This window comes from Candidatus Accumulibacter aalborgensis (assembly GCF_900089955.1).
In the GTDB taxonomy this organism is placed as follows: Bacteria; Pseudomonadota; Gammaproteobacteria; order Burkholderiales; family Rhodocyclaceae; genus Accumulibacter; species Accumulibacter aalborgensis.
Map to the genome: position 1 here is coordinate 1 of NZ_FLQX01000145.1, position 57,671 is coordinate 57,671.

49 protein-coding genes, 1 tRNA gene and 1 pseudogene (1 of these 51 running past the window's edge) are annotated in these 57,671 nt (G+C 61.8%); 26 read left to right on the plus strand and 25 right to left on the minus strand.

Going from position 1 to position 57,671, the window contains the following annotated elements; genetic code table 11:
- From ACCAA_RS21815 to ACCAA_RS17435, 3 genes and pseudogenes are all read right to left on the minus strand, one after another.
- Positions 1-362 (minus strand): annotated as a pseudogene (locus tag ACCAA_RS21815) (hypothetical protein); the annotation flags it as partial.
- A 15-nt stretch (positions 363-377) separates the two neighbouring features.
- Complete coding sequence (locus ACCAA_RS17430; protein WP_186408526.1) at positions 378-2,093, minus strand: Ig-like domain-containing protein; 1,716 nt, start codon at positions 2,091-2,093, stop codon at positions 378-380.
- A gap of 18 nt (positions 2,094-2,111) precedes the next feature.
- Positions 2,112-5,786 carry a DUF6531 domain-containing protein gene (locus ACCAA_RS17435; RefSeq protein ID WP_186408527.1) on the minus strand — a complete coding sequence of 1,225 codons (3,675 nt, stop codon included), beginning with the start codon at positions 5,784-5,786 and terminating at the stop codon, positions 2,112-2,114.
- A 215-nt stretch (positions 5,787-6,001) separates the two neighbouring features.
- Here ACCAA_RS17435 and ACCAA_RS17440 point away from each other — a divergent pair, with 215 nt between their 5' ends.
- Positions 6,002-6,379, plus strand: a complete 378-nt coding sequence (locus ACCAA_RS17440; protein ID WP_186408528.1) for a type II toxin-antitoxin system VapC family toxin — start codon at positions 6,002-6,004, stop codon at positions 6,377-6,379.
- Between the two features lie 227 nt (positions 6,380-6,606).
- Here ACCAA_RS17440 and ACCAA_RS17445 read toward each other — a convergent pair whose 3' ends face one another.
- The 4 genes from ACCAA_RS17445 to ACCAA_RS17460 all read right to left on the minus strand — a co-directional run bounded on the left by ACCAA_RS17445 (position 6,607) and on the right by ACCAA_RS17460 (position 10,900).
- Entirely contained in the window at positions 6,607-8,298 is a 1,692-nt protein-coding gene (locus tag ACCAA_RS17445; RefSeq protein ID WP_186408529.1) for a PAS domain S-box protein, read from the minus strand.
- 310 nt (positions 8,299-8,608) lie between these two features.
- Positions 8,609-8,872 carry an RNA recognition motif domain-containing protein gene (locus tag ACCAA_RS17450; protein ID WP_186408530.1) on the minus strand — a complete coding sequence of 88 codons (264 nt, stop codon included), beginning with the start codon at positions 8,870-8,872 and terminating at the stop codon, positions 8,609-8,611.
- 55 nt (positions 8,873-8,927) lie between these two features.
- On the minus strand, positions 8,928-10,394 hold the full coding sequence (locus ACCAA_RS17455; RefSeq protein WP_186408531.1) for a DEAD/DEAH box helicase: 1,467 nt from the start codon (positions 10,392-10,394) through the stop codon (positions 8,928-8,930).
- A 272-nt stretch (positions 10,395-10,666) separates the two neighbouring features.
- A complete protein-coding gene (locus ACCAA_RS17460; RefSeq protein ID WP_245754650.1) occupies positions 10,667-10,900 on the minus strand; it encodes a hypothetical protein in 234 nt (77 codons plus the stop codon).
- A gap of 420 nt (positions 10,901-11,320) precedes the next feature.
- Between ACCAA_RS17460 and ACCAA_RS17465 the strand changes: the two genes are divergently transcribed.
- Positions 11,321-12,082 carry a methyltransferase domain-containing protein gene (locus ACCAA_RS17465; RefSeq protein WP_186408533.1) on the plus strand — a complete coding sequence of 254 codons (762 nt, stop codon included), beginning with the start codon at positions 11,321-11,323 and terminating at the stop codon, positions 12,080-12,082.
- A gap of 15 nt (positions 12,083-12,097) precedes the next feature.
- On the plus strand, positions 12,098-12,871 hold the full coding sequence (locus ACCAA_RS17470; protein ID WP_186408534.1) for a sulfite exporter TauE/SafE family protein: 774 nt from the start codon (positions 12,098-12,100) through the stop codon (positions 12,869-12,871).
- Between the two features lie 64 nt (positions 12,872-12,935).
- On the opposite strand, the gene ACCAA_RS17475 is transcribed toward ACCAA_RS17470, so the two are convergent.
- From ACCAA_RS17475 to ahpC, 5 genes are all read right to left on the minus strand, one after another.
- The gene (locus ACCAA_RS17475; RefSeq protein WP_186408535.1) at positions 12,936-14,297 is read right to left on the minus strand and encodes a dicarboxylate/amino acid:cation symporter; all 1,362 of its coding nucleotides are present in this window, start codon (positions 14,295-14,297) and stop codon (positions 12,936-12,938) included.
- 159 nt (positions 14,298-14,456) lie between these two features.
- Positions 14,457-15,374 (minus strand): amino acid ABC transporter substrate-binding protein, encoded by a 918-nt coding sequence (locus ACCAA_RS17480; protein ID WP_186408536.1) that lies wholly within the window; start codon positions 15,372-15,374, stop codon positions 14,457-14,459.
- A 137-nt stretch (positions 15,375-15,511) separates the two neighbouring features.
- A complete protein-coding gene (locus ACCAA_RS17485; protein ID WP_186408537.1) occupies positions 15,512-17,230 on the minus strand; it encodes a response regulator in 1,719 nt (572 codons plus the stop codon).
- Between the two features lie 88 nt (positions 17,231-17,318).
- Entirely contained in the window at positions 17,319-18,878 is a 1,560-nt protein-coding gene (ahpF, locus tag ACCAA_RS17490; protein WP_186408538.1) for an alkyl hydroperoxide reductase subunit F, read from the minus strand.
- Between the two features lie 76 nt (positions 18,879-18,954).
- Positions 18,955-19,518, minus strand: coding sequence for an alkyl hydroperoxide reductase subunit C (ahpC, locus tag ACCAA_RS17495; RefSeq protein ID WP_186408539.1), 564 nt, complete (start codon positions 19,516-19,518; stop codon positions 18,955-18,957).
- A 248-nt stretch (positions 19,519-19,766) separates the two neighbouring features.
- Here ahpC and mnmG point away from each other — a divergent pair, with 248 nt between their 5' ends.
- From mnmG to ACCAA_RS17560, 13 genes are all read left to right on the plus strand, one after another.
- A complete protein-coding gene (gene mnmG, locus ACCAA_RS17500) occupies positions 19,767-21,683 on the plus strand; it encodes a tRNA uridine-5-carboxymethylaminomethyl(34) synthesis enzyme MnmG (protein ID WP_186408540.1) in 1,917 nt (638 codons plus the stop codon).
- Positions 21,680-22,324 carry a 16S rRNA (guanine(527)-N(7))-methyltransferase RsmG gene (gene rsmG, locus ACCAA_RS17505; RefSeq protein WP_186408541.1) on the plus strand — a complete coding sequence of 215 codons (645 nt, stop codon included), beginning with the start codon at positions 21,680-21,682 and terminating at the stop codon, positions 22,322-22,324. The genes mnmG and rsmG overlap by 4 nt, the downstream gene beginning before the upstream one ends.
- 16 nt (positions 22,325-22,340) lie before the next feature.
- Entirely contained in the window at positions 22,341-23,171 is an 831-nt protein-coding gene (locus ACCAA_RS17510) for a ParA family protein (RefSeq protein ID WP_425394496.1), read from the plus strand.
- Entirely contained in the window at positions 23,168-24,007 is an 840-nt protein-coding gene (locus tag ACCAA_RS17515; protein WP_186408542.1) for a ParB/RepB/Spo0J family partition protein, read from the plus strand. Before ACCAA_RS17510 ends, ACCAA_RS17515 begins: the two co-directional genes overlap by 4 nt.
- A 145-nt stretch (positions 24,008-24,152) precedes the next feature.
- Positions 24,153-24,515: an ATP synthase subunit I gene (locus ACCAA_RS17520; protein WP_186408543.1), complete on the plus strand. Its 363-nt coding sequence runs from the start codon at positions 24,153-24,155 to the stop codon at positions 24,513-24,515.
- A gap of 17 nt (positions 24,516-24,532) precedes the next feature.
- Entirely contained in the window at positions 24,533-25,306 is a 774-nt protein-coding gene (atpB, locus tag ACCAA_RS17525; RefSeq protein WP_186408544.1) for a F0F1 ATP synthase subunit A, read from the plus strand.
- Positions 25,307-25,391: 85 nt separating this feature from the next.
- A complete protein-coding gene (gene atpE / locus ACCAA_RS17530) occupies positions 25,392-25,667 on the plus strand; it encodes a F0F1 ATP synthase subunit C (protein ID WP_425394497.1) in 276 nt (91 codons plus the stop codon).
- A 40-nt stretch (positions 25,668-25,707) separates the two neighbouring features.
- On the plus strand, positions 25,708-26,178 hold the full coding sequence (locus tag ACCAA_RS17535) for a F0F1 ATP synthase subunit B (RefSeq protein WP_186408545.1): 471 nt from the start codon (positions 25,708-25,710) through the stop codon (positions 26,176-26,178).
- Positions 26,179-26,182: 4 nt separating this feature from the next.
- The gene (locus ACCAA_RS17540) at positions 26,183-26,719 is read left to right on the plus strand and encodes a F0F1 ATP synthase subunit delta (RefSeq protein ID WP_186408546.1); all 537 of its coding nucleotides are present in this window, start codon (positions 26,183-26,185) and stop codon (positions 26,717-26,719) included.
- Between the two features lie 10 nt (positions 26,720-26,729).
- Positions 26,730-28,268, plus strand: coding sequence for a F0F1 ATP synthase subunit alpha (gene atpA, locus ACCAA_RS17545; RefSeq protein ID WP_186408547.1), 1,539 nt, complete (start codon positions 26,730-26,732; stop codon positions 28,266-28,268).
- 18 nt (positions 28,269-28,286) lie between these two features.
- Complete coding sequence (gene atpG, locus ACCAA_RS17550; RefSeq protein WP_186408548.1) at positions 28,287-29,150, plus strand: F0F1 ATP synthase subunit gamma; 864 nt, start codon at positions 28,287-28,289, stop codon at positions 29,148-29,150.
- 43 nt (positions 29,151-29,193) lie between these two features.
- Positions 29,194-30,594, plus strand: a complete 1,401-nt coding sequence (atpD, locus tag ACCAA_RS17555; RefSeq protein WP_186408549.1) for a F0F1 ATP synthase subunit beta — start codon at positions 29,194-29,196, stop codon at positions 30,592-30,594.
- Positions 30,595-30,693: 99 nt separating this feature from the next.
- Positions 30,694-31,116, plus strand: a complete 423-nt coding sequence (locus ACCAA_RS17560; protein ID WP_186408550.1) for a F0F1 ATP synthase subunit epsilon — start codon at positions 30,694-30,696, stop codon at positions 31,114-31,116.
- A gap of 61 nt (positions 31,117-31,177) precedes the next feature.
- On the opposite strand, the gene ACCAA_RS17565 is transcribed toward ACCAA_RS17560, so the two are convergent.
- The 7 genes from ACCAA_RS17565 to ACCAA_RS17595 all read right to left on the minus strand — a co-directional run bounded on the left by ACCAA_RS17565 (position 31,178) and on the right by ACCAA_RS17595 (position 40,128).
- Positions 31,178-31,750 carry a ubiquinone biosynthesis accessory factor UbiJ gene (locus ACCAA_RS17565; protein ID WP_186408551.1) on the minus strand — a complete coding sequence of 191 codons (573 nt, stop codon included), beginning with the start codon at positions 31,748-31,750 and terminating at the stop codon, positions 31,178-31,180.
- 35 nt (positions 31,751-31,785) lie between these two features.
- Complete coding sequence (locus tag ACCAA_RS17570) at positions 31,786-32,688, minus strand: Tim44 domain-containing protein (RefSeq protein WP_186408552.1); 903 nt, start codon at positions 32,686-32,688, stop codon at positions 31,786-31,788.
- Between the two features lie 17 nt (positions 32,689-32,705).
- Positions 32,706-33,446: a bifunctional demethylmenaquinone methyltransferase/2-methoxy-6-polyprenyl-1,4-benzoquinol methylase UbiE gene (ubiE, locus tag ACCAA_RS17575; protein ID WP_186408553.1), complete on the minus strand. Its 741-nt coding sequence runs from the start codon at positions 33,444-33,446 to the stop codon at positions 32,706-32,708.
- Between the two features lie 32 nt (positions 33,447-33,478).
- Positions 33,479-33,904, minus strand: coding sequence for a gamma-butyrobetaine hydroxylase family protein (locus ACCAA_RS17580; protein ID WP_186408554.1), 426 nt, complete (start codon positions 33,902-33,904; stop codon positions 33,479-33,481).
- A gap of 59 nt (positions 33,905-33,963) precedes the next feature.
- The gene (locus tag ACCAA_RS17585; protein WP_186408555.1) at positions 33,964-35,568 is read right to left on the minus strand and encodes a hypothetical protein; all 1,605 of its coding nucleotides are present in this window, start codon (positions 35,566-35,568) and stop codon (positions 33,964-33,966) included.
- A 39-nt stretch (positions 35,569-35,607) separates the two neighbouring features.
- Entirely contained in the window at positions 35,608-36,039 is a 432-nt protein-coding gene (locus tag ACCAA_RS17590; RefSeq protein WP_245754651.1) for an HIT family protein, read from the minus strand.
- A gap of 213 nt (positions 36,040-36,252) precedes the next feature.
- The gene (locus ACCAA_RS17595; protein ID WP_186408556.1) at positions 36,253-40,128 is read right to left on the minus strand and encodes a DUF3683 domain-containing protein; all 3,876 of its coding nucleotides are present in this window, start codon (positions 40,126-40,128) and stop codon (positions 36,253-36,255) included.
- A 76-nt stretch (positions 40,129-40,204) separates the two neighbouring features.
- On the opposite strand from ACCAA_RS17595, the gene ACCAA_RS17600 reads away from it, so the two are divergent.
- Positions 40,205-41,209, plus strand: a complete 1,005-nt coding sequence (locus ACCAA_RS17600; RefSeq protein WP_186408557.1) for a cytochrome-c peroxidase — start codon at positions 40,205-40,207, stop codon at positions 41,207-41,209.
- A 10-nt stretch (positions 41,210-41,219) separates the two neighbouring features.
- Here the strand turns inward: ACCAA_RS17600 and ACCAA_RS17605 are convergent, their stop codons facing one another.
- Positions 41,220-41,834, minus strand: a complete 615-nt coding sequence (locus ACCAA_RS17605) for a sensor histidine kinase (protein WP_186408558.1) — start codon at positions 41,832-41,834, stop codon at positions 41,220-41,222.
- Positions 41,831-43,453: a response regulator gene (locus ACCAA_RS17610; protein ID WP_186408559.1), complete on the minus strand. Its 1,623-nt coding sequence runs from the start codon at positions 43,451-43,453 to the stop codon at positions 41,831-41,833. The genes ACCAA_RS17605 and ACCAA_RS17610 overlap by 4 nt, the downstream gene beginning before the upstream one ends.
- Before the next feature lie 317 nt (positions 43,454-43,770).
- Here ACCAA_RS17610 and ACCAA_RS17615 point away from each other — a divergent pair, with 317 nt between their 5' ends.
- The 5 genes from ACCAA_RS17615 (at position 43,771) to ACCAA_RS17635 (ending at position 48,425) form a co-directional block, all read left to right on the plus strand.
- The gene (locus ACCAA_RS17615) at positions 43,771-45,834 is read left to right on the plus strand and encodes a carbon starvation CstA family protein (RefSeq protein WP_186408560.1); all 2,064 of its coding nucleotides are present in this window, start codon (positions 43,771-43,773) and stop codon (positions 45,832-45,834) included.
- 4 nt (positions 45,835-45,838) lie between these two features.
- Positions 45,839-46,036, plus strand: coding sequence for a YbdD/YjiX family protein (locus ACCAA_RS17620; RefSeq protein ID WP_186408561.1), 198 nt, complete (start codon positions 45,839-45,841; stop codon positions 46,034-46,036).
- Between the two features lie 190 nt (positions 46,037-46,226).
- On the plus strand, positions 46,227-47,303 hold the full coding sequence (locus tag ACCAA_RS17625) for a CobW family GTP-binding protein (protein WP_186408562.1): 1,077 nt from the start codon (positions 46,227-46,229) through the stop codon (positions 47,301-47,303).
- A 35-nt stretch (positions 47,304-47,338) separates the two neighbouring features.
- Positions 47,339-47,914 (plus strand): Tll0287-like domain-containing protein, encoded by a 576-nt coding sequence (locus ACCAA_RS17630; RefSeq protein ID WP_245754652.1) that lies wholly within the window; start codon positions 47,339-47,341, stop codon positions 47,912-47,914.
- Between the two features lie 7 nt (positions 47,915-47,921).
- A complete protein-coding gene (locus tag ACCAA_RS17635) occupies positions 47,922-48,425 on the plus strand; it encodes an inorganic diphosphatase (protein WP_245754657.1) in 504 nt (167 codons plus the stop codon).
- Between the two features lie 132 nt (positions 48,426-48,557).
- Here the strand turns inward: ACCAA_RS17635 and ACCAA_RS22775 are convergent, their stop codons facing one another.
- Positions 48,558-48,755, minus strand: coding sequence for an SUMF1/EgtB/PvdO family nonheme iron enzyme (locus ACCAA_RS22775; RefSeq protein WP_186408565.1), 198 nt, complete (start codon positions 48,753-48,755; stop codon positions 48,558-48,560).
- Between the two features lie 132 nt (positions 48,756-48,887).
- Between ACCAA_RS22775 and ACCAA_RS17645 the strand changes: the two genes are divergently transcribed.
- Together ACCAA_RS17645 and ACCAA_RS17650 are read left to right on the plus strand one after the other, a co-directional pair.
- Positions 48,888-48,961 (plus strand) — tRNA-Thr (locus ACCAA_RS17645).
- A gap of 354 nt (positions 48,962-49,315) precedes the next feature.
- Positions 49,316-50,380: a GGDEF domain-containing protein gene (locus ACCAA_RS17650; protein WP_186408566.1), complete on the plus strand. Its 1,065-nt coding sequence runs from the start codon at positions 49,316-49,318 to the stop codon at positions 50,378-50,380.
- Positions 50,381-50,466: 86 nt separating this feature from the next.
- Here ACCAA_RS17650 and tkt read toward each other — a convergent pair whose 3' ends face one another.
- The 3 genes from tkt to ACCAA_RS17665 form a co-directional block, all read right to left on the minus strand.
- Complete coding sequence (tkt, locus tag ACCAA_RS17655; protein ID WP_245754653.1) at positions 50,467-52,494, minus strand: transketolase; 2,028 nt, start codon at positions 52,492-52,494, stop codon at positions 50,467-50,469.
- Positions 52,495-52,677: 183 nt separating this feature from the next.
- Positions 52,678-53,553, minus strand: a complete 876-nt coding sequence (locus ACCAA_RS17660) for a phosphoribulokinase (protein ID WP_186408567.1) — start codon at positions 53,551-53,553, stop codon at positions 52,678-52,680.
- Positions 53,554-53,607: 54 nt separating this feature from the next.
- Positions 53,608-54,690, minus strand: a complete 1,083-nt coding sequence (locus tag ACCAA_RS17665; RefSeq protein ID WP_186408568.1) for a class 1 fructose-bisphosphatase — start codon at positions 54,688-54,690, stop codon at positions 53,608-53,610.
- Positions 54,691-55,095: 405 nt separating this feature from the next.
- On the opposite strand from ACCAA_RS17665, the gene ACCAA_RS17670 reads away from it, so the two are divergent.
- On the plus strand, positions 55,096-56,649 hold the full coding sequence (locus ACCAA_RS17670; RefSeq protein WP_186408569.1) for a class I SAM-dependent DNA methyltransferase: 1,554 nt from the start codon (positions 55,096-55,098) through the stop codon (positions 56,647-56,649).
- A protein-coding gene (locus ACCAA_RS17675; protein ID WP_186408570.1) for a restriction endonuclease subunit S crosses the window boundary here: on the plus strand, positions 56,639-57,671 show its 5' portion. The gene runs 290 nt beyond the window's last position; only the first 1,033 of its 1,323 coding nucleotides appear in the window; the start codon lies at positions 56,639-56,641; the stop codon falls past the right edge of the window. Before ACCAA_RS17670 ends, ACCAA_RS17675 begins: the two co-directional genes overlap by 11 nt.

The following is a 57,671-nucleotide window of genomic DNA, read 5'->3' on the forward strand; positions in this document are numbered from 1 at the left end:
ATTATCCAGTCCAAGGCCGAGCCAACAACGGTCAAGAAAGCTATCAGAATGAACTGATAAAGATCGTGAGGAAAATAAATCAAGCGCTCCGATAATAGCGTCGAAATGGGAAATGCCAGCAACCCGGATATAAGACCTATCCATGGCAAACCAGCGCTGAGGCGCTTTCTCTTCCCTTGGCAAACTTCCCAAACAAGACTGAGAGCACCGCCAGTGAAGCCAAGAACAAACGCCGTGTATATGTATGCAGCCATGCCATGTGGGCTTGCGAGCCCGGTTAATAGTCCGACGCCACTAGCGCCAGCAATCCACACTACGGGCAGTAAGGCAATTCTGGACTTATGATTTATAACATGTTCCATAATGAACCTTTCCTACTAGGATCCACACGGGCAGGACTCAGGTGATGAAAGAACTGCGTTTATCAAGTTGATAGTTTCGAACAATAGTTCTGGACTGAGCGCATTAAGCCCCTCAATAGAACCGTGCTCATTTCCGTGCTTCGCCCCGTCATCGATCGGATGCCACACCTGAAATCCTCTGTGTGCCGGAGACGTCGAGTCCATGATCGGATGCAACGCTCGGCCCAGATAGTGATAAGCCAGCCAATTGTTTCCGAGTTTTTTGTATTTGAGATATAGGTCCATGTTTCTCCTGACAAATCTGCACATCTTTTGACGCACATCGGCAATCGATTGTCCCGGATCACGCATTGCGTGTTCGTAGGAATTGCCTACGCCTGGTATCTGGTTGATTGCCGCGTCAACATCGGCACTGCCTTCCTTAATCAACTTAATGATTGAGGCGTCGTAACCTAAAAAGGCTTTGTCGATAATTTTTTCGTGCGCGCGCTCCCCCCATAGGCCTCTTGAATCAATTAGCGAAAGTGGATTCCCTCCTACATAATCATACGTATTAATTCCAGCCACTAACCCGATAGGATCACTCTGCACATACCTACCCGTGTCCGGATCGTAGTCCCGCAAGTAGCTGTAGTGCAACATCGTTTCCCGATCGAAGTATTGCCCCGGGAAGCGCAGGTTGATCACCGTCGCCTTCCCATCGCCATCCGGGTCCTCTTCCGGCAACGCCATGCCAAAGGGCTCGGTGGTCGGCAGGTTGCGCCAAACGACGACGTTGCTTTCGTTGGTCGCCACCCTCGGCGTGCCGAGGTGATCGCCGTGCAGATAGAGGATCGTCGGTCCGGCGGGGGACACGGTGATCGGTACCGCCGCACTGGTCCGGGTTCCGCCGAGGTTGTCGGTGGCCTTCGCCGTCAGGCTGTAGCTGCCGACGGGAACGTTGCTCCAGACGACGCTGTACGGAGGCGTCGTCGCACTGCCGATCAGCGTCGCTCCCTGGAAGAACTCGACCTTGGCCAAGGTGCCGTCGGCGTCGCTCGCCGTGGCGGTGAGCGGCACGTTCGCCGGTGCAGTGAAGCTCTGGTCGGCGATCGGGCTGCTCAGGCTGACGCTCGGCAGTTGATTCGCCGCTTGCACCGTGATGCTGCGCGCCGCGCTCGTCGTCACTCCGCCGGCGCTGTCGGTAGCTTTGGCGGTGAGACTGTAGCTGCCGGCAATCGTGGGTGTCCAGATGATCGTGTAAGGACTGGCCGTGGCGCCGCCGATCAGAGTATTGCCTTGGTAGAAGTCCACCCGGCTGATCGGCGTATTGACATCGACTCCGCTCACCGTGGCCGTCACGGTGACCGTCGCCGGCAGCGTATACATCGCGCCGGCCGCCGGCGCGGTGAGGCTGACCGTCGGCGGGGTGTGGGTCGTCGCACACTTGGGGCGCGTGCAGCGCAGGGCGCACAGGCGGCCGTCGATGGAATTGATGACGCCGTTACTGTCGGCATCGCGCGGGTCGCCGGGACCGCTGACCGGGGTGCGGGCGAGGATCGCTTGCTGGATCAGCGTGAGGTCGTCGAGGTCGATGTCGCCGTCACCGTCGACGTCGCAAGGGGTGGCCCAGACCTGACTGGCGAGGACGAGGCTGCAAAGGCACAGGCACGCTCTCATGAGGCGGCTTTCGCCGAACAGGGCGAGCAGCAGGAAGGTCGCGAGGCGGCGCAGGCTTTGGCGGACTGGCATGATCGTTCTCCCCCTGCCCTATTGTATGACCGCCAGCGGCTGGTCGCCGACCCAGATATAGTCTTTGGCGCGCGTGCCGTCGGGCGCACTTTCGCTGATCAGTCGGCCTTCCTGGTCGTAGTGGTAGCGGGTGTCTTCGGTTCCGGTCTTGCGGATGCGCTGGCCGAAAGGGTCGAGGCGATAGGTGGTGCTGAGGCCAGCGACCGTGACGCCGGTCAGGCGGCCGCGGGCGTCGTACGAGAAGGTCTGGCCGGCGCCGTCGCTGGTGATGCTGCCGTTGGCGTCATGGGTGTAGGCCCTGGCGTTGCTGCCGGCGATGGCCGACAGGCGGTTGCTGGTCGGGCTGAGGGTGTAGCTGCGGCTGGCGGCGCCGCTGGTCTGGGTCAGGCGGTTGCCGGTGGGGTCGTAGGCGTAGCCGTGGCTGACGGTGGGCAGGACGGCCTGGGTCAGCCGGTCGAGGGGGTCGTAGCCGTAGCTCGCGGTCTGCGTGGGCACACTGAGGTTGCTTTGACTGGTGATGCGCGAGGCGGTGTCGTAGGCGATCTGCCAGGTCTCGTTGCCGAGGGTGTAGCTCGCCGGCCGGCCGTCGGCGTCCTGATCCCAGGTGAGGACCTGCCCGGCACCGTTGGTGAGCTGCCGGATGCTGCCGAAGGGGTGGTAGGCGATGCCGGTGGCGAGTGTCTTGACCTGACCGGCGACGGTGAGCCTGACTTCGCTGATTCTCCCTTGGGCGTCGAGGGTGTAGTCGATCTGTTTGCCGCTCGGGTAAGTGAGGCCGACAAGGCGCCCGTGGGTGTAGCGGTATTGGGTGACGGTGGGCACGCTGGCGAGGGTATAGGTTTCCTGCGTCAGTCGTCCGTGCAGGTCGTATTGGCGGTCGATGGCGGTAACGAGGGCGTTGGCGGCGTCGCGTTGTTCGATTCGCGTCAGCCGGCCGAGGCCGTTGGCGCCCTGGTCCCAGAAGTAGATCTCACTGCCGTCGACGTCGCTGACCCGTGTCAGCCGATTGAGCGCGTCGTACTGGCGGCTGCGTGTTTGCCCTCGGGCATTGGTCTCGGTGAGCGGGTTGCCGGCGGCGTCGAAGGTCCGGCTGCTGCTGCCGCTGTCGGGCGAGTTCAGTTGGGGCGTGTTGCCCAGGCCGTCGAGAGTATAGCTCGTGACGAGGCTTCTCGGGTCGGTGACCTGGATGAGACGATCTTGTCCGTTATAGGCATAGCGGGTTTGCCCGCCATTGGGGTCGACGCTGCGGATGAGCCGGTTCAAGGCGTCGAAGGCCTGGGTGGTGGTGCGGGTGCCGGCGCCCAGCGGGGTGGTGATGGCGGTGAGGTTGCCTTGCGGGTCGTAGGTGAAGTCGGCCTGGATCTGGTTCAGCGATCCGAGTTCGCGAGTCAGGCGGCTCAGCGCGTCGAAGACGCGGTTCCCGGTCTGGCTGAGCAGGTTGGCGGGGTCGCGAAGTTCTTCCCGAACGCGGTTGCCGGCGGCGTCGAGGGTGAGGGTGAGGGTATTGCCGAGGGCGTCCTGGATGCGGCTGAGGCGATGCGCGTTGTCGTAGGTGTAGGCAAGGCGGCTGTGGTCGGGAAGCGTGACGCCGGTGAGCTGGCCGGCGGGGTCGTAGGTGTAGGCGGTGTGTTCGTCGCCGACGGTCTGACCGGTGAGGCGGCCGCGCAGGTCGTAGGTGAAGGTGGTGACGAGTCCGTTCGCGTCGATCAGGGTGAGCGGTCGGCCGTTCAAATCGTAGGCGGTGATTTCGCTGCGGTGGCCCAGCGCGTTGGTGACCGTGGCGAGGTTGCCGCGTTTGCCGGGGTCGGGGTCGGCGGCGTCGTAATAGCTATAGGTGGTCACGTCGGCCACGTCGGAACGTGGGCCATCGGCGGTCAGTACCTGGCCGAGGGCGTTATAGGTCAAGGTCCAGGTGCGCGGGCTGCCGAGCGCGGGGGCAGCGAAGCCGAGGGTGCCGTTGGCGTCGGTGGTCGCCTGTTCGCTGCGGCTGAGGAGGTTGCCGGCGGTGTCGTAGGTGAAGGTGGTCCGCTTGAGCGGCTCACTGAGGCGCAAGGGCAGGCGGTAGCTGGCATGCCATTCGCTGCGGAGGGTGCGTTGTTCGGCTGTTCCGGAGGCTTCGACGCGTTGAGTTTCGAGGTTGCGAGTCAGGTCGTAGGTCCAGGTGGTGAGCCGGCCGTTGAAGTCGGTGCGGCTGGCGACGTTGCCGTTGGCGTCGTAGTTGAGGCTGCGGGTGAGACCGGGAACGAGCGGCTGGCTGATGGTCGACACGCGGTTGGCGCCAAGGAGGTTCTGGAAGGTGTATTGGGTGACCGCCTTGAGGGGGTTTCTGACGCTGCTGCCGGTGATCTTGCCGGCGGCGTCTTTCTGGTAGGTGAAGGCGTAGCGATCGACACCGCCTGCGTGTTCGCTGCTCGCGGCCAGCGCGCTGGCGTCATAGGTCCAGGCGGCGTAGGGAGCGGCGTTTTCGTCACTGAGGCCGGTGAGCAACGCGGGTTCGACGTGGCCATCGACGGTGACGCTGGTGTAGCTGTAGCTGCGCGTGTGGGTGTCGAGGGTGGTGACGGTGGTGAGGTTGCCGTTGCCGTCGTAGGTATAGCCGACTTTGTCACCGGCGGGGGTGGTGACTTCGCCGAGAAGCCCCTGGGCGTTGTAGGTCAGGCTGAGGCTGCGGCCGAAGTTGTCTTGAATGGCGGACAGTTTGTCGGAGCTCGGCAGGTAGCTGTAGCCGAGGGAGAGTCCGCCCTTCTCGACGCGAGTGAGGCGCCGGCCAGCGGCATCGAAGGTCTCGACGGCGTCGTCGGCGTCCCGCCAGGTCCAGCCGGTTGCGGTTCTTTGCAGTTGTCCGACGATGTCGGCGTCGCTGACCCAGTCCGTGGGGCTGCCGGACTTGGGATGGAAATGCAGAATCCGGCCGTCGTCGCGGAGCATGAGGACGAGGTTGGCGGCTGCAGCAGGGTTGAGCAGGACGTCGTGATTGTGCCGCCAGCGGTTGCCCAGCGTGCGTTGGGCGGCGCTCTGGCCATGATAGGGGCTCTGACTGTGGTAGTAGCGCTTGAAGGTCAGCGGCGATGCGCCGCCGAAGGTGTAGTCGGTTTCCCACTGGACCTTGCAGCCTTGGCCGGGAAGGACCGGGTTGGCGAGGCACAGGTCGGGCGTCTTGACCGGCAGCGGTGGCGTACAGACGGCGGAACCTGCAAGCCTGGCCAGGCCGCCGGAGCAGCCGCAACTGATGGGAAAGCCCTCGCCGGGAGCGATTCCTTTGACGAATTCGTCGCTGTAGGTCGCGTTAAGCGGGTGGTCCGACAGGGCCAGGTTGACCGTGGCGACGCCGTCATTGAGGGTGCCGAGGAACTGGTCATGGGCTATCAGGCCCATGGAGCCGCACTGGTTGCGAAAGACCCGCGTGAAATGCAGCGATCGATAGGCCTGAATGACGGCAGCCGAGGTTCCATAGAACGAATTGCCCGTGAGATAGCGGGGCACTCCGCCCGAGCACAGGAGTGTCGTAACCTGGTACTCATAGCTGCCGTCCGGGTACGCGGCAGTAGCAAAGTACTCGTTGCCGATCGTGCTGACTCCGGCACCGACCGTGCAACTGGCAGCCTCAGCAAGCTGCGGCAATGCCGATGCGGCGAAGAACGCCAACCGAGCGGCGGCACACAGCGGCCGCACCATGCCCACGCGGTCTCCCATGACCCTCTCCCTTCGAATGCCGGAATCCCGGAATCCCGGAATCCCGGCACAAATCCTTCCTCGACACCCCGGATCACCACCCCGCCGCATTCGACGGAGAACAGGAAACTCATTGGCACCGAAGGATGGGAAATCCAAAGTAGGATAGCCAATCCCACGGGAGCGTTGAAAGTATAGGTTTCTCTATTCCGCGTGGTCAACCTCAGCCTTGTCCAATGGTTCTTGTGCGCTACATCATGCAGGACGATGCTGAACAGTCATTGCTGTCCACTCGGCTCGTCGAGTCGCTCTCGGTGGATTCGCCAGGGTTCGTGTCGCTGGTCTCTGTCGTTGAACTCGGCTGGGTCCTGTCCTCAGCCTACGACCTTGATCGAAGCCAGCTCCTCGAGGCTTTCGAAGGGCTGTTGCGCACGAAGGAGATCGTGGTTGAGCGGGCGGAAACCGTCTGGAAGGCACTGCGCATCTTTCAGCGCGCCAACGCAGACCTCGCCGACTGCCTGATCGAGCGATCGGCGGCGGCAGCCGGGTGCGGCACGACGATGACCTTTGATCGTTGCACCGTCAAGGGTTGCGGAATGACTCTGATAACCTGAGCTTGTTCAGAGCCTCTTTTCGGGTCAACACGCGAACGCACCCATTAGCCGAGGAACTGGTCATGGGCAATCAGGCCCATGGAGCCGCACTGGTTGCGAAAGACCCGCGTGAAATGCAGCGATCGATAGGCTTGAATGACGGCAGCCGAGGTTCCATGGAACGAATTGCCCGTGACATAGCGGGGCACTCCGCTTGAGCACAGGAGTGTCGTAACCTCATCCTTTCTCTATCCGGCGTGGTCAAGCTCGGATTCGCCCCCGGAAGCGCCCGAACATTGACTGTCGTTGCCAGCGTTGGATTTCTTGTCGCTCTCGCAAGGCGTTTCCAGGACGCCTGCGTGCAGCGCTATCCGGTTGGAGCCGGAAACGCGTTTCGCCTTACCCTCTTCGTCGCGCAGGATGTTCCCGCACGAAATGATATTCAGATAATGACCGTCCTTGTGCAGCAAACGGAATTCCACCTCAAAGCTGTCCCTCGCGCCAGCCAGTTCAGTGGTGAAAACCGAGTTGACGCGGTCCAGATCGTCGGGATGCATCAAACTCCGCCACAGATCAGGGTCGGCGTCGAGTTCGCCATCTGCATAGCCGATCATGTTCCACCAGCGCGGCGAATAGTAGACTTCATTGCGCAGCAGATTCCAGTCCCAGAACCCGTCCTGGGTGCCGCGCAGCAGCAAGGACAAGCGCTCTTCGCTCTCGCGCAGCGCGCCCTCGGCTTTCTTGTTGGCCGTGATATCTTCGGTGAAGATGATGATCCCGCCGATGGATTGCTGTCCGTTGTACCAGGGGCGTATCTCCCACCGCACCCACTTCACGGAACCGTCAAGCCTTTCGAAGTGGTCCCCTTCCGATCGCAATACCTCGCCCGCCAGCCCTCGGCGATGAAACTCCTTCCATTGTTCGGGGATCTCCGGGAAAACGTCGTAGTGGGACAAGCCATACAGGTCACACTTGTCGAGACCGTGGTCAGCAAACCAGTGGTTACTGGTGTACAAATACCGCATATTGCAGTCGAACATCGCCAGGCCAGCGGGTGCGTACTCGATAAAGAGTCGGCGCAATTCTTCGCTCGCGGCCAGAGCCTCTTCCGCCCTCTTGATCGCGGTGATATCGGAGAACAAGGTCACGAGTTGCTGGATAGTGCCTTGCACATCGGGTACCGCGCTGACGGTCTGCATCTCGGCATACACCTCGCCGTCCTTGCGCCGGTTCCAGACTTCGCCGGACCAGTAACCATCCTTGATCAGAGCACGCCACGCGGCCGCGTAGAAGGCCTGGTTCTGACGGTCGGAAGCGAGAAATCGAGAGTTGCGGCCCAAGGCTTCGTCACGGCTGTAGCCAGTGATCCGGGTGAAGGCTCGATTGACCTCGACGATCGTGCCGTCGGCAGCGGTAACCATGATTCCTTCCCGGGCATGAGAGAACACGCAAGCCGCCAGTTGCAGACGGGCTCCAGCGTGCTTGCGCTCGGTAATGTCACTGATCACGACGCGAAAAGCGCTATCGCCACTTTCGTCGCGCACGGTGCTCGCTTCCATGCGTGCCCAGAAAGTCGTTCCGCCCTGCCTGACCATTCGCAGTTCGCAGGCCAACGGGTCGCCAGTCTCGACGAGCCGTTTGCGGTGGAGATGGTAGACGACGTGGTCGTCCTTGACGATAAAACGGTAAATCGATTGCTTGACCAACCCCCCTCGGGCGAGCCCCAGCAGAGTGCCTGCGGTGAGATTGGCGTCCAGGACAACTCCCACCTTGCTCATGGTCAAATAGCCTACCGGCGCCAGGTGGTAGAGGTCGAAATAGCGCTCTTTCGAAGCTTCCATCTCCACCTGCGCCTGGCGCAGTTCCTCGTTCTGCATCTCCAGTTCGATCTGATGCGCGCGCAACTCGTGCAGCGTATGCCACATGACTTCGGGCGACATCGTCTCGTACGCGGCACATCCGCTGTCGCCGACGATAGTCTCAGCATCCGAACGCAGCGCCGGTGCTGCAGTTCTCTTTTCCGACGGGTTCACTGCGCACCTCTTTCGTTTGGTTTGGCCTTGATACCTTCGCTTGCCCTTTCCGTGGTGGCACTCGCGTACATCTGCTCAGCCTCGTCCATCAAGGCGGTGCTTGTCATCCGGACCTTGCCTCCTGCAGGGAAGGAGATCGCGAAGTCATCCCGCTGGCAACGACCTGCAGTAAAGCAGGGCGCTTGCCTGGCCTTGCACCAGGCAAGCAGTGGTGCGCCTAGCGGTGGCGCATGCCGCTGCCGCGCGCCATCGCTTCATTGACCCGTAGCGGCTTGCCGTTGAGGTCCTTGCCGTCAAGGGCGGCGATCGCGCTCAGCGAATGCGCCTTGCCCGGCATTTCGACGAAGCCGAAGCCCTTCGACGCGCCGCTGAACATCTCGCGCATCACCTGCACCGATTTCACCTGGCCGAAGGCCTTGAAGAGATCGGTCAGTTGTACTTCAGTCGTTTCGGGTGCGAGATTGCCCACGAAGATATTCATAGCCGGCTCCTGATCACAGTTTATTTTCGAAGAATGCGACATGCTGCGTTCGTGCTCAACCGCCGCGCCTGGCCGGGCTGCGAAAGAGCGCCGGCAATGGCGTGCTGGCGTCCGTCCGGCCACGTTGCGGCGCCCGCGGTCCATTCGGCAGCGGTGCCGAACTGGTGTGCGCCGGATTGGCGCGCGCCGGAGCCGGGGCATGCACGCTCGGACGCGCTGACGCCGACGCCGTGCCTGGCGTGCGAGCGCGACCGTCCTTGCCGTGACCGCCATGGCTACCATGGCCACCACCGCCGCGGCCGCCACGGCCATCGTGTGCCCCGCGAGCAGCGGCAGCGGCCGCCGCAGCGACCTCGGGCGGCACCGGCTGGCCGGGTTCGAATCCGGGAACGATCTGGCTGTCGATGCGCCGCGTGAGGAGCTTCTCGATGTCGGCCAGGAGCGGCCTCTCCTCGGCAGAAACCAGCGAGATCGCTTCGCCGGTGCTGCCCGCGCGGCCGGTGCGACCGATGCGATGGACGTAATCCTCGGGAACGTGCGGCAACTCGAAGTTGACCACGTGCGGCAACTCCTCGATGTCCAGACCGCGCGCGGCGATGTCGGTGGCCACCAGAACGCGCACCGTACCCGCCTTGAAGCCGGCCAGCGCGCGCGTACGCGCCGGCTGGCTCTTGTTGCCGTGGATTGCGGTCGCCTCGATGCCGGCCTTGCACAACTGCTCAGCCAGCCGGTTGGCGCCGCTCTTCATGCGCGTGAACACCAGCACCTGCCGCCAGTCACCCGACGCCACGAGGTGGGTCAGCAGTTCGCGCTTGCGCCAACTGTCGACCGGATGGACGCGCTGGGCAACGAGTTCGGACTCGGCGTTGCGGCGTGCGACTTCGACCATCGCCGGCGCATGCAGCAGGCCGTCGGCGAGCTTGCGGATCTCGTTCGAGAAAGTCGCCGAGAACAGGAGGTTCTGGCGCTTCGCCGGGAGCAGCGCAAGAATGCGGCGGATGTCGCGGATGAAGCCCATGTCGAGCATGCGATCCGCTTCGTCGAGGACCAGGATCTCGACCTGTGCCAGGCTGACCGTCTTCTGCTGCAGGTGATCGAGCAGACGGCCGGGAGTCGCCACCAGAATATCGACGCCGCGACGCAGCGCTTCGATCTGCGGGTTGATATTGACGCCACCGTAGATCAGCGTCGACTTGAGCGGCAGATACTTGCCGTAGGTACGCACGCTCTCCTCGATCTGCGCCGCGAGTTCGCGTGTCGGAGTGAGGATCAGCGCCCGCACCGGCGGCCGGTGCGTCGGTGCGCCGGCCGGGGCCGCACGGGTGGCCAGGCGTTGCAGCAACGGCAGCGTGAAACCAGCAGTCTTGCCGGTGCCGGTCTGCGCACCGGCGAGTACGTCGCGTCCTTCGAGGATGACGGGAATGGCCTGCGCCTGGACGGGCGTAGGCTCACTGTAGCCTTGATCGTCGACAGCGCGGGTAAGCTCGGCCGACAGGCCGAGAAGGGCAAACGAATGGGACAAATGAATCTCCTGTGAACGACCTGCTGCGGCATGACGCCATCAGAGCCGGTTCAGGCGGGAACAACTTTTGGGATGGGGGCTGCGGGGCGAAAAGAGACGCGCCGGGGGGAACAACCGCGAGAGGAGCAAGCTGCCGACCGGATGAAACGCGGCTTGGCTCCGGGGCGGACTATACACGCTTTCGGCGAGCACAAGCGGAAAAAGCCTTGTCCACTGAGCAACGCGACGCGGACGCGCGCGCGACTTTCATGGCGACGAGCCCGGGTCGCCAATCAGAAAGGCAGGTCTTTCGGGAAAGCGATCAGCTCGTCGTGGTCGACAAGGTCGATCGCCTGGGCACCGAGCTCGCGGCTGTTCCACGCGTAGTTGAGTTTGGCGTAGACCGCCGGAATCGCCATCGGCAACAGATCGTCGATCGCGTCCGGATCGGCCTCGCTTTCTTCGATCGCGGCTTCGAGCGCTTCGAGTGCATCGGTCAGTGTCGCGAGAACCCAGTCGGCGTTCATGATGTGCTCCATAAAGTTTCGATCGTGTCGCGAATGGTCGCAGGAAGCGCGGCCCGATCATGACGATCAGCACGGCGCACGCGGCGAGCGAACGGTGCGTCGCATCGACGAAATCCTCGCCGATCCCGATCGAAGCGATGTCCTATTGCCGATTATGCCATTATCGACACCTGTCGTGCCGCTCGGCGTCCCCGACCCCGCACGCGGACGTGAGCGTAGGATACCCCGACAGGCATTAGAATGAGGCTTCAAGTCGTGGCCGCCGATTTACCGCCCGCTGATCGACATTTTTCATCGAGGAGTCGCTCGGCGAGCGCGCTCGCGGTTGAGATGGGCGCGGCAGAAGGATGTGCTGACCGAAGGGAGGCGCATCGCTGGCGGTCGATGCGCTTGGTACCTCATAGAGAAAGGTAATCGCGGATGAACTGGGACCCCGAGCAATACCTCAAATTCGTTGACGCCCGTCAGCGGCCGGCGCTCGACCTTCTGGCGCGGCTGGGCAGCCGGTCGGCGACGCGCATCGTCGATCTCGGCTGCGGTGCCGGCAACATCACGCGGCTGCTGGCTGAACAGTGGCCAGAGGCGCAGATCACCGGCATCGACAGCGATCCGGCGATGCTCGAAAAGGCTGCCGGCAGCGTATCGACGATCGACTGGCAGTGCGCCGATGTTGCCGCCTGGCAGGCAGCGGTACCGCCCGATCTGATTTTTTCGAATGCCGCGCTGCACTGGCTCGGCGACCACCCGCATCTGTTGCCGAGTCTGATCGAGCAACTGGCGGTGGGTGGCGTGCTGGCAGTGCAGATGCCGGACAACTTCTCCGCGCCGTCGCACCTGATCCTGCGCGAGCTGGCTGACGATCCTGGCTGGGAAGCCGTTTTCGACGGGGTTCCTGTCGGCGGCGTCTTGTCGGCAGCCGAATACCATGCGCTGTTGACCGCGCATTGCCGCCATCTGGAGATTTGGCAGACGACCTATTGGCAGGCGCTCGGCGGCGACGATGCGGTCATCGAGTGGATGAAGGGAACGACGCTGCTGCCCTACCTTGCTCGCCTCAATGCCAAGTCGGCCAAACACTTTCTGGCCGCCTATCGCGCGCGGCTGCAGGCCGCCTATCCGCGCAGCGCCGATGGGAGCACACTTTTCCCGTTCAAGCGCCTATTCTTCGTGCTCCAGCGCTGAGCGTGATGACGATTGATGCCCGGCCTCGATGACTCACTGCTGGTCGGTCTGGCCATTGCGGCGCTGTTTGCCGGCTTCATCGATGCCGTCGTCGGCGGCGGTGGTCTAATCCAGATCCCCGCCCTGTTCAACGCGCTGCCGACAGAAATCCCGGCAACGCTGTTCGGCACCAACAAGTTCGCGAGCATCTTCGGTACGGCCAATGCGGCCTGGGGCTACGCGCGTCGCGTCCGCATGCCGTGGCGGACGACGCTGCCCGCCGCCGTCGCCGCGTTTGCCTGCTCCTATGTCGGCGCCATGGCCGTCGCCTGGTTGCCGCCGGCCATGTTGCGTCCGCTGATCCTGCTCCTGTTGATCGTTGCTGCGGCCTATACCTTCGGCCACCGCGATTTCGGCGCCCTGCATCAGCCACAGCACACAGGCCGCCGGGAATTCGTCTACGCGCTCGTTCTCGGCGGCGCGATCGGTTTCTACGATGGCTTCTTCGGTCCTGGAACCGGCAGCTTCCTGATCTTTCTCTTCATCCGGTTTTTCGGCTTTGACTTCCTGCACGCCTCGGCCGCGTCGAAGGTGGTCAATGTGGCCACCAATCTCGCCGCGCTCGGCTTCTTCATCCCCCACGGACACCTCCTGCCGCTGCTGGCGGTGCTGATGGCCGGCTGCAACGTGCTCGGTTCGCTGCTCGGCACGCATCTGGCGCTGCGCCACGGCAGCGGCTTCGTCCGCAAGGCGTTCCTGTGCGTGGTCGGCGTCTTCATCCTCAAGTTCGCACACGACACCTTCGTTTAGGATCAGGAGGCCAGCGGGCGGTCCGACACCGCGCCGCCAGCCTCGCCCTGCGGCCAGTGCGGCCTTACCTGTGAGTGGCGCCTGCCGCTGCGACCCTTTCTTCCTCCTCGACCATGACGGCTTCGGGCTCCTCGGCTTCGTCATCGGTTTCCCGGTTTAGGCACTGCTGCATCTTGGTTTCGTCGAGCTGTTTGCACCACTTGCCGACCACCACGGTGGCAACACCGTTGCCGATCAGGTTGGTCAGGGCGCGCGCTTCGGACATGAAACGGTCGATGCCGAGAATCAGAGCCAGACCGGCGACCGGCACGTTACCGACCGCGGAGAGGGTGGCGGCGAGGACGATGAAGCCGCTGCCGGTGACCCCTGCGGCCCCCTTGGAGGTGAGCAGCAGGACGCCGATGAGCGTCAGTTGCTGCGTCAGATCGAGTGGCGTGTTGGTCGCCTGGGCGATAAAAACGGCCGCCATGGTCAGGTAGATCGAGGTGCCGTCGAGATTGAACGAGTAGCCCGTCGGAATCACCAGCCCGGCGACCGACTTGTGCACACCGAGGTTTTCCATCTTGGCCATCATCCGCGGCAGGACCGACTCGGACGACGACGTGCCCAGGACGATGAACAACTCCTCCTTGATATATTTGATGAACTTCCAGATGCTGAAACCGTGGAACTTGGCGACGCTGCCCAGGACGACGAAGATGAACAGCAGACAGGTGGCGTAAAAACAGGCCATCAGCTTGCCGAGCGAGAACAGCGTGCCGAGACCATACTTGCCGATGGTAAAGGCCATCGCTCCGAAAGCGCCGATTGGCGCCACCTTCATGATGTAGCCGACGATCTGGAAGAGGACATGGGAAACCTTGTCGACCACATTGAAGACCAGTTTCCCCTTCTCGCCGACGGCGTGCAGGGCAAAGCCGAAGAACACGGCGAACAGTAGAACCTGGAGAATCTCGCCCTTGGCGAAAGCATCAACGACGCTGTGGGGAATGATATCCAGCAGGAAGTCGGTGGTGCTCTTCATCTTGCCTGGACCCGTGTAGGCGACAATCGCCTTGGTATCCAGCGTATCGGGGTCGACGTTCATGCCGACACCGGGCTGGACGAGATTGACGATCGTCAGCCCGATGATCAGCGACAGGGTGCTGATCACCTCGAAGTACAGCATCGCCAGGCCGCCCGTCTTGCCGACCGACTTCATGTCTTCCATGCCCGCAATACCGACGACCACCGTGCAGAAGATGATCGGCGCGATGATCATCTTGATGAGCTTGATGAAACCATCGCCTAGCGGTTTCATCTGGGCACCCACATCGGGATAGAAGTAACCGAGAAGAATCCCGATGATGATCGCGGTGATGACCTGAAAATAGAGCGAGCGATAGAACTTCTTGTGACCGGGCCGAGTTGATGCCGTCTGTACCATGATTTAATCCTCCTGGGTATCTTGCTGCCATGCCCCGCTGCGCGGGGTCTCGTGAGTCGCTCGCGCGACTTTCGTACTAACCGATGCGACCTCCGGCAACCACCTTGGCACGGGTCGCTGCCGCCCGTGCCAAAAAAGCTGTGCCTGCCTCGTGCCCCGTCAATCGCCCTGCAATCCCTGCACTTTGAACAACTCCTCCATGTGCGGACTCATCGGCATGTTGAGGCGAACACCCGACGGCAGCGGCTTGACGAACCATTTGTCGTAGATCGCGCCGATCGTCCGGCTGCCCGAGAGTTTGGCGAAAGCGCGCTCGACGACTTCGGCGAACTGCGGGTCGTCGCGACGGAACATGAGCGCGTAATCGGCGTAGGTCAGAAATTCGCCGACCACACGATATTGCTTGCTGGTCCTGGTTTCAGCAACCATGCCGTAGAGCTGGACATCGTCGTTGGCAAAGGCATCGGCCTTGCCCGATGCCAGCATGGCGAAGGACTCGTCGTGATCGGCCCCGGTGACGAAGTTGATCGCCAGATTCTGCCGTGCGGCGAGCTTCGGCATCCATTCGGCGTGCACGGTGCCGCGCGTGACGACGACCGTCTTGCCCTGCAGATCGCGCAAGGACCTGACCTTGCTGGACTGGCGGACAAGCAACTTGATGCCGGTGACGAAAATGGTCGGCGAAAAGGCAACTCGCTTGCGCCTTTCGAAGGTGTTGGTCGTTGAACCGCACTCCAGATCGATGGCCCCGGAAGTCACCATGTCGATGCGGTTCTCGGGCGTCACCGGCCGGTATTCAACGCGGATGTCCTTTTCGAGTTCAGCGGCAATTTCCTCGACAACCGCGGTGCACAGGTCGAGCGCGTAGCCAACGGGCTTGCCTTTGGCATCCAGGAAAGCGAACGGCGGCGAGTTTTCGCGATGCCCGAGGTGGATCACCCCACTGTCCTTGATCGCTTTCAACGTACCCGCGAACTGTGTCGGGAACATTTGTTTCATGTCTTGCGCCATGCCGTCGGCCGCCAAAGACATGAGCATGAAACATGCCAGGGCGACCAGAAACCCGTTTTTCCGCATTTCAATTCCTCCTGGAGGGAATAAAAAGTCATCTTGGCCGGATCACCCACCCCGCCAAACCTTGGTCGCACGAGAGTCTCGCATGCTGAACGCCTAGTGACAACCAGAATCTTCGTGCCGCCTGCGTATCGGGCGTGTTAACCAGGACCACTCTCCGGGCTCCGAGACGGGCCAAGGGGTACGATCGGTACACCGTACTTACGTGCGACCCGCTGATAGGTTTCGCGTGCCGAGATCACCTTGGGGTTGCGCATGTCCTTGGTCTGCGCGAGCGCCAGATAACGAAGGCCGCGTTTGGCCAGCGTCGCGTCCCACCCCTTGAGTTCGAGCAGGGTGAAAATAGCCTTGGTGGCATTGACCAGAAACTGCAGATTCGGCACGCGTTCTGCAGCCTCGACGAGCAACTGCACTGAGCCCTGGAGATCGCCGCTGCGAGCCGCCAGCACCCCTCGATTATTCAGTTCAACGATTTCGCGGCCGACCTGGGCAAGAAGTTCCTGGCCCTTCTCTGCCTTCCCGGCTTTGCTGTAGATTCTCTGAACCTGGGCGATCATGGCGCGATCTTCATGGTTTTCTGCGGCAACCTGACGGACGATCTCTTGCGCGGTCGCCTCGTTGCCGGTCGCCAGGCAGGCCTGCGCCAGGTCAACAGTCATTTTCTGGGACACCCGCGTCGTCGCGCCTTCCGCCTTCAATGCCTCGTGCAGGAGGATTGCTTTTTCGACTGCATGCCTGGCTTTGACCGCGTCGCCTTCCTTCGCGGCACACAAGCTGTCCATGATCAACGCCGCCAACTCCCCTTGCCTGTTGCCGCGCCACTCACGGCGAAGTTCGTCGGTCACTTGCCGGGCACTCTCGGCATGACCGCGATCGAGCATCACCCTGGTGAGGTTGGAATAGTCGTCAAGGTTCTTCAGCGATGAACCGCGGCGACGCCGGAGTACATTGCCGTAAGCCTTTTCGGCCGTCGCAAGATCGTTGTTGCGCGCCGCCACGTCGCCAACCAAACGTTGTCTCGTCGAGTTGTTGGGCGAGATGGCCGCCGCCCGTTGGAGGACTTCCTGCGCTTCAACGGGTTTGCCGAGGTCTTGCTGCACTTCCGCGAGGAAATCGTAGGCAGCGGTGAACTCGGGGAACTCGGTGACGATGGATTGCCCGACATCCTCTGCTTCTGCCAGTTGGTGCTGACCACGCAGCGCCATGGCCAGGCCCATGCGAGCCCATGGCACGACGCGCTGCTCGAGCACCTTCTGGTACACCCTCGTCGCCTCCGCGTAGCGCCCAAGAGCATTGAGTATCCCGCCTTTGAGGCGCAGCGCGTCAAACAGGAAGGCGCTCTCCTGGCCAAGCAGGCGTTCGCAGGTAGACAGTGCTTCAGTAAAGGCGCCGTTGTCGAGTTGCTCGTAGAGCTGGGCGAAGAAATGCTTCTTGTACAGTGCGCGGATCAGCCGGCCGTGCAGTTCGTCAGCCGTAAAAGGCTTGATCAGATAGTCGTCAGGCGCCAGTTCAGCGATCGAGACCACATTGTGATAGGCACGCTCGCTGGTAATGATGATGAATACCGTGCTCAAGGCCACCAGATGATTCTGGCGTAACTCTTCGAGCAACTGCTGGCTGTCTCGTCCGTCTTCGAGCTGGTAATCGGCAAGGATCATGTCGAAGTGATGAGCCTTGACCTGCCGGAGCACCTCGACCGAGCGGCCAGCGTGATGCACGTCAGTCACGCCCAGCGCAGTAAGCATGATGCGCAGCGAATTGCGAGCGTTAGGGTGGCGATCAATCAACAGCGCTCGCTTGCGTGCCAGTTCATGGGTGAGCTTCTGACGCAGGTCATCGGTGGTGTCGGACGTCTTCATCGTCAAACCTTACCCGACGGATCGTTGCCGATCAAGAGCCTGATCGCCGAGGCACGCCAGCGATCAGCTCTCGTGAAGCAAGCGAAGGTCAGGCGACTGAACTGCGAATCAGGTAATCGAACGCGCTCAGCGCAGCCTTGGAGCCTTCTCCCATGGCGATGACGATTTGCTTGTAGGGCACCGTGGTCACGTCGCCGGCGGCAAAGACGCCGGGCAGCGAGGTCTCCCCGCGAGCGTCGACTTCGATCTCGCCGTGCCGCGACAAGGCGATCGTCCCCTTGAGCCAGTCGCTGTTCGGCAGCAGGCCGATCTGCACGAAGACCCCTTCGAGAGCGATTCGCTGTACCTCGCCGCTGGCCCGATCGGTGTAGACGAGGCCGCTCACCTTCTTGCCGTCACCGGTCACCTCGGTGGTCAGCGCACTGGTGATGACCTTGACGTTGTTCAGGCTGAAGAGCTTCTTCTGCAGGATGGCGTCGGCACGCAGGGTGGGGTCGAATTCCAGCAGGGTGACATGAGCAACGACGCCGGCCAGGTCGATCGCCGCCTCGACGCCGGAGTTGCCACCGCCAATGACGGCCACCCGCTTGCCCTTGAACAGAGGCCCATCACAATGCGGACAATAGGCAACCCCGTGGCCGCGATACTCTTTCTCGCCGGGAACGTTTATCTCCCGCCAGCGCGCCCCGGTGGCAATGATCACCGCCTTGCTCCTGAGCTTGGCACCGCTGGCCAGGCGGACTTCGGCAAGACCGCCATAGGTTCCGGGCAGCAGCGCCTCGGCACGCTGCAGGTCCATGACGTCAACGTCGTACTCCCGGACATGCTTTTCAAGTCCGGCGGCGAGCGTCGGGCCGTCGGTCTGACTGACCGAAATGAAGTTCTCGATCGCCAGCGTGTCGAGGACCTGGCCACCGAAGCGCTCGCCGACCAGACCGGTGCGAATTCCCTTGCGCACCGCGTAGATCGCTGCTGCAGCACCGGCTGGCCCGCCACCGACGATCAGTACGTCGAAAGGTTCGCGGGCCGAAAGTTTGTCCGCTTCACGCTGCAAGGCGCCGGTATCGATCTGGCCAACGATCTCCTCGAGCAGCATGCGGCCCTGGCCGAAGTGTTCGCCGTTCAGAAAGATCGTCGGTACGCCCATGATCTGGCGCGCGCTCACTTCGTCCTGGAAGAGTGCACCATCGATCATCTGGTGACTGATGCCGGGGTTCAGCACGGCCATCAGGTTGAGTGCCTGGACGACGTCTGGACAGTTGTGGCAGGACAGGGAAATAAAGGTTTCGAAGCGAAACCGGCCCGGGATGGCGCGAATCCCCTCGACGGTACTGGCTTCGGCCTTCGGTGGGTGGCCACCGACCTGCAGCAGGGCAAGGATCAGCGAGGTGAATTCGTGCCCCATCGGGATGCCCGCAAAGCTGATCCGTGCCGTTTCACCAGGGCGGCCGACAGCAAACGATGGCTTGCGCGGCGCATCACCATCCTGGCGGACACTGACCTTGTCGGACAGGGCGGCAATGTCTTCGGCCAGAGCCAGCATCTCACGCGCCCGGTCGCTGGTGTCGAGCGAGGTGACCAGTTCGATCGGGAACTGTATTTTCTCCAGGTAGGCCTTGAGCTGGGCCTTGATACTTGCGTCTAGCATGTACATTCTTTCTTGTCGAAGAACCGCGCTGCCGGGAGGGCTCTCTCGGCAGCGTGATCGACCGTCGTTCCCGGACCTAGATCTTGCCCACCAGGTCGAGCGACGGCGACAGAGTGGCGTCACCCGGCGTCCACTTGGCCGGGCAGACTTCACCCGGGTGGCTGGCGACGTACTGTGCGGCCTGCACCTTGCGCAGCAGTTCCTTGGCGTCACGGCCGATGCCGAGGTCGTGGATCTCGCAGACCTTGATCACGCCTTCAGGGTTGATGACGAAGGTACCGCGCAGAGCCAGACCTTCTTCCTCGATCATCACGTCGAAGTTGCGGGTGATCTTGCCGGTCGGGTCGCCGATCATCGGATACTGGATCTTCTTGATGGTGTCGGAAGCATCGTGCCACGCCTTGTGCGTGAAATGCGTGTCGGTGGATACCGCGTAGACTTCGACTCCGACCTTCTGGAACGATGCATACTCGTCGGCCAGGTCACCGAGTTCGGTCGGGCAGACGAAAGTGAAGTCGGCCGGGTAGAAGACGACAACGGACCATTTGCCCTTCAGGTCGGCGTCGGATACGGGACCAAACTTGCCGTTGTGAAACGCGGTGGCCGTGAAGGGTTTGATTTCAGTGTTGATCAAGGACATCTTGAGCTCTCCTTCGAGTTCGGTGGATAAAGGATACGACGCGCGAATCGTAGGGGAGTCGCCAGGATTGTTCCAATTGATTCTGATAATTCAAATCATAGTCGCGCGCTATTCGCCCGCGGAGGTCATTTTCCACGAAGGGCTGACGCCGGCTCAGCCGGCTGAACGAAACCTGTTATCTTTCATGGAACTGGCGTAGAATTCCGCACTTTTCGGTCCTCCTGCCGTGCGCGAAATTCCGCTACCCCATGCTTTTCCCTGACCGCTTCGACGTCATCGTCGTCGGTGGCGGCCATGCCGGCACCGAGGCTGCGCTTGCCGCCGCGCGTATGGGAGGCAAGACTCTGCTGCTCACGCACAACCTCGAAACGCTGGGTGCGATGAGCTGCAATCCGTCCATCGGCGGCATAGGCAAAGGTCACCTGGTCAAGGAGATCGACGCTTTGGGTGGCGCCATGGCTGCGGCCACCGACGAGGCGGGGATCCAGTTCCGGATTCTCAATGCGAGCAAGGGTCCGGCGGTACGCGCAACGCGTGCGCAGGCCGACCGCGTGCTCTACCGGCAGGCGATTCGCCGCCGCCTCGAGGACCAGCAGAAGCTGACGATTTTCGCGCAGGCGTGTGACGACCTGATCGTCGAAGGGGATCGCGTCGTCGGCGTGGTGACCCAGCTCGGCGTGCGCTTTGCCGCGCGCACCGTGGTGTTGACTACGGGAACGTTTCTCAATGGCCTGATCCACGTCGGCTTGTCAAATACCACCGGCGGTCGCATGGGGGACCCGCCGGCGCTGTCGCTGGCGGCCAGGCTGCGCGAGTTGCAATTGCCGGCCGGACGGCTGAAGACCGGCACACCACCGCGACTCGATGGCAAAACCATCGACTTCTCGCTGATGGTCGAACAGCGCTCGGATGACCCCTTGCCGGTCTTCTCGTTTCTCGGCGATGCGGCACAACATCCACGGCAGTTGCCGTGCTGGATCACCAGCACCAACGCGCAAACGCACGACATCATCCGCGCCAATCTCGATCGCTCGCCGATGTACACCGGGGTGATCGAAGGCGTCGGACCGCGCTACTGCCCGTCGATCGAAGACAAGATCCATCGCTTTGCCGCCAAGGACAGCCACCAGGTCTTTCTCGAACCGGAGGGCCTGGCGACCCACGAAATTTACCCGAACGGGATTTCGACCAGCCTGCCGTTCGATGTGCAGTTGGCCATCGTCCGCTCGATCCGCGGCCTCGAGAACTGCCACATCCTTCGCCCCGGCTACGCGATCGAGTACGACTACTTCGATCCGCGCGCGCTCAAGGCTTCACTCGAAACCAGAGCGATTGGCGGACTGTTCTTTGCCGGCCAGATCAACGGCACCACGGGCTACGAGGAAGCCGCGGCGCAGGGCTTGCTGGCCGGTGCCAACGCGGCGCTGCTGGCGCAGGGCAGAGAACCGTGGACGCCGCGCCGCGACGAAGCCTACCTCGGCGTGCTGGTCGACGATCTGATCACGCGCGGCGTTTCGGAGCCCTACCGCATGTTCACCAGCCGCGCCGAGTATCGCCTGTCGCTGCGTGAAGACAACGCCGACCTGCGGCTGACTGAACACGGTCGCCGGCTGGGTCTGGTTGGCGACACGCGCTGGCAGGCTTTCTGCGACAAGAGGACGGCGATTGCCGGTGAACAGGAGCGACTGAAGTCGACCTGGGTCGATCCGCGAAAAGTCACCGCTGAGGAGGCGACCAGAATTCTCGGCAAGCCGCTCGAACATGAATACACTCTGCACGATCTGCTGCGCCGGCCGGATGTCGGCTACCCGGCCTTGATGACCTTGCGCATGGGTGACGCGTCCGTCGATGCCGGCCTGCGTGATGCACAGGTTATCGAGCAGGTCGAAATCCAGGCCAAGTATCAAGGCTACATCGAACGGCAACAGGACGAGGTAGCGAAGAGCCTGGCCAATGAGGAAACGCGCTTCCCCGATGAGTTCGACTTCAGCCATATCAGTGGCCTGTCGAAGGAAGTGCAACAGAAGCTTGCCCAGCATCGGCCGCAGACCCTTGGCCAGGCGTCGCGCATTCAGGGGGTGACCCCGGCGGCGATTTCGATCATGCTGGTTCACCTCAAGCGACGCGAACCGGACGCCTCGCGGCGGCATGTCGCCGGCCAATGAGTCTTCAGACGCAGCTCGAGCAGGGACTGCTGGCCCTGGGCACGGGCTTGCCGGCGGCCGCCCGCCAGCGGCTGCTTGACTACGCCGCTCTACTCGACAAGTGGAACAAGACCTATCGCCTGACTGCTGTGCACGATCCTTCGCTGGCGGTCAGTCATCACCTGCTCGATTCATTGGCCGTGCTGCCCTTCTTGCCGTCCTTCGCGGCCGCGACACTGCTCGACGTGGGCAGCGGCGGCGGCATGCCGGGGATTCCCCTGGCTATCGCTCGTCCCGAAATGCGCGTCGTCCTGCTCGACAGCAGTTCCAAAAAGACCGCTTTCCTGCGCCAGGTGGTAATCGAGCTGCGTCTGACGAATATTGCCGTACACTGCGGTCGGGTCGAAGCCTATCAGCCTGCAACGAGGTTCGATGCAATCACCGCGCGCGCTTTTTCCGACCTGGCCGATCTGGTGAAACTCTCGTCTCACCTGCTGCAAACGGATGGCCACTGGCTGGCCATGAAGGGCATCCGGCCGCAAGACGAGATCGCCCGTCTGCCGGATGATGTGCGGGTCGATGGGGTACACCGTCTGGACGTGCCGGGCGTCGCGGGCGAGCGCCATCTGGTCGTGATGAGCAGTTGCTGTTCTGGACTTTGAGGGGAAAGTTGATTTGGTGAAGAATTTGGCAAGAAATCGGGCAAGAATCCTGGCCGTAACCAACCAGAAGGGCGGCGTCGGCAAGACGACGACTGCCGTCAATCTCTCGGCGTGTCTTGCCGAACTCGGTCAGCGTGTTCTGCTGATCGACCTCGACCCCCAGGGCAACGCGACCACCGGCTGTGGGGTCGTCAAGCGGGTCGCCTTGCCGACGGTGTACCAGATTCTGATTGGCCGTTCGACGATCGCTGATACGCGTGTGAAGACCGAGTTCGGCTTCGACCTGCTGCCGGCAAATCGCGAACTGGCGGGTGCCGAAATCGATCTGATCAACATGGAACAGCGCGAGTACCGGCTGCGTGAGGCTCTCGGCGGCATCGGCGACGACTATGATTTCATTCTGATGGACTGCCCGCCGGCGCTCAACCTGTTGACCGTCAACGGACTGGTGGCCGCCAATGCGGTCATGATTCCGATGCAATGCGAGTACTACGCGCTGGAAGGCCTGACTGACCTCGTCGCGACCCTGAAGAAAGTGCGTGCCAGCCTGAATCCCGTCCTCGAGATCGAAGGGCTGCTGCGCACCATGTTCGATCCACGTTCGACGCTGACCCAACAGGTTTCGCGCGAACTTGAGAGCCACTTCGGGACCAAGGTGTACCGCACCATCATCCCGCGCAACGTCCGCCTGGCCGAGGCGCCGTCTTACGGCAAACCGGTGATCGCTTTCGACCGCAGTTCCAAGGGCGCACAGGCCTATCTTGTCCTGGCGCAGGAGATCCTGGACCGGCGCAGCGACCACCAGGGGACGGCAGCGAGCGCCGTGGCACCGGGAGTGGGGCCATGAAGCTCAAGGGACTGGGGCGTGGCCTCGACGCCTTGCTGGCCGGGAATGACGCACAGAACACGGAGCAGCAACGGACGCTGCCAGTCAGCCACCTCCAGCCCGGCAAGTATCAACCGCGCACACGGATGGACGCAGCTTCGCTCGAAGAACTGGCGGCGTCGATCAGGGTGCAGGGACTGATGCAGCCGATCCTGGTCCGCCCGGTCAGCGACGACCGTTACGAAATCATCGCCGGCGAACGCCGCTGGCGAGCGGCGCAGATGGCCGGCCTGAGCGAAGTGTCCACGCTGATCCGGGAGATTCCCGACGAGGCCGCGCTGGCCATGGCACTGATCGAGAATATTCAGCGCGAGGATCTTAACCCGCTGGAGGAAGCACTCGGTCTGCAGCGCTTGATCGACGAGTTCTCGATGACCCATCAGCAGGCGGCGGATGCCGTCGGGCGATCGCGCCCGGCGGCATCCAATTTGCTGCGTCTGCTGCAACTGGCCCCGCCGGCACAGGAACTGCTGATGTGCGGCGAGATCGACATGGGCCACGCACGGGCGCTGCTCCCGTTGACGGGTGCGCTGCAGGTCCAGTTGGCTCAGCGGGTCGTGCACAAGGGGCTGTCGGTCCGGGAGACCGAGCGTTTAGTGCAGTACGCGCTGCGACCGCCAAGAGAACCTACGCCCGGCAAGCCGGATCGCGACGTGTTGCGTCTCCAGGACGAACTGGCTGATCTGCTCGGAGCGCAGGTGGCGATTCGGGCCAACAAGAGGGGGGCTGGCAAGGTGCTCATCGAGTTTGGCAACCTCGATCAGCTCGAAGGCATTCTGCAGCGCCTGCGTCATTGATGCGGCGCACCATAGGAGCCGCTCCTGAGGTCGCTAATGCCGGCTGCAAGCCAGGTTTTACCGAGGAAATTGAACTTTTTTGCACGTGCGGTTTGATTCCTCCATACGAGTCTGGTATCCTGCGCATGTTTTGGAGGGGTTAGTCGTGCATCCTCAGGTTCGCTGGGTGTTGCGTTGCCAGTTGGCAGTGACACTGGTCGCGGCACTTGTAGCGTGGGGAGTCATGGGGTTGGACGCGGCTGTTTCTGCTCTGCTCGGTGGCGGGATCGCCATGGCCAGCGCACTTGCCTACGTGTGGCGTGCCTGGCGACCATCGGGAACAGCAGAGCCTGATGCGCAGGGAGCATACAACGCACAAGTGGCCGGCGAACGTTACAAGTTCGCTGTCACCCTGCTGTTGTTTGCCCTGGTGTTCAAGCACTACGCGCAGCTCGCGGCCTTGCCGCTCTTCCTGGCTTATGCTGCAACGATTGTCGTTTATTGGATGGCGCTGCTCAGGCAGCAATAGTCAAACAGGGGAAAAATATGGCTTCGGGCGAGGCGGTAAAAACAACGAGTGAATACATTGTCCACCACCTGACCAACCTCACTGTGGGTCACGGGTTCTGGACTTTTCACCTGGATACCTTGATCGTCTCTGGACTTATCGGCTTGCTTGCCTTCCTCGGCATGGCCAAACTCGCGAGCAAGGCGACTTCGGGAGTTCCAGGGTCAATGCAGGCCCTGGTCGAAATCGTTCTGTCCTTCGTTGATCAACAGGCCAAGGATACCTACCACGGCAGAAGCCCGCTGGTGACACCGCTGGCAATCACCATCTTCATCTGGGTCTTCCTGATGAACGCGATGGACCTGATCCCTGTTGATTTTCTCCCGTTCCTCATCGAGAAGACCGGGGTGCACGCCTTCAAGGTGGTGCCGACCACCGACCCGAACCTGACTTTCGCCATGTCCCTCTCGGTGTTCACCATCATGCTGGTCATGGGTATCAAGGTGAAGGGCCTCGGCGGTTTCCTGCACGAAGTGTTCACCATCCCGTTTGGCGCCAAACTGGCGCCACTGAACCTGCTCTTCCGCATCATTGAGGATATCGCCAAGCCGATCTCGCTCTCCCTGCGTTTGTTCGGCAACATGTATGCCGGCGAGATGGTGTTCATCCTGATCGCCCTGATGGGCATCTGGCAGTTGCCGCTGGCTTTGCCGTGGGCACTGTTCCATATCCTGATCATCACCCTGCAGGCTTTCGTCTTCATGATGCTGACCATCGTCTACCTGTCGATGGCCAGCGAGTCCCACGGTTAGTGGGCGAGACAACCCTGGACTGTTACCCGTTTGCTTCACGCTGTCCCTGTTTAACCCATTTAGCATGTCTTACTAGGAGAAATTAATGGAAGCCGCTCTGTCAATGTTGCTTGGTAATACCGCCATCGCCGTCGCCATCCTGATCGGTGCAGGTGCTCTCGGTACCGCTATCGGTTTTGGTATCCTCGGTGGCCGATTCCTCGAAGGAGCCGCTCGCCAGCCGGAAATGATTCCGACTCTCCAGGTCAAGATGTTCATCGTTGCCGGTCTGCTTGATGCGGTCACCATGATCGGCGTCGGTATCGCGCTCTTCATGCTCTTTGCAAACCCCTTCATTGCCGTCGTCAAGGCCGCTGCCTAAGCGCTTCTCCTTTTGCATCAACTCTTGACAGGAGGTTAGCGTGAACATCAACGCAACGCTGTTTGGCGAAGCGATCTGGTTCGGCGTCTTCATCTGGATCACCATGAAGTACGTCTGGCCACCGCTGCAAAAGGCCATGGCTGATCGCCAAAAACTGATCGCTGACGGGCTTGCCGCCGGCGAGCGCGCCAAGCATGAACTGGAACTGGCCAGCAAACGTTCCACCGACGCCCTCCGTGAGGCCAAGGCGAAGTCTGCCGAAATCATTACGGCAGCCGAGAAGCGCGGCGTGCAGGTAGTCGAAGAAGCGAAGCAAACGGCAAAAATTGAAGCCGACAAGGTCGTCGCTTCGGCCAAGGCCGAGATAGCGCAACAGGTGGAACAGGCCAGAGCCGAACTGCGTGCTCGCCTCGCCGACCTGGCTGTCGCCGGTGCCGAGCGCATCCTGAGGCGTGAGGTCGATGCCAAGGCGCATGCCGAAATGCTGGTCGCGCTCAAGCAGGAACTCTAAGACCATGGCCGAACTCGTTACCATCGCGCGCCCCTACGCTGAAGCGGTTTTCCGCATCGCGCTGGAGAACAAGGCGCTGGCGGCCTGGTCCGAGCGGTTGTCGCTGCTTTCCGCCATCGCCGGGGATAACCAGATGCGTTCGTGCATCGGCAACCCCGAACTATCTGCCACGCAGAAGAGTGAACTCTTCAAGGCGTTGGTTGGCAGAGCGGTGGACGGTGGCGAAGCCAATCTGATCGATGTCCTTGCCGCCAACGAGCGGCTTTCGGCTTTGCCGGAAATCGCCGACCTCTTCGAGGCGCTCAGAGCTGCCCAGGAAGGCGTCACGGAGGCCACGATCTACAGTGCCTTTCCGCTTGACGACGCGCAGCGCAAGGATCTGATCACTGATCTGGAAGCGCGCTTCAAGACCCGGCTAACTGCCGAAGTGGTCGTCGATCAATCGCTGATCGGCGGCGTCAAGATTGTGGTTGGCGACCAGGTTCTCGATACCTCCGTACGCGGAAAACTTGAGAGCCTGAGGTTGGCGCTCAACAACTAGGAGAATTTCCATGCAGTTGAATCCTTCCGAAATCAGCGAACTGATCAAGAGCAAGATCGAAAATCTTGCGATCAGCGCCGATCTACGTACCCAGGGCACCGTCGTTTCGGTGACCGACGGTATCTGCCGCGTCTACGGCCTGACCGACGTCATGCAGGGAGAAATGCTCGAGTTTCCGGGCAACACCTTCGGCATGGCCCTGAACCTGGACCGCGACTCGGTTGGCGCGGTGGTTCTCGGTGAATACGATCAGATCAGTGAAGGCGATACGGTCAAGACCACCGGCCGCATCCTAGAGGTTCCGGTGGGTCCGGAACTCCTCGGCCGGGTGGTGAATTCCCTCGGCCAGCCAATAGACGGCAAGGGTCCTCTGAACAACAAGCTGACCGACAAGATCGAGAAGGTGGCGCCTGGCGTCATCTGGCGGAAGTCGGTTTCGCAGCCCGTGCAGACAGGTTTGAAGTCGATCGACGCGATGGTGCCGATTGGTCGCGGTCAGCGCGAGTTGATCATCGGCGACCGGCAGACCGGCAAGACGGCGGTGGCGATCGATACGATCATCAACCAGAAGGGCCAGAACCTGATCTGCATCTACGTCGCGGTCGGTCAGAAGGCTTCAACGGTTGCCAACGTCGTGCGCAAACTCGAAGAGAATGGCGCGATGGAATACACCATCATCGTTGCCGCGACCGCTTCCGAAACAGCCGCTCTGCAGTACATCGCGCCTTACTCCGGATGCACCATGGGCGAGTACTTCCGTGACCGTGGCCAGGATGCACTGATCATCTACGATGACCTGACCAAGCAGGCTTGGGCCTACCGCCAGGTTTCCCTGCTCCTTCGCCGCCCACCGGGTCGTGAAGCGTATCCGGGTGACGTGTTCTATCTCCACTCGCGCCTGCTCGAACGGGCTGCCCGGGTTTCCGAAGGATGGGTCGAGAGGTTCACCAACGGCGAAGTCAAGGGCAAGACCGGGTCGCTGACCGCTTTGCCGATCATCGAGACGCAGGCGGGTGACGTGTCCGCCTTCGTGCCGACCAACGTGATCTCGATCACCGATGGACAGATCTTCCTCGACACCGACCTGTTCAATGCCGGTGTCCGTCCGGCCATCGATGCCGGTATCTCGGTTTCCCGCGTCGGTGGCGCAGCCCAGACCAAGGTCATCAAGAAGCTCGGTGGTGGGGTACGTCTGGCGCTTGCCCAGTATCGCGAACTGGCCGCCTTTGCGCAGTTTGCCTCCGACCTCGACGAAGCGACCCGCAAGCAGCTCGATCGTGGACGCCTGGTGACCGAACTGATGAAGCAGCCGCAGTACTCGCCATTGTCCGTTTCCGAGATGGCGATCACGCTGCACGCGGTGAACAAAGGTCTCTTCGACGATGTTGAGGTGAAGAAGGCGCTGGCAGTCGAGAAGCAGATGCACGGCTTCATCAAGCAAAAATACGCCGACCTCATCAACAAGATCGAAACAACCAAGGATCTTGACGCCGACTCTGAGCAGAAGCTCACCAAGGCGATTGAGGAGTTCAAGGCCACACTGGCCTGATCGATCGAGGAGATTGCCATGCCTAGCGGCAAGGAAATCCGCAACAAGATCAAGAGCGTCGAGAGCACGCGCAAGATCACCAAGGCCATGGAGATGGTGGCCGCATCGAAAATGCGCAAGGCGCAGGAACGGATGCGAGCTGCCCGCCCCTACGGCGAGAAGATCCGGCAGGTCGCCGGCAATCTTTCGCATGCCTTGACTGACTACCGCCATCCTTTTCTGACCGTACGTCCGCAAGTGAAAGCCGTCGGATTGATCGCGGTCACATCCGACAAGGGGCTGTGCGGTGGTTTGAACACCAACGTCCTTCGTCTCGCCCTGGGCAAGATGAAGGAGTGGGATGCCGAAGGCAAGACGCTGCGGGTAACCGCGATCGGCAACAGGGGACTGGGTTTCATGCAGCGCGCCGGTGCGCATGTCGTGTCGCATCTGACCGGGCTGGGCGATACACCGCATCTGGAGAAGTTGATCGGCCCAGTCAAGGTGCAACTCGACGCGTACATGAAGGGCGAGATCGACATTCTCTACATTGCCTTCACGCGCTTCATCAACACCATGAAGCAGGAGCCGACGCTCTATCAGTTGCTGCCCCTGTCCGGGGACCTCGTCGGCGGTGAGGGCAACCGCTGGGACTACATTTACGAGCCCGACGCCAAGACGGTCATCGATGACCTGCTGGTGCGTTATGTGGAAGCGATGATCTACCAGTCCGTTGCCGAGAACATGGCTTCCGAGCAGAGCGCGCGGATGGTGGCCATGAAGTCGGCGTCGGACAACGCAAAGAACGTCATCGGTGAACTCAAACTGGTGTACAACAAGGCTCGCCAGGCCGCGATCACCCAAGAGCTTTCAGAGATTGTCGCCGGCGCAGCGGCTGTCTGACCACGGATAGTTAGTTGTTAGTTTATTGATTAGGGATACGACGATGAGTCAAGGAAACATTGTTCAGTGTATCGGCGCCGTGGTGGACATCCAGTTCCCGCGCGACGCAATGCCCAGGATCTACAACGCACTCCAGCTCGACAAGGCTGAAGAGTCGGATATGTGCGAAGCCGAGTTGGTTTTTGAAGTCCAGCAGCAACTGGGTGACGGTATCGTGCGCACGATTGCCATGGGTTCGTCCGACGGACTGCGCCGTGGCATGAAAGTCAACGACACGGGCGCTGGCATCTCTGTGCCGGTCGGCAATGCGACGATCGGCCGCATCATGAACGTTCTCGGTCGCCCCATCGACGAAGCCGGCCCGATTGCAACCGAAGAGCGTCGGGCGATCCACCAGTTGGCGCCCAAGTTCGACGAGCTGTCGCCGTCGGTCGACCTGCTGGAAACCGGGATCAAGGTGATCGACCTCGTCTGTCCTTTCGCCAAGGGCGGCAAGGTCGGCCTGTTCGGTGGCGCCGGCGTCGGCAAGACCGTCAATATGATGGAGCTGATCAACAACATCGCCAAGCAGCACTCGGGTCTGTCGGTCTTTGCCGGGGTGGGGGAACGGACCCGCGAGGGCAACGACTTCTACCATGAAATGAAGGACTCCAACGTTCTCGACAAGGTGGCGATGGTATTTGGCCAGATGAACGAGCCACCGGGCAACCGCCTGCGCGTGGCGCTGACCGGCTTGACGATGGCCGAGCGCTTCCGTGACGATGGCCGTGACATTCTCTTTTTCGTGGACAACATCTATCGCTACACGCTGGCCGGTACCGAGGTTTCGGCACTGCTCGGCCGGATGCCGTCCGCGGTGGGCTATCAGCCGACGCTGGCTGAAGAAATGGGCCGCCTCCAGGAACGAATCACCTCGACCAAGGTCGGTTCGATCACCTCGATTCAGGCCGTCTATGTGCCAGCCGACGACCTGACCGACCCGTCGCCGGCGACCACCTTCCTGCACCTCGACTCGACCGTCGTGCTGTCGCGCGACATCGCTTCGCTGGGCATCTATCCGGCCGTCGATCCGCTTGACTCGACCTCGCGCCAACTCGATCCACAAGTGGTTGGCGAGGAGCACTACAGCGTAGCGCGTGCGGTCCAGATGACCCTCCAGAAGTACAAGGAGTTGCGCGACATCATCGCCATTCTCGGGATGGATGAGCTGTCGCCGGAAGACAAGCTGGCCGTCTATCGTGCACGCAAGATTCAGCGCTTCCTGTCGCAGCCGTTCAGCGTCGCCGAAGTCTTTACCGGCTCGCCGGGCAAGTATGTGACGCTCAAAGACACGATCAAGGGCTTCAAGATGATCGTTGAGGGTGAATGCGACAGCATTCCCGAACAGGCGTTTTACATGGTTGGCGCGATCGAGGAAGTGTTCGAAAAGGCCAAGACCCTCTAGAGCGGCATCAGCAAGCGTCGTTTTTGGCTCGTTTTTGCGTCATTTTCGCGCCGCTTTCGGGCGCGGAAATGAGCCCCCCAGCAACAAGGAAAGAAAGCCATGTCCATCAGAGTCCATGTTGACGTCGTCAGCGCCGAGGAACTGATCTTTTCCGGCCAGACCGATTTCGCCGTGTTCCCCGGCGAAGCGGGCGAACTCGGCATCTACCCACGGCACACGCCGCTCCTGACGCGTATCAAGCCAGGGACCGTGCGCCTTAAAATCCCTGACAGCAACGAGTACGAGTTGGTCTACGTCTCGGGCGGGATGCTCGAGGTGCAGCCGGCGTTGATTACCGTCCTGGCCGACACCGCGATCCGCGCGCACGATCTCGACGAAGCCAAGGCAATGGAAGCGAAGCGCCGGGCCGAAGAGGCCCTGAAGGATCGCTCGTCAGACGTCGGCCTGGCAACTGCCGAGGCGGAACTGGCCCAGGCCGTTGCCCAGTTGCAGGCGATCAAGAAGCTGCGCAGCCGCCACTGAGCAAGACACCGCAAAAAAGCAGCCCGCGGGCTGCTTTTTTGCGGTCGGTAAGCGGTGCCTATCATGCCGAGCGCAGTTCGACCCGCTCCAGTTTTTTCTCGAAGCGCGACAAATCCTCGCGCAGCGCGTCGACCTGTGAGCAGAACGATCCGATCTCTAGGCGGCGCGCCAGCACGGATTCCTCCTCGCCGAAATACTCCGCTGCTGCCAGGGCCAGGTTTCCCGGGCCCGGCCATCGTCCCAGGATCTTCACCACCTGGAATGCCCGGCGAGCGACCACGTCGCCAAGAACCCGGGACAAGTCGTGCTCCACATCCCAGCGCAAATTGCGAAAAACGAAACCAAGGGTTTCCGCCAGATCGGCGGAGCCTGAAATCGTCATCGCAGAAAGCAGTGAGCGTCTGTCAGTCAGCGCACGTAGCGGGGCATCATCCGGAAGCCGTATGCTGACCGCTACCGGCGATCGAGCGTCCGCTGCTTCGAGCAGCCCCGCTTCAGATATCCTGACCACCCATTTCGAACTGCCGAACTCGACGCTCGCCGTTTGCCCGGCAACGCCGGCAAGCCGATCGCGCGCCCAGTCTTCCGCCGCCAGGACGTGATTGACAAAAGCCAGCGCCGGTCTGGTCAGCATCCGAATCAGCAGGACAAGGACGGGCCAATCAGGAATCAGGAGAGCTGCTGAATACCGGCAACCACCCAGCCCTTGCCGCCTTCAACCGGCTTGGTGAGGTTCCAGACTTCGTCAAAGGGTGCCGCTGCCGCTCCCACCTCTTCGCGAATCATGCCACTGAAGCGCACGCTGGCGACGTGTCGGCCAGCTTCGGTGACCAGCTCGATCAATTCGGCGTTCAGCGTCATGACATCCGTCTGCTGGGGGACCTTTCCTCTCTCGTCCAACTGCAACTTGATCTCGGCGAACAACTCGGGACCGACAAACTCACGAATGTCCTCGAGGTTACCGGCATCGTTGGCTGCCTGCAGACGAATGAAATTCAGCTTGCCAATGCGCAGAAAGCCCTCGACGTCGAAGTCAGCCGGAATCCTCGCCACTGAAGCAGCCACGCCGGCAGCCGCTGGCGCGTTCACGTCAGGGGTGTCGAGCGCAGCAGCCGGCAGAACGGGACGGGTGTCGAACTGCGGCTGTGTCGACAGGCCAGGCCCACCCTGGCCCGCGTACTGAAAGGGTTCAGACGTCGGCGCCGGAGCCTTGCGCCGAAACAGAACCTTGAAAACGACAAAGGCAGCCATCGCCAGCAAGGCGATCATCAGCACGTTGGACAAACCCTCGCCCATGCCGAAATGCGACAGCAAGGCAGCAATGCCAAGGCCGGCGGCGAGTCCGGCCAGCGGGCCCATCCAGTTGCGCTTCGGTGCGGCGGCTGGCGCTGCCGCCGGCGAAGCAGCGGGCGCCGCCGCTGCGCTCGCGGGTGGGGTGGCCGGCCTCTGGGCGACCGATTCCCTCTGCATGCCGGTCGACCTGCCTCCGCCCAGCCGTTTGGCTTCGGCGTCACCGACGACAAGGCCAAGGCTGAGCACACAAACGCTCAGCGCCACAAGAATTTTTTTCATCACCTTCGCTTCTCCTGTCAAAACTTGAAACCACGATGCAGGGCGACGACGCCCAGCGCCAAATTGAAGTATTCGACTTGCTCAAGACCGGCTTGTTCCAGCAGACCTTTAAGCGCCTCCTGATCCGGATGAACCCGAATGGATTCGGCCAGATAGCGGTAGCTCGCCTCGTCGCGCGTGATGAGCTGACCAAGGCGAGGAATGACCTTGAACGAGTAGAAGTCATAGGCTGGCGCCAGAGGCTTCCAGACGTGCGAAAACTCAAGCACCAGCAGTCGCCCTCCCGGCCGCAGCACGCGTCGCATCTCGGCCAGCGCCAGGTCCTTGTGCGTCATGTTACGCAGGCCGAAGGCCACCGTAACACAGTCGAAATAGTCATCCGGGAACGGTAGCTTCTCTGCGTCGCACTGCGCGACGGGGACGATGAAGCCCTTGTCGCTCAGCCTATCGCGACCGCGGGTAAGCATCGCATGATTGATGTCGGTCAACCAGACCTGACCGTCATTGCCCAGAATTCGCGCGAAAGCCAGTGCCAGGTCACCGGTACCGCCGGCCACGTCGAGGACTCGGCCCCCCCCGCGGACGCCACTCCTGGCGATGGCAAATGCCTTCCACAGGCGGTGGAGGCCGCCCGACATAAGATCGTTCATCAGGTCGTAGCGCTGGGCTACCGAGTCAAAAACGTCGGCGACACGCTGCGCCTTTTCGTCCTCGACGACCTCCTGGAAGCCGAAATGGGTAGTGCTTCTGTCGTTCATGAGTGCTGCCAATGGGAATGATTCGGCGAAAATCAATGCGTCCCGCAACTGCCATGCATTTTGGCGGGCATTGCCGGGAGGTCATCCGGGTCACGGCTGGCGCCATCCTGCTCCACGCGAACGAGGTAGGCCTGCCAGAGTTGGTCACGGTGCGTGCCCAGGTTGTAGAGCAGATCCCATGAGTACAGGCCACTGTCGTGGCCGTCCGAGAAAATGGGTCGGATCGCGTAATTACCCACGGACTCGATGCGGTCGATGCCGACGTCGCGCTTACCCACCTGCAGGACCTCCTGCCCGGGGCCATGGCCGCGTGCTTCGGCCGAAGGCGTGAACACACGCAGGAACTCGTAGCTCAGTTCGAAACGCTCATCGTCGCCGAAAGTGATCTCGATAATGCGCGACTTCTGGTGCAGCTTGATCTCGGTGGGGGTCTTCGTGTTCTCGTCCAGGCCAGCCATGAAAGTCTCTACGCGAAGTTGGGCCAAGTATCATAGCGCAAAACGCCGAGGCTGCTGTATCAAACGACGATGAAGGTCACTCGCTCAAAATCCGGCCCTGCAGCGACAAGCCGCTGCAGCTTCACCTGGGCAACGCTGTCATGGTAGATCTGCAGCAGGCGTTCGGCATAGTACCAACCCTGCGGGATCACCAGTGTCTGCTCGACGCCGATCGCCGAAACCGCAGGCAGCAAGAAAGCGCGACTGTAAGGATCGCCATGCCCCGGCGTCTGCGGCATCGGGCGCGCCGCAATGGCCTGTGGTCGGCCAGGCAGCGCGGCGATGCCGGCGACCAGACCGCCATCCTGCTCCTGCCTCAACCAGACCAACTGAGCCAGAAAATGGGCGTTGCCGTCATGCGGACAAAGCGACAACAACTGCCCTGGTGCCAGCTTCCTGCCCGCGTTTGACCGGCTGAGCCGGAAACCGTTGGCACACTGGTCGAGTACTTCCCAGTCATCAACTGCAAAGCCCAGTTGTGCCTGACGTACGACCAACTCGCGAGTCGGGTCGGCCATGTGGCGGAAGGCAAAGAGACTGTCGAATTCCTGACGCGAATAGATGCGCGCGCTCTCCGGCTGGTTGAACTCCTTTCCGGAAACGCTGAAGTGAATGCCGGCCAAGCCCGAGCACACCTTCGAGATTCCGGACGCATTGTGGCGGCGGAAGCGGCGCGCTGCCCGCAGCAAGGACCACGGGCCGGCCAGTCGCCTGAGCAAGCGCTGACATTGCGCGGCTGTACAGTCTTCACCGAGGCCAAGCTGCGCTGGTGAAATCCTTTGCTGCAACTGCCGCCTCATCTCATTGATCTGCATCGTCAGGCGCGAAGGGTCGAGGCGACGCAGGTTTTCGGGTTGCAGGCACGCCGACGAGGCACACAGACCGGTGTCCCGCATCAGGTCGACGACATAGGTCGGCAGCGGCTCTCCCGGCACGGCGGTATGCATGCTGACCAGTGGTGACCAGTGGCTCGCCCAGCGCCGAACCAGGCCAAGCTCGCGAACGGACAGGCTGTAAGGCCCGGCAAGTTCGATCAGCAGCAGGCCGACGAAAGCGGCAGTGCAGTGCGTGCTACGGCCGAGGGGATCAAGAGAATCCGGAACAGAAAGCGTCGCCACGCCCCATTCTTCAGCGCTGGCGTAAAAGCCGTGCAGGTCCAGCCACAGTCCGCCCGGCAACTCCCGACGGGCGCGATGATGCTCGATGACCGCCATTCCCGTGTAGTAGATACAGCGATGCAGAATCAACGCCAGCCGTTCAGTCTGCGCACTATCGTCGGCGCTTTGCAACTGCGCACAGTGCGAGTAGGCACGGGCCGCCTTCAGCCAGGTGGTCACCACCTCCTGAAAAGCGGCTTCTTCGCTCGCGCCGAGCGGCAGCGGCTTGTTGATGTAGCGTCGGGCAAGATCTTCCTCTATGAAGCAGAGCGATATTCGGGTCTGTTCGAGAAGCTGTAGATAGACGTCGGCTGCCGGAGGGGACTGCAGTAGACTATCCAGGAACTGGTTCATTTCAACCACCGCCTGTTGCGAATTGGCCAACGACAGGCCCGACAGGATCCTGAAACCGGTTTGCAGGTCGGAAATTTTCATCGTAGCCGGAACCCTGGCAAAGACTGCGCTCATGATGCTTTCTCCTCGATGGCCGTCACGCGTCGCGACGTGCTAAGTCGTGCGCAGGGCAGCGATGATTCGCTCACCCAGTTGCCGCCCGTCGACCAGGCTTGGTGGCGTGAGCTGCACCCGTTGCGGTGCGGCCCAGATGGGATTGGGAAAATGCCTGTCGTCATGCCAGCGCGGGATCAGGTGCCAATGAACGTGTGGCGTCAGGTTGCCGAGACTCGCGAGATTGATCTTGTCCGGCTGATAAAGGGCGCGCAAGGCGGTTTCGACGGCAAACACCACGGTCATCAGTTGCATCCTCTCCTGGTGAGCGAGGTCGGTCATCTCGCTCAGATGCCGGTGCAAGATCACTCGGCAGAAGCCGGGATAGTCCGGGTCCGCCACCATGACGACGCGACACAGCGCGTTCTCCCACACCACTTCACCCCCTGGCGACGCACACAACTCGCACTCTTCCAACCGGTTATCGCTCACTTTGAGACTCCTTGCTGATCGTCTGGCGCCGATGCGCCGTGTTGACCGACACGATAGGCCGGTCTGGCAGCGAGCGTTAGGAACTAGGTCACGGACGGAGCAAGGAAGCTCGGCAAGGCCTGGATGGCGTCGCCCGACCCGCAACTTGTGACAGTGCAAGGGGTTCCCACCCGCCGGTCGGCGTGCAGCCGCGCTGGACGACTGCGGTCGTCGCTACAGGAGGACGCGCTCGATACCGCCGTTGTTCGCCGTAGCGACGTAGCGCGCCATCCAGTCGTCACCGAGCAGACGTTTGACGATCTCGACGACGATGTAGTCGGCTTCGGTGCCCGCGTCGTCGTTGTAGCGCGACAGGCCCTGCAGACAGGAAGGGCACGAGGTGAGCACCTTGACCTCGCCTGTAAAGCCATCGGCGCGCAGTTTGCCGGCGCCCTTCTCGATCTCCTCCTGTTTGCGGAAGCGCACCTGCGTCGACACGTCGGGACGCGTGACCGCCAGCGTTCCCGATTCACCGCAGCAACGCTCGGAGAGATCGACCCCTTGCCCCATCAACTGGTTGACCACCTTGATGCCGGGCATCGTGCGCATCGGCGCGTGACAGGGGTCATGGTACAGGTAGCGCGTGCCGCTGACGCCGTCGAGCCGAATGCCTTTCTCCAGCAGGTATTCGTGGATGTCGAGCAAGCGGCAGCCAGGGAAGATCTGCTCGAAGTGGTACTTTTCGAGCTGGTCCATGCAGGTTCCGCAGGAGACGATGACGGTCCTGATGTCGAGATAGTTGAGTGTGTTGGCCACCCGGTGAAAGAGCACGCGGTTGTCGGTGGTGATCGTCTGGCCCTGGTCGGCCTCGCCGGCAGCCGTCTGCGGATAGCCACAGCACAGGTAGCCCGGCGGCAGCACCGTTTGCGCGCCGATTTCGTAGAGGATCGCCTGCGTCGCCAGGGCGACCTGCGAGAACAGGCGCTCCGAGCCGCAGCCGGGAAAGTAGAAGACCGCGTCGCCGTCGTAATCGGGCGCGCTGACCTTGTGCGGATCGCGAATGATCGGCACGACTTTGTCGTCTTCGATGTCCAGCAGGGCGCGCGCCGTGCGCTTGGGTAGCCCGCTGGGCATCGGCTTGTTGATGAAGTGGATGATTTGTGCCCTGAGCTTTGGCGGGCCAAGGGTTGCCGGCGGCTGTCGGGTCTGGCCCTGGATCATGCCCAGCGATCTGGCCATCCGGTGCACCAGGCGTTGCGCCCGATAGCCCCAGTCGATCATCAATTTGCGGACCAGCTTGATCGTCGCCGGGTCCTTGATCGTCAGGAAAGCCATGGCGGCGGCTTTCGCCGGTACGAAACGCTTCTTCCCCTGTTCGCGCAGGAGATTGCGCATCCTGATCGAGACGTTGCCGAAATCGATATCCACCGGGCACGGCGTGACGCATTTGTGACAGATCGTGCAGTGATCGGCGACGTCGTTGAACTCGTCGAAATGCCTCAGCGAGACGCCGCGCCGGGTCTGCTCCTCATAGAGAAAGGCCTCGATCAGCAGCGAAGTCGCGAGAATCTTGTTGCGCGGTGAGTAGAGCAGGTTGGCGCGCGGAACGTGCGTTGAACAGACCGGCTTGCACTTGCCGCAACGCAGGCAGTCCTTGATCATCGTCGAGATATTGCCGATCTCCGATTGCTCCATGATCAGCGACTCGGTGCCCAGCAATGAAAACGAGGGCGTGTAGGCGTTGCTCAGGTCGGCTCCGGGCAGCAGCTTGCCCTTGTTGAAGCGTCCTTCAGGGTCCACCCTGGCCTTGTACTCGCGGAATGGGCGGATTTCGTCCTCGCTCAGGAACTCGAGCTTGGTAATGCCAATGCCGTGCTCACCGGAGACCACTCCGTCGAGCGCCCTGGCGAGCACCATGATTCGCTTGACGGCCGCATACGCACCTTGCAGCATCTCGTAATCGTCGGAGTTGACGGGAATGTTGGTATGCACGTTGCCGTCGCCGGCATGCATGTGCAGGGCGACAAACAGACGGCTGCGCAGAGTCTCCGCGTGGATCGCGCTGATGCGCTCGATCACCGGCCGGCAGACGACGCCGTCGAAGATGTCTTCCAGTTGAGGCTTGAGTTCGCTTTTCCACGACACGCGTATCGAATAATCCTGCAGGCGATGGAAAAGCGTGGGCGTGGACGCCCTGTTTTTCAGCACCCCCGCGTGCACGCCCAGAGCGGCGAACTGCGCTTCGGCTGCCGCCAGAGGCAGGTCGAGATTGTCGAACAGCCACCGCCAGCGCGCGCGAACGCCGGCGACGACGTCCAGCGCGAGCGCACGCCGCTCGCCGATGAGCAGTTCGGGGTCCAGGTCGACCTCACCACGGTGCAGCGGCAGATCGCCCCGCAACAGTTCGCTCAGCGCGTCGCAGAGCGCCAGCTTGTTCGCTATCGACAGCTCGATGTTGATGCGCTCGATCCCGTCGCAGTACTCACCCATCCGCGGCAGCGGAATCACGACGTCTTCATTCAGTTTGAAGGCGTTGGTGTGTCGTGAAATGGCGGCAGTCCGTGAGCGATCGAGCCAGAATTTCTTCCGCGTTTCGGCGTCGACGGCGATGAAGCCTTCGGCGCTGCGCAGATTGCACATGCGCACGACCTCTGAGGCCGCTGCCATCACGGCGGTCTCGTCGTCACCGGCAAGGTCGCCGATCAGGACCATCTTCGGTCGGCCGGCGGTTTCCGCCTTGCGCTTGGCTTTGGTGGCGTAGCCGACGGCGCGCAGATAGCGTTCGTCGAGGTGTTCGAGGCCGGCGAGCAGTACGCTGGCCTGCCGGCCGGCGCCGCCGGGTTTGAAGTAATCGGTGATCTCGACGATCGCCGGCACCGCTTCGCGTACCTGGCCAAAGAATTCGAGGCAGACGGTACGCGTGTGTGCTGGCATCTGGTGCAGAACCCAGCGGGCGGCAACGATCAGGCCATCGGTCCCTTCCTTCTGCACGCCCGGCAGACCGGCCAGGAACTTGTCGGTGACGTCCTTGCCGAGGCCGGCCTTGCGAAATCTCGAACCGGGAATGGCCAGGATTTCCGGCTGCCCGTAAATGGTTTTGCCATCTCTGCGGAAGCGCTTGATCTCGAAGTGCGCGACCTCCTGTTCGTGGATCTTGCCGAGGTTGTGATTGAGGCGCATCACTTCCAGCACGTGCCCGCTCGGGTCGACCATCTTCCACCACGCCAGGTTATCGAGCGCGGTTCCCCACAGCACGGCTTTCTTGCCACCCGCGTTCATGGCCACATTGCCACCGATGCACGAGGCCTCCGCCGATGTCGGGTCAACGGCGAAGACGCGGTTCACAGCCGCTGCGGCCTCCGAAACGCGGGCGGTGACCACGCCGGCGCCAGTACGGATCGTCGCGCAGGGGTGGGCGCAACCGGGCAGCAGCACTTCTTCGACGACACTCATGTCGATCAGCTTCTCGGTGTTGATCACCGCCGAAAGCGGTGTCAGCGGGATCGCGCCGCCGGTGTAACCCGTGCCGCCGCCGCGCGGAATGATCGTCAGCCCGAGTTCAATACAGCCACGCACCAGCGGGCCGATTTCGTCCTCGCTGTCCGGGTGGAGGACGACGAAGGGGTACTCGATCCGCCAGTCGGTAGCGTCGGTCACCTGCGCGACGCGGGCCAGACCATCGAAAGCGATGTTCTCCCGGCGCGTGTGCCTGGCCAGAGTTTTCCTGACTTGAGCGCGCAGCTTCGCGGTGTCGTCGAAATGCCGCTCAAAACCAGTGACCGCCGCTTCGGCGGCAGTGAGCAGTTGTCCGACCTTGTCGTTGCCCTGGCGACGCTTTTCTATCTCCCGCAGTCGGTGGCGGAGCGCGTCTACCAGGGCCACACGCCGCTCGCGGTTGGCGAGCAGGTCGTCTTCCAGATACGGGTTCCGCTGCACGACCCAGATGTCGCCAAGAACCTCGTAGAGCATTCGCGCCGAGCGGCCGGTGACGCGCTCGGCACGCAGTTCATCCAGAAGCGACCAATTCTCCGCACCGAGCAGCCGAATGACGATCTCACGGTCAGAAAACGAGGTGTAGTTGTAGGGGATCTCGCGCAGTCGTGCGTTCATCACAAGCTCCCGGCCGCTGCCAAAGGGTGGATTCTAGCGTACCCTATGCACGCTTATCACCGATGGAGAACACAAGATGAAATTGACCTCCAGTAGCCGGCTTCTTGCTGCCGGCTTTTCCGTCGCCCTGGTCGCTTGCATCACGGCGCCCCAGGGTGATGCTGGCTACACCCGATCTTCCGCGCTGCCTGCACCACCCGACCCGCAGGATAACCCGACGACGCCCGGGAAGGCGGCGCTGGGCAAGCAACTGTTCTTCGACAAGCGCCTGTCCGGCGATGGCAGCATGTCCTGCCAGGGCTGCCACTACCGCCACCTCGGATGGACAGACGGGCTGCCGCTGTCGCGCAAGGTAGGCGGCGGAATGAACACCCGCCATACGCCCAGCGTCTATGACACGGGCTACTATACTGCCTGGTACTGGGACGGTCGGGCAAAGACGCTTGAAGGCCAGGTCACGGCGGCCTGGAAAGGACAGATCGGCGCTGACCCGGCCAAGGCCGCCGCGGTCATCGCCTCCGTCCCCGGCTACCAAGCCACGTTTCAGCAGGTCTTTGCCGCCGAACCCAACGCGGACAACATTCCCAAAGCGCTGGCCGCCTTCCTGCGTACGCTCAACAGCGGCGAAGCGCCCTGGGACCGCTACACCGCCGGCGAGAAGAAGGCTGTCACCGCCGATGCGGTCGCCGGTTACGAGCTCTTCACGGGCAAGGCCGGCTGTGCCGCCTGCCACACGCCACCGCTGTTCAGCGACAGCCTGTTCTACAACGTCGGCCTGGAAGCGGGCAAGACGCCGCCTGATCTCGGCCGCTATGCGGTGACCAAGGAGGCGAAAGACACGTCGGCCTTCAAGACACCAACGCTACGTTCGGTCGGCATATCCGGTCCATACTTCCACGATGGCAGCGTCGTCAGTCTGGACGGAGCGGTACGCTACATGGCCTCAGGAGGCAAGCCGGATGCCCACAAGAGCAGCCTGCTGGTGGACCGCAAGCTCTCCGAGAAGGAAATCGGCCAACTCGTTGCCTTCCTCAACACGCTGACCAGCGAGGAAAGCTTCGTCGACCCGACGCTGCCTTGATCTCCCTGCTTCAGGGTGGCAGCATCAGGCGAAAAACGGCACCCTCGTCGTTGCCCAGTTCGACATAGCCGTGCTCGCCGGCATTGCTGTGCAGAGCAGCCACCCGGCCGGCGAGGTGCAGGCCAAGGCCGGTGCCCTCCCTGCTCAGCGGCTGCATGGCGACCGGCTGACCAAGCATCGCCGCCGGATAACCCGGACCGTCGTCGCGCACACTGAATTCCAGCCAGCCGGTACGCACGCACGCCGCCATGAGCACCCGCTGCCGGGCATGGCGCAGGGCGTTGTAGAGCGCATTGAGCAACACCATACGGACCAGGGCTTCGTCATAGAACCATATTGCGGGCGCGTCCACCAGATCAGCGCTCACGGTCAACGCGTTCTGCGGGCCGACTTCCCGCGTCAACTCCGTGAGCAGGTCAGCCGGAGTCCGCGCATCGATCTCGATACCCAGATTGCCTTTTTCCGCCTTGTACCAGGCCAGCAAGCGCGTCAGCGTAGCCGCCACTTCGAGCACCGCGTGCACGGTGTCGCGATCACCCTTTGCTTCCGCCCGACTGGCCAACACGGCCAGTCGGTTCTTGACATCGTGCAGGGTGAAAGCGGCGAGATCGCCAAAATCGATCATTTGTGCGCTTTCGCGTATTTGGCGCGAATCCGGGTCATCAACTCGGCCATGTCGGCCAGCTTGGGATGCGTCGGAGCATGCGCCTGGACGGCTTGCTGAAATGCTTGCGCCGTGCGCAGCTTGGCCGCATCGAGACCATTCTTGAAGACATCGAAAAGCAAGGCGACCGCCGCGTTGGACACCACCTGCATGTTGCCGGGCACGCGGTGCGCCGCCGCGGTAAGCATCTCGGCCGCCACACTCAGTTCCCCAGCTTTGGCGCGCAGCACCGCGTCGTCGTTGATCTTGATGATTTCTCGAATGCTCTCCTTGACCAGTTGCTTGGCAAGTTCCGGCGCGCCGTGCTCGCTCAGAACGGCCACAATGCGGCCATGCAGTTCTTTTGATTCCGGATTGCTCTGTACCAGGTTCTTCAGAATGTCCCGCGCCGCGTCCTGATTGCCGATGGTCAGACAGGCCTTGGCAACCGCCAGCAATACGGCCTCGGGAAGAGCGGATCGATCGGCCTGCGTGGCGCGCGCCAACGCTGCCGCTGCTTTGTCCGGGTGGCCCGCCTTTTGCTGCGCAACAGCCTCGATGGCTGCCAGCAGTGGATTGTTGGCGTCGTCCCTGAAGCTGGTCCTCACCTCCTCGAGCAAAGCGACGGCCCTACCGGGTTCGCCCATTTCGGTCAGAGCGTTGCCCAGGCGGGCAAAATCACTGGTTTCGCGCAGCGGCGAATGGCGGGTCCTCTTGATGACCTGGCCAAGCGCCTGTTCGACCCGCGAAAAGTCTCCGTTGACTTCAGCGGCGGTGGCAATGGCGCGGTGCCGCGCCAGCGAATTCGGCGAAACGGTACAGGCGCTATCGAGGATGGCCATCGCTGCAGCGGCGTCGCCCGTCGCCAGGTGCACCTGGCCAAGGAGGTCATAAGCCGCCATCAACCTCGGCGACTCGGCAATCAGTTCGTTGAGAGTTTCCTTGCAGCGCACCGTATCGCCCTTTTTACGTAGCGCGTGCGCCAGGCCCAGTTTGGCCCAGGGCATGGAGCGCATGACGAGGACCTGCTCGTAAAACCCCACAGCGCCCTCGGCCTGCCCGGCCTGAAGCAGGGCGTTGCCCTTGATGCGCATGACGTCAACCAGATAACGATCCCTGGCCGCGATGATTTCGTCGCAGGCGGCAATCACCTCGGCCCAGTCCCCCGCGTCCTGCATCTGATCGACCCTGGCCAGACGCTTCTTTTTCTCGAACAGTCGCTCCAGACGCATTTTCAGGGTATCGGCAGTGAAGGGCTTGAGCAGGTAGTCGTCAGGCATGCATTCCGCGGCCGTGACCACACTCTCGTAGCCCTTCTCGGCGGTGATCATCATAAACAGTACACCGCGACCAATGACGTTACGGCTGCGCAGAAACTCGAGGAATTGTTGCCCGTCCGTTCCGCCGGCCAGGTAATAGTCACACAGGATGACGTCGAAAGGCTGGGCCTTGAGCTGCTCGAGTGCGTCCTTTACGGTGCTGCTGACCGCGATGGTCTCACACCCCAGGCTTCCCACCTGGCTGCGTAGCGAACTGCGCATTTCCGGCAGATCGTCGAGGATGAGAATACGCTTGTCGCGGTAAGGGGTCTGGATGGACATGGCACGGGCACCGTTTCAAGGCAGGAAGCAAAGTATGCCAGCCAGCAGCCGGCAGGCGGTGGCTACAGAAAGGAATGAAAACCCAAGCGCACGAAACATAAGTAGTATCTGTGCCCTGTTCATTCGTGTCAAATTTCGTTAATCTCGCTCGACGTTCCCTTCTTGTATGCGCGAAGAGACGAGGGAACCTTGATTCTTTTCTTTCGGTCTACAGTTGTCCTCGGTCGCAGCACTTCGCTGGGCAAGGGTGCAGCGTCGAAGTGACAAGGGGTCGCGACAAAGCACGCAATCAGTCATACCACTTACAGGAGGGGGTCGTGAACATCGTTTCCAGACATGCCATTTGGGGTCTCTTGTCGGCGATCGGGGTATTCTCGCTCGGCACCGTGGCGCTATCGCGGGGCGAAACCATCAACGCCTTGTGGATAGTCACTGCTGCAGTTTCAATCTATCTGGTCGCCTACCGCTACTACAGCCTGTTCATCGCCGATACGGTGATGCAACTCGACCCGACGCGGGCCACGCCGGCCGTCCGCCACAACGACGGCCTGGATTACGTGCCAACCAACAAGTACATCCTGTTCGGCCATCACTTCGCGGCGATCGCCGGCGCCGGCCCGCTGGTCGGCCCCGTGCTGGCCGCGCAGATGGGTTACCTGCCGGGAACGCTGTGGATCATCGTCGGCGTGGTACTGGCCGGCGCGGTGCAAGACTTCATGGTGCTGTTTGTCTCGACGCGGCGTGACGGCCGTTCGCTCGGCGACCTCGTCAAGTCGGAACTGGGTTTCGTCCCCGGCATCATCGCCCTGTTCGGCACCTTCATGATCATGGTGATCATCCTCGCCGTTCTGGCGCTGATCGTCGTCAAGGCGCTGGCCGAAAGCCCATGGGGAACCTTCACCGTCGCCGCGACGATCCCGATCGCCATGTTCATGGGCGTCTACAACCGCTTCATCCGCCCCGGACGCGTGGGAGAGATATCGATCGTCGGCTTCGTGCTGCTGATCGCAGCGATCATCGTCGGCGGCCAAGTCGCCGAAAGTCCGACCTGGGCACCGATGTTCACCTTCGACGGCAAGCAACTGACCTGGATGCTGATCATCTACGGCTTCGTTGCGTCGGTTTTGCCGGTGTGGTTGCTGCTCGCACCGCGGGACTACCTGTCGACCTTCCTGAAGATCGGCACCATCGTCGGCCTCGCTCTGTGCATGGTCTATGTCGCACCGAACCTGCGCATGCCGGCGGTCACCCAGTTCATCGACGGCACGGGTCCGGCCTGGTCGGGCAGCCTGTTCCCGTTCATCTTCATCACCATCGCCTGCGGAGCGGTTTCGGGCTTCCATGCGCTGATCTCGTCGGGAACGACACCCAAGCTGCTCGACAACGAAAAGAATGCGCGCATGATCGGTTATGGCGGCATGCTGATGGAGTCCTTTGTCGCGATCATGGCCATTGTGGCTGCTTCGGTGATCGATCCGGGAGTCTATTTCGCGATGAACAGCCCGCCCGCGATCATCGGCAAGACCGTCGAAGGGGCGGCGCAAGTTATCTCGCAGTGGGGTTTCGTGATCACCCCCGAGGTACTGATGCAGACCGCCAGGGATGTCGGCGAGAACAGCATCCTCTCACGTGCCGGCGGTGCGCCGACGCTGGCGGTGGGAATGGCCCAGATCTTTTCGCAGGTCATCGGTGGCCACGCGATGATGGCCTTCTGGTACCACTTCGCCATCCTCTTCGAGGCACTGTTCATCCTTACCGCCTGTGATGCCGGGACGCGTGCCGGACGCTTCATGCTGCAGGATCTGCTCGGCACCTTCGTGCCGTCGTTCAGGCAGATCAACTCCTGGCCGTCCAACCTGACCGCCACCGGGCTTTGCGTCGCCGCATGGGGATACATCCTCTATCAGGGAGTGGTCGATCCACTCGGCGGCATCAACAGCCTGTGGCCGTTGTTCGGCATCTCCAACCAGATGCTGGCTGGGGTGGCGCTGATGCTGTGCACGGTCGTGCTGTTCAAACTGAAGCGGCAGCAGTACGCCTGGGTGACCATCCTGCCTGCCTGCTGGCTGCTGGTGTGCACGCTGACGGCGGGTTGGCAGAAGGTTTTCGACGCCAATCCAAAGATCGGCTTCCTCGCCCTGGCCAACAAGTTCCAGGCGGCTCTCGACAAGGGCGAGCTGCTTGCCCCGGCGAAGAGCGTCGAGCAGATGCAGCAGATCGTCTTCAACAACAAACTGGACGCTGCGCTGGCCGCTTTCTTCATTTTCGTGGTGGTCAGCATTCTCTTCTACACGGTCATCGCCTGCATGAAGGCCTTGCGCGAGGACAGGATCACCAGTCAGGAAATGCCGTATCAGGCAATGCCCACCGCGAAGGCCTGAGGTGATGTTCAACGATCTCGCCAAGGTCGGCAAGTATCTCGGGCAGGCCGCCAGATTGATGGTCGGTCTGCCCGACTACGACACCTATGTGGCGCACCTGCGCGCCACGCATCCCGAGCTGCCGGTAATGACCGAAGTCGAGTTTTTCCGCAATCGGCAGGAAGCGCGTTACGGGTCCGGACGTTCGGGCGGCTGTTGTTGACCTCCTCCCGACAGGCAGCGAAGGGCACCCGCCCTTCGCTGCCCGCGTCTCGACCACTCATGAACCAGTCTACCTGTGCTATGAAAGTCGCGAGAGCGACTCACGAATCTCCCCTCTCCCGCATGCGGGAGAGGGGTCGGGGGTGAGGGAAGCGGTCATGACGTTCATTAGCGGGGGTGTTTAGGAAGTCATGACCGTTTGCACCCCGCTGCCGGTCACCCTGCTTTCCGGCTTTCTCGGTGCCGGCAAGACGACCGTGCTCAACGCCTTGCTGAACCATGCCGACGGACTGCGTTTCGCCGTCGTCGAAAACGAATTCGGCGCCATCAACATCGACAGCCAGCTCATTTCGCGCCGCAGTGGCGGCATCATCGAGCTGACCAACGGTTGTGTCTGCTGCACAGTCAGCGCCGACCTGGTGCGCGGACTGCAGGAACTCGCCGCACGGCGCGTCGCCGGCGAACTCTCATTCGACTGGATCATCATCGAAACGACCGGGCTCGCCGACCCCGGCGCGGTGGCCCAGACCTTCTTTGCCGCGCCCGAGTTGCGCGACGACTTCATGCTCGACGGCATCGTCGTCGTCGTCGATGCGCTGCACGCACAGAAGCAGCTCGATCAACACAGCGTCGTCCAGCGTCAGGTCGGCTTCGCCGATCGCCTGCTGCTCGCCAAGTGCGATCTCGTCGATACGGACGCGATCGCCGTGCTGGCCGAGCGCCTGGCGCGAATCAATCCGCGCGCGCCACAGCAGCGACTGGCGCAGGGTCGCGCCGAACCCGGTTCGCTGCTCGGTATCGGCGGCTTCAATCTCGATGCCTCGTTGCTGGCGGCTGACGCCGATCAGCGCTCTCCTGCCCGCTTCACACCACTGGCGACTTCGACCCGAGGCGCGGTCAGATGGTCGCGCCGGCCGGCGGCGCACGACGACGAAATCTCGTCTTTCCTGCTCGAAGCGGGTGAGGTCGATCTGGACAGGGTCGGTTCGTTCGTGCAGTCCCTGATCGACGAGTTTGGCGACGAACTGCTGCGTTACAAGGGAATTCTGGCCATCCCCGATGAAAACCGAAAACTGATCTTTCAGGGCGTACAGCGCGTCGCGGGCTTTGATTACGGCGAAGTCTGGGCGCCCGAGGAGGTACGCGTTTCACGAATCGTGCTGATCGGCAAGCAGTTGCCGGAAGCGCGGCTGCGCGAAGCATTTCTGAAATCGACCATCACGCCGTCGATCGCTGATGACGGCAAGGCGCCGAAGGTGATACATTAGCGAGCACTAATACACCATCGGAGATTACCGTGCGCATGTCCACCTCACTCCTGCTTACCTGTTCTCTCGTTTCTGCAGCTCAGCTCGCCTGGGCGCAGGATACAGCGTCATTGCTCACCGATACACGCCAGACGGCGGTGCCGGTGCTGCCCAAGGTGGTCCAGGCGATGCAGACGGCGGTCAAGGAACAGGGCCCGGTTGTAGCCATCGCCGTGTGCAAGGAAAAAGCGCCGCGACTGCTGCAGGAAATGCGCCAGCAGACCGGCTGGGATATCCGCCGTGTCAGCCTGAAAACGCGCAATCCCGCCACCGGCACACCCGATGTGTGGGAAGCGCGGCAACTGGCTGACTTCGACCTCAAGGCGGCCAACGGTGCAAAGCCCAAGCAACTCGAAATCGGCGAGATCGTCACCGCGGCCGACGGCAAGCGCAGCTATCGCTACATGAAAGCGCTGCCGGTAGCCGAGGTCTGCGTGACCTGCCACGGCCCGGCGGAATTGCTCTCCGACGACCTCAAGGCAGCGCTGGCCAGGGACTACCCGCATGATCGGGCGACCGGCTATGCGCCAGGCGAGATCCGTGGTGCGCTGTCAGTCAAGCGGCCACTGTAAGCTCACTGTGCACGCCGGGCGTCTCGATCCAGCCAACGGTCATGACGAACCGCCGGAAGTCGAGGTGGTGATCGAGGTTCCGCGCGGCAGTTTCCTCAAGCGCGGTTCCAGCGGACGGGTGGATTTCGTTTCCCCCCTGCCCTGCCCGTTCAACTACGGCTCGGTGCCGAACTACCTCGGCCTCGAGGGCGATCTGCTCGACGCGCTGGTCCTCGGACCGCGCCTGCCCTTCGGCGCGCGCATCCGCGTCCGCGCCTGGGGCGCCGTGACGCTCACCGACCGCGGCCTGAGCGACGACAAGCTGATCTGCAGCGCCCACGCGCTGACGGTGGCGGAACGACGAAGCGTGTTGTGTTTCTTCCACTTCTACGCCAGATGCAAGGGGCTGCTGAACATCTGGCGCTGTCGCCCGGGTCGTAATGCCTGCGACGGCTGGTGTGCAGCCTCGCTGGCGATCGCCCGCGCCCAGCCACTCAGGGAACCGTGGCCAGGACCGCGGGTAGGGTTCTGACCCGTTGCGCGCTGGCAAGCGCCGTAGGATGTGCTGACATAAGGCGAGCCGGAACCCGATGCCAGCGTCGTCGCGGTAGCCAGGCTCGTACCCGTAGCGGTAGGCCGACACGTACCAGCCGCTGCCCTGCCACTAGCCGCCGCGCAAAACGCGGGAGACGCCTCCCTGCGAACCTCGGGGGTCAAGCTGGGCACCCGCTGAACACACACCGGACCAGTGGGTACACCAGTCCAAGACGTTGCCGTGCATCTCGTACAAACCCCAGGCATTGGGCAGCGCTTCGCTGTGGGAGGCTTCAGCGTCTTCGATGCTGTGATCGATCCTGCGCATTGGCGGCCGCGACGTCGGCCGAGCCAGGTAGACCGGGCTGTTAACTGCCCTTGTCGGCAGCGCCTCCTTGATCCGGCGAGCGAGTCACGCGTCGGTCAGGTTCGGCTATAATCGAGGCTTGCCGCATGATTCGCCCCCGTAGCATGAAGGTCGTGCAGTTGATTTGTAATCATCAGGTGTTGGTTCGATTCCGACCGGGGGCACCAAAAAAATCAATCACATAGCCATGTCAATTGATCGGGCTTCTGGCTTTTCTGGCCGGCGCGTAGCCGCCGTGTAGCCAAATCCGGTCAAGCTGTAGCAAGAGAACCCGGCCATCACAGCAGGCCGGGGCTTTGCGCGAGCGTCAGGGTCAGGGCTTCGGAAACGCCGTATTAGCCGATCAGGAGATTCGCTTGCTGAATCCCGCTGCCTATGCCTGCTGTGTGCATGGAAGCCAAGCGGCGCACCTCTGCCCGCCTGAGATTGCTCCACGAACGGCAGAAAACGCCCCTCTCCTGACCCAGGACTACTCTTCGAGGCCGCCGCCGGAGCCGGCGAGTAAACGCGAGGAGGTGACCATGAGCGAGGGTAAGGGACGGACAATGGCGACCGATTTGGCCGGGGCTGGCGGCAAGATTCTCGCCGGCGGGTTTTCGCAGCGACTGGGCCGGCGGCTGACCGAGTGTGTCGCCGCCCTGGCGGCCGTGGAGAAGATTTCCTCGCCGATCATCCCCTCTATCGCCGCCTGGCGCGAACACGAGAAGATCATCTGGTACGAATATGTAGGCGCGCGCTTTCTCGCCCTTCTCGGCTGCGAGCGGGGGGAAATCGACGAGGTCTTTCGGCAGAGTATCGTCGATCGGCGGCTTTACCGCTACGCTGAGCGGGAGAGCAAGGTCGAGGAGGAGATCGTCACCCGCGCCGAGTTGCGCGGCCATCAGGCCGGTTTGCGCGAGGAGGTGGAAAAGGCGGGGGCGGTGGAGTTCGTCTATCAACTGGCCTTGCCGGGGGGAAAGAGGATCTGGCTGAAGGACCAGGCCAACATCGAGGTCTTTGTCGAGGACCGGATCTGTCTCTCCATTGGCTGCCTGACCGAGGTCAGCAAGGAGATGGAGCAGAAGGATCTGCTGGAAAAAATCGGCTATTTCGACGAACTGACCAAGTTGCCTAAACGGACCATCCTCCAACGGATCATCGAGATGAATATCGGTAATCTCCACCGCGGCCACATCAACGATTTCGTCTTTCTGTTGCTCGACCTGGATCATTTCAAGGCGGTGAACGACAGCCATGGCCATCAGGCCGGGGACCAGGTTCTGGTCGGCCTGGCGGAGGTGATGCGCGCCACCAAGCGGCATGAGGATGAGATCGGCCGCTATGGCGGCGAGGAGTTTTACGGATTCTCCATCGGCGGCCTGAAGAACGGCCTTCAATTCGCCGAGCGCTTACGGCTGGCGGTGGCCAACACCGATTTCACTTTCAATCAGGAGCGAATCCCGGTCACCGTCTCGATCGGCCTGGTCGCCGCGAGCCAACTGGCGGGGGTAGGGAAAATCAGTGCCGAGGAGTTGGTGAGGGTAGCCGATCGGCGCTTGTATGCGGCCAAGGAAGAGGGGCGCAATCGGGTGGTCTTTGAAGGCTGACCCCCCCGGAATGATCGTCCTCCTGCCATTGATCGCTGCCGACCGGTACAGGCAGCAGCGCCTAGCCGGCGCCGCCGTTCGGACGATCACTCGAACCCGGCCGCCGGTCCGACAAGGCGACGCGCTGCGCTCACGATGCTCGCGACGTTGATGGCGAAGAATTCGTAGAGTTCCGCCGCCGGGGCGGACTCGCCAAAACGGTCGATACCGACCACGGCACCGTTGCTGCCGACGTACTTCCACCACAGATCGGGATGTCCGGCTTCGACGGCGACGACCGGCAGTGACGGCGGCAGCACCTCGTGTCGGTAAACCAGCGACTGCAGATCGAAGCGACGCGTGCAGGGCATCGACACGACGCGGGCGGCGATCCCTTCCTGCCGCAGAACGGCCTGTGCCTCGACGGCCAGCTTCAGTTCCGAGCCGGTCCCGATCAGCACGATGGCTGGCGTGCCGCCGTCCGCCTCACCCAGAACATAGCCGCCGCGCCCGATGCTGCCGATTTGTTCGGCGCTCCGCTGCAGTGCCGGCAGGTTCTGCCGCGAGAGCAGCAAGCACGAGGGGCCGTCCCGCCGTTCGAGCGCCGCGGTCCACGCCACCGCAGTCTCCATGGCGTCCGCCGGGCGCCAGACATCGAGACCCGGGATCAGGCGCAGCGAAGCTGCATGCTCGATCGGCTGGTGCGTCGGGCCGTCCTCGCCAAGACCGATCGAGTCGTGCGTATAGACCATCAAGTGACGGAGCTTCATCAGCGCGGCCATGCGAATGGCGTTGCGCGCGTAGTCCGAGAAGACCAGGAAGGTCGCGGTATAGGGAATGAAACCACCGTGCAAGGCCAGTCCGTTGGCGATCGCCGTCATGCCGAATTCGCGCACGCCATAATTGACGTAATTGCCACCGGCATGGCGATTGGCGGACCGCGTACCACTCCAGTCGGTCAGGTTCGATCCGGTCAGGTCGGCCGAGCCGCCGAGCAACTCGGGCAACGCCGGAGCGATGGCTTCGATCACGTTCTGCGAAGCCTTGCGGGTCGCCACAGCGTTCGTCTGAGTGGACAACTGGTCGACCAGGGCGGCGACCCGGTCTTGCCAGTCAGTCGGCAGATCACCCTGCATGCGACGTTCAAACTCGGTCGCCAGATCGGGATAGGCGGCACGATAGGATGCGAAAGCCGTGGCCCAGCTTTGCTCGGCGGCTTCTCCCCTGGCCCTTGCATCCCAGCCACTGCGAACGTCGTCCGGGATTTCGAAGGCGGCAAACGGCCATTCGAGCTGGCGACGGGTATTGGTGACTTCACCGGCACCCAGCGGGGCACCGTGAACGTCGTGGCTGCCGCCCTTGTTCGGCGAGCCGTAACCGATCATCGTCTTGCAGCAGATCAGCGTCGGCCGCCCGGTCTGGGTCCTGGCGATGCGAATCGCCGCCTCGATCGAATCGACATCGTGACCGTCACAACGATGTACCACGCGCCAGCCGTAGGCCTCGAAGCGCTGCGGCGTATCGTCGGCAAACCAGGGTTGCACGTGGCCGTCGATCGAAATGTCGTTGTCGTCGTAGAAGACGATCAGCTTGGCCAGCGACAGACGGCCGGCCAGCGAACAGACCTCATGCGAAATTCCTTCCATCAGGCAGCCATCGCCGATAAAGGCGTAGGTGTAGTGGTCGACCACCTTGTGCCCATCGCGGTTGAAGGTCTCGGCGAGCAGACGCTCGGCCAGCGCCATGCCTACCGCATTGGCCAGACCCTGACCGAGAGGCCCGGTCGTCGTTTCGACGCCGGGAGTCACTCCCAGTTCGGGGTGCCCCGGGGTCTTTGAATGCAACTGCCGGAAGCGTTTGAGTTCCTCGATCGGCAGGTCGTAACCGGAAAGATGCAGCAGGGCATAGATCAGCATCGACCCGTGCCCGTTGGACAGTACGAAACGGTCGCGGTCAACCCAGCCGGGATTCGCCGGATTGTGCTTCAGGTGGCGGCGCCAGAGAATTTCGGCGATGTCGGCCATTCCCATCGGCATCCCGGGGTGTCCGGAGTTGGCCGCCTGGACGGCGTCGATGGCCAGGAAGCGCAGCGCGTTGGCGCAGCGGCGGCGGAACTTGCGGGATTCGGTGGGCAAGAAACTCTCCTTCAAACGGTCATGACTTGGCAAGACACCCGTGATCATGAAAGTCATGACCGTTTCCCTCTCCCCCGACCCCTCTCCCGCAAGCAGGAGAGGGGAGCTTCGCGAGTCGCTGAGGTGACTTTCATGGTAACAGGGCGCGGGAACAAGCGTCGCTAGTGGGACTGGCTGGCACCTTCAGCGCGCACGGCGCTTCTTGTCCATCAACTGCATGATCATCGGCGTGAAGATGATCTGCATGGCGAGACCCATCTTGCCGCCAGGGCAGACGATGATGTTCGGCCGCGACATGAAGGAGTTGTGCAGCATGCTCAGCAGGTAAGGAAAGTCGATGCCCTTCGGGTTGGCAAAACGAATCACCAACATGCTTTCGTCTTGCAAGGGAATATCCTCGGCAATGAACGGGTTCGAGGTATCGACCGTCGGCACTCGCTGGAAATTGACGTGCGTCTGGGAAAACTGCGGACAGATGTAGTTGATGTAGTCCGGCATTCGCCGCAGGATCGTGTCCATCACCGCTTCGGTCGAGTAGCCCCGCTGCCCCTTGTCGCGGTGGAGCTTCTGGATCCACTCCAGATTGATGATCGGGACGACACCGACGCACAGGTCGACATAACGCCCGACATCGACTGATTCGGTCCTGACGCCGCCATGCAGGCCTTCGTAGAAGAGCAGATCGGTATCGGCCGGGAGATCGGACCATTCGGTGAAAGTGCCCGGCGGTGAGCCATACTTCTCCGCTTCGGCGTCGTCGTGAACGTAGTGGCGACTCTTGCCTTGCCCCCTTTCGCCGTATTCGCGGAACAGACCTTCGAGTTCGGCCAGCAGGTTGGCCTCGGGTCCGAAGTGGCTGAAATGATGGTCACCGGCGAGGCTTTTCTCGGCCATCCTCTCGCGCATTTCCAGGCGGTCGTAGCGGTGAAAGCTGTCGCCCTCAATGATCGCGGCGTTGACCTTCTCGCGCCGGAAGATGTGTTGAAAGGCGCGGGTGACCGAGGTCGTTCCGGCGCCCGAGGAGCCGGTAATCGCGATGACGGGGTTCTTGATCGACATCTGGTGTGCCTCCGTTGCGTAAAAGGGAATGATCGGTCGCTGGCGCCAGGGCGCTCAATCGTCGCGGAACAGGGTGCGCGTCGAAAAGAGCGGCGACCGGAATGGCTGGTCCTCGCCGGTTTCATGTTCCCGGTGATAGCGTTCGATGCGTTCGACTTCATCGCGCGAACCGAGTATCACCGGCACCCGCTGGTGCAGGCTGGTCGGTTGTACGTCGAGAATACGTTCGTTGCCGGTCGACGCCAGACCGCCGGCCTGACCGACGATCATGGCCATCGGATTGGCTTCATACATCAGACGCAAGCGTCCGGGTCGGGACAAGTCCTTGCTGTCGCGCGGGTACAGGAAAACGCCTCCGCGCATCAGAATGCGATGGACTTCGGCGACCATCGACGCCACCCAACGCATGTTGAAGTCCGTCTCGCGAACGCCGGTCTTGCCTGCCAGACACTCGGCGACGTAGCGCTGAACCGGCTTTTCCCAGAAACGCTCGTTGGAAGCGTTGATCGCAAACTCGCGGGTCTCCGGCGAGATGACCAGATTGGGATGGGTCAGCAGAAACTCGCCGATGTTGCGATCGAGCGTAAAACCGTGCGTCCCGTTGCCCACGGTCAGCACGAGCATCGCCGACGGGCCATACAGCGCGTAGCCGGCGGCAACCTGCCGGCTGCCAGGCTGCAGAAAATCAGCCGCGGTCGGCTCGCCGCCACTGCCATTCTCGGGGCAGCGCAAGACGGAAAATATACTGCCGACCGACAGGTTGACGTCGATGTTCGACGAACCGTCGAGCGGGTCGAACACCAGCAGGTACTTGCCGCGCGGATTTTCGGCTGGAATCGGGTAGATGTCGTCCATTTCCTCGGACGCCATGGCAGCCAGGTGGCCACCCCACTCGCAGTGATGAATGAATGCCTGGTTGGCCAGCACATCGAGTTTCTTTTGCGCCTCGCCCTGCACGTTCTCACTGCCCTGATCGCCGAGCACACCCGCCAGCGAGCCACGCGAGACGCCCTGTGCAATCGCCTTGCAGGAACGAACGACATCGCTGATGAGCATCGAAAAATCGCCGGCCAGCGCCGGATTCCGGCGCTGCTCCTCGATCAGGAACTTGTTGACATTGGTGCGTCCGCATAGCATGGCGATACTCCTGGCGATGAAACTCTCGTTGGTCCAAAGATTGACCCGATTCTAGTGCTCTGATGCAAAAACGCTAGTTAAACATATTGTTCATTTTCGTTAAGAAAACCTAATCAATAAGAAACACACCATCATCACTTGCGCTGGCGAAGATAGCGGGTGCTGAACACAGAAACGCGGGAAAACTTCGCCGATGTGGCATGCTTGCAGGCTGGCATGCCAACCGATAACAGCAATGATCCTAGAAACCTCTGTTGATGACACGAGAGCCCTTCGACACGCCCGCTACGCGGGCTGCTCAGGGCGAACGGAAGCTCACCCGTTGGGTGAGCCGAAAAAATCCCGTTCGTGCTGAGCCTGTCGAAGCATGAACGGGACTTTCCCCCGCCAACAGAGGTTTCTAGGATGATCGACGACCTCAAGAAGACCCTGTGGGCCACGGCCGACAAGCTGCGAGCCAACATGGACGCGGCTGAATACAAGCACCTGGTCCTCGGCCTGATCTTCGTCAAGTACATCTCCGACACCTTCGCCGCCCGCCGGGATGAGTTGACCCGGCGCTTTGCCGACACCTCGGACGAATACTTCCTGCACGACGTAGACGACGAACTCCTGGCCGAAGAACTGGAAGACCGCGATTACTACAAGGCAGTGAACGTCTTCTGGGTTCCCGAAACCGCCCGCTGGGAGAAGCTGCGCGCTGCCGCCAAGCAGCCGGACATCGGCAAGCGCATCGACGATGCGCTGACCATCGTCGAAACGGAAAACCCCAGGCTCAAGGGAATCCTCGACAAGCGCTACGCGCGCGCCCAGTTGCCCGACGGCAAGCTCGGCGAACTGGTCGATCTGGTGTCCACCATCGGCTTCGGCGACGACCCCGGCCAGGCGCGCGACGTGCTCGGGCAGGTCTATGAATACTTCCTCGGCCAGTTCGCCAGCGCCGAAGGCAAGAAAGGCGGCCAGTTCTACACGCCGGCCTCCATCGTCAAGACGCTGGTCGCGGTGCTCGCCCCGCACCACGGCAAGATCTACGACCCCTGCTGCGGCTCCGGCGGCATGTTCGTGCAAAGCGAAAAGTTCATCGAAGCGCACGGCGGCAAGCTGGGCGACGTGGCCATCTACGGGCAGGAATCCAACCCGACGACGTGGCGGCTGGCGGCAATGAACCTCGCCATTCGCGGCATCGACTTCAACCTCGGCCGCGAACCCGCCGACACCTTCACCCGGAACCAGCACCCGGATCTCCGCGCCGATTTCATCCTCGCCAATCCGCCGTTCAACGTCAGCGACTGGTGGCACGGCAGCCTGACCGGCGACCCGCGTTGGGAATACGGTGACCCACCCGCCGGCAACGCCAACTACGCCTGGTTGCAGCACATGCTCTACCACCTGAAGCCAACCGGCCGCGCCGGCATCGTTCTGGCCAATGGCTCGATGAGTTCGAGTCAGAACAGCGAAGGCGAGATCCGCCAAGCGATGGTCGAGGCCGACGTAGTCGAGGTGATGATCGCCCTCCCCGGCCAGCTCTTCTTCAACACCCAGATCCCCGCCTGTCTGTGGTTCCTCTCCAGGCAGAAAGCTGCCCGTCCGGGGGAAGTGCTGTTCATCGACGCCAGGAAGCTGGGCCGCATGATCAGCCGGGTGCAGACGGAGTTTACCGATGAAGTCATCGACCGCATTGCCGGCACCGTCGCTGCCTGGCGTGATGAGGCGGACGCCGATGACTATGAGGACATCCCTGGCTACTGTCGCAGCGTGAATTTGGCCGAGATCGCCGAACATGGCCACGTCCTTACTCCTGGGCGCTACGTGGGTGCGGAGGCCGTCGAAGACGATGGTGAGCTCTTCGCCGAGAAGATGCTGAAGCTGACCGAGAAGCTGGGCGAACAGATGGCCAAGGGAGCGGAACTCGATGCCTTGATCCGGAAGAAGCTGAGGGGGCTGGGGTATGAGTTCTGAGCCTGTTCGGTCACTCCGAGACTTTGTTAGCCTGCAACGCGGTACAACCTACAAGGGGAATCTGGTTGGTTTGCCAGGTCCCGTTTTGCTTGGATTGGCATCAATAGAGGCTAATGGCGGGTTCCGTCATGGAGGATTCAAAACATACGGAGGCGATTGCCCTGAGAAGATTTCGCTGAAATCGAGCGACTTGTATGTGTCGCTAAAGGATGTGACCCAATCAGGAGACTTGCTTGGGTCCGTATCACGGGTTCCTGCTGAAATTAAATCTGGGCGCCTGACACAAGACACAGTCAAGCTGGTTTTCGACGGCCTCCAGATTAAAAGAGAGTACATCTACTGGCTGCTGAGAACTCCTAATTATCGTGAATACTGCCGTGGTTGCGGGACCGGCACTACAACACTTGGCTTAGCTCGGGACGACTTCCTCAACTATACCGTCCCCCCTCCAACTCCGGCGGACCTTGTGCTAGTGGAGGTACTTGAGGGGGTTGAGAAGCGCATCACCCTCCTGCGTGAAACCAACGCCACTCTCGAAGCCATTGCACAGGCGCTGTTCAGATCATGGTTCGTCGATTTCGATCCTGTCCACGCCAAGCAGCAAGGGCTTGAACCGGAAGGGATGGACGAGACTACCGCCGCACTATTTCCTGACAGCTTCGAGGAATCTGAACTTGGCTTGGTGCCACGGGGGTGGCGGGTGGCCCCATTTGGGGATGTCGTCGACAGCGTTGGTGGCGGCACACCTGACACGAAAGAGCCAAGCTATTGGCAACCCGGTGTGTATTGCTGGACGACTCCCAAGGATTTGTCTGGTATTCAAGTCCCGGTATTGCTGACCACCGAACGTAAAGTCTCAGCCAAGGGATTGGCGAAGGTGAGTTCAGGACTTTTGCCGGCAGGCACGCTTCTGATGTCTTCGCGCGCGCCCATTGGCTATCTTGCCATTACGGACATTCCCTTGGCGATCAATCAGGGTTACATCGCCATGCGGCCCAATAGCGAATTACCGCCTCTGTACA

Coding starts and splice junctions, on each gene's coding strand:
- ACCAA_RS17430 (WP_186408526.1), bottom strand. CDS start 2,093: ATGCCAGTCCGCCAAAGCCTGCGCCGCCTCGCGACCTTCCTGCTGCTC.
- ACCAA_RS17435 (WP_186408527.1), bottom strand. CDS start 5,786: ATGGGAGACCGCGTGGGCATGGTGCGGCCGCTGTGTGCCGCCGCTCGG.
- ACCAA_RS17440 (WP_186408528.1), top strand. CDS start 6,002: ATGGTTCTTGTGCGCTACATCATGCAGGACGATGCTGAACAGTCATTG.
- ACCAA_RS17445 (WP_186408529.1), bottom strand. CDS start 8,298: ATGTCGCCCGAAGTCATGTGGCATACGCTGCACGAGTTGCGCGCGCAT.
- ACCAA_RS17450 (WP_186408530.1), bottom strand. CDS start 8,872: ATGAATATCTTCGTGGGCAATCTCGCACCCGAAACGACTGAAGTACAA.
- ACCAA_RS17460 (WP_245754650.1), bottom strand. CDS start 10,900: ATGAACGCCGACTGGGTTCTCGCGACACTGACCGATGCACTCGAAGCG.
- ACCAA_RS17465 (WP_186408533.1), top strand. CDS start 11,321: ATGAACTGGGACCCCGAGCAATACCTCAAATTCGTTGACGCCCGTCAG.
- ACCAA_RS17470 (WP_186408534.1), top strand. CDS start 12,098: ATGCCCGGCCTCGATGACTCACTGCTGGTCGGTCTGGCCATTGCGGCG.
- ACCAA_RS17475 (WP_186408535.1), bottom strand. CDS start 14,297: ATGGTACAGACGGCATCAACTCGGCCCGGTCACAAGAAGTTCTATCGC.
- ACCAA_RS17480 (WP_186408536.1), bottom strand. CDS start 15,374: ATGCGGAAAAACGGGTTTCTGGTCGCCCTGGCATGTTTCATGCTCATG.
- ACCAA_RS17485 (WP_186408537.1), bottom strand. CDS start 17,230: ATGAAGACGTCCGACACCACCGATGACCTGCGTCAGAAGCTCACCCAT.
- ahpF (WP_186408538.1), bottom strand. CDS start 18,878: ATGCTAGACGCAAGTATCAAGGCCCAGCTCAAGGCCTACCTGGAGAAA.
- ahpC (WP_186408539.1), bottom strand. CDS start 19,518: ATGTCCTTGATCAACACTGAAATCAAACCCTTCACGGCCACCGCGTTT.
- mnmG (WP_186408540.1), top strand. CDS start 19,767: ATGCTTTTCCCTGACCGCTTCGACGTCATCGTCGTCGGTGGCGGCCAT.
- rsmG (WP_186408541.1), top strand. CDS start 21,680: ATGAGTCTTCAGACGCAGCTCGAGCAGGGACTGCTGGCCCTGGGCACG.
- ACCAA_RS17515 (WP_186408542.1), top strand. CDS start 23,168: ATGAAGCTCAAGGGACTGGGGCGTGGCCTCGACGCCTTGCTGGCCGGG.
- atpB (WP_186408544.1), top strand. CDS start 24,533: ATGGCTTCGGGCGAGGCGGTAAAAACAACGAGTGAATACATTGTCCAC.
- atpE (WP_425394497.1), top strand. CDS start 25,392: ATGGAAGCCGCTCTGTCAATGTTGCTTGGTAATACCGCCATCGCCGTC.
- ACCAA_RS17540 (WP_186408546.1), top strand. CDS start 26,183: ATGGCCGAACTCGTTACCATCGCGCGCCCCTACGCTGAAGCGGTTTTC.
- atpA (WP_186408547.1), top strand. CDS start 26,730: ATGCAGTTGAATCCTTCCGAAATCAGCGAACTGATCAAGAGCAAGATC.
- atpG (WP_186408548.1), top strand. CDS start 28,287: ATGCCTAGCGGCAAGGAAATCCGCAACAAGATCAAGAGCGTCGAGAGC.
- atpD (WP_186408549.1), top strand. CDS start 29,194: ATGAGTCAAGGAAACATTGTTCAGTGTATCGGCGCCGTGGTGGACATC.
- ACCAA_RS17560 (WP_186408550.1), top strand. CDS start 30,694: ATGTCCATCAGAGTCCATGTTGACGTCGTCAGCGCCGAGGAACTGATC.
- ACCAA_RS17565 (WP_186408551.1), bottom strand. CDS start 31,750: ATGCTGACCAGACCGGCGCTGGCTTTTGTCAATCACGTCCTGGCGGCG.
- ACCAA_RS17570 (WP_186408552.1), bottom strand. CDS start 32,688: ATGAAAAAAATTCTTGTGGCGCTGAGCGTTTGTGTGCTCAGCCTTGGC.
- ubiE (WP_186408553.1), bottom strand. CDS start 33,446: ATGAACGACAGAAGCACTACCCATTTCGGCTTCCAGGAGGTCGTCGAG.
- ACCAA_RS17580 (WP_186408554.1), bottom strand. CDS start 33,904: ATGGCTGGCCTGGACGAGAACACGAAGACCCCCACCGAGATCAAGCTG.
- ACCAA_RS17585 (WP_186408555.1), bottom strand. CDS start 35,568: ATGAGCGCAGTCTTTGCCAGGGTTCCGGCTACGATGAAAATTTCCGAC.
- ACCAA_RS17595 (WP_186408556.1), bottom strand. CDS start 40,128: ATGAACGCACGACTGCGCGAGATCCCCTACAACTACACCTCGTTTTCT.
- ACCAA_RS17600 (WP_186408557.1), top strand. CDS start 40,205: ATGAAATTGACCTCCAGTAGCCGGCTTCTTGCTGCCGGCTTTTCCGTC.
- ACCAA_RS17605 (WP_186408558.1), bottom strand. CDS start 41,834: ATGATCGATTTTGGCGATCTCGCCGCTTTCACCCTGCACGATGTCAAG.
- ACCAA_RS17610 (WP_186408559.1), bottom strand. CDS start 43,453: ATGTCCATCCAGACCCCTTACCGCGACAAGCGTATTCTCATCCTCGAC.
- ACCAA_RS17620 (WP_186408561.1), top strand. CDS start 45,839: ATGTTCAACGATCTCGCCAAGGTCGGCAAGTATCTCGGGCAGGCCGCC.
- ACCAA_RS17625 (WP_186408562.1), top strand. CDS start 46,227: ATGACCGTTTGCACCCCGCTGCCGGTCACCCTGCTTTCCGGCTTTCTC.
- ACCAA_RS17630 (WP_245754652.1), top strand. CDS start 47,339: ATGTCCACCTCACTCCTGCTTACCTGTTCTCTCGTTTCTGCAGCTCAG.
- ACCAA_RS22775 (WP_186408565.1), bottom strand. CDS start 48,755: ATGCGCAGGATCGATCACAGCATCGAAGACGCTGAAGCCTCCCACAGC.
- ACCAA_RS17650 (WP_186408566.1), top strand. CDS start 49,316: ATGAGCGAGGGTAAGGGACGGACAATGGCGACCGATTTGGCCGGGGCT.
- ACCAA_RS17660 (WP_186408567.1), bottom strand. CDS start 53,553: ATGTCGATCAAGAACCCCGTCATCGCGATTACCGGCTCCTCGGGCGCC.
- ACCAA_RS17665 (WP_186408568.1), bottom strand. CDS start 54,690: ATGCTATGCGGACGCACCAATGTCAACAAGTTCCTGATCGAGGAGCAG.
- ACCAA_RS17670 (WP_186408569.1), top strand. CDS start 55,096: ATGATCGACGACCTCAAGAAGACCCTGTGGGCCACGGCCGACAAGCTG.